The organism is Undibacterium sp. GrIS 1.8 (assembly GCF_040544445.1).
GTDB lineage: Bacteria > Pseudomonadota > Gammaproteobacteria > Burkholderiales > Burkholderiaceae_D > Undibacterium.
The window spans coordinates 115,343-172,090 of record NZ_JBEONQ010000004.1; the positions used below are offsets into that span (position 1 = coordinate 115,343).

Annotated in this window: 50 protein-coding genes (1 of these 50 running past the window's edge); 29 read left to right on the forward strand and 21 right to left on the reverse strand. The window is 47.1% G+C overall.

Annotation, left to right across the window (positions count from 1 at the left end; all coding sequences use genetic code 11):
- Positions 1-567, reverse strand: partial view of an O-antigen ligase family protein gene (locus AAKU64_RS03185; protein WP_354335205.1) — the start only. Its footprint begins 789 nt before the window's first position; only the first 567 of its 1,356 coding nucleotides appear in the window; it begins with the start codon at positions 565-567; its stop codon lies off the left edge, out of view.
- A gap of 189 nt (positions 568-756) precedes the next feature.
- Between AAKU64_RS03185 and AAKU64_RS03190 the strand changes: the two genes are divergently transcribed.
- Together AAKU64_RS03190 and aceA are read left to right on the forward strand one after the other, a co-directional pair.
- Positions 757-3,255 carry a glycoside hydrolase family 5 protein gene (locus AAKU64_RS03190; protein ID WP_354335206.1) on the forward strand — a complete coding sequence of 833 codons (2,499 nt, stop codon included), beginning with the start codon at positions 757-759 and terminating at the stop codon, positions 3,253-3,255.
- 375 nt (positions 3,256-3,630) lie between these two features.
- A complete protein-coding gene (gene aceA / locus AAKU64_RS03195) occupies positions 3,631-4,929 on the forward strand; it encodes an isocitrate lyase (RefSeq protein ID WP_322119244.1) in 1,299 nt (432 codons plus the stop codon).
- Between the two features lie 140 nt (positions 4,930-5,069).
- Here the strand turns inward: aceA and AAKU64_RS03200 are convergent, their stop codons facing one another.
- From AAKU64_RS03200 to AAKU64_RS03230, 7 genes are all read right to left on the reverse strand, one after another.
- Positions 5,070-5,432, reverse strand: coding sequence for a helix-turn-helix domain-containing protein (locus tag AAKU64_RS03200; protein ID WP_354335207.1), 363 nt, complete (start codon positions 5,430-5,432; stop codon positions 5,070-5,072).
- A gap of 11 nt (positions 5,433-5,443) precedes the next feature.
- The gene (locus tag AAKU64_RS03205) at positions 5,444-5,746 is read right to left on the reverse strand and encodes a type II toxin-antitoxin system HigB family toxin (RefSeq protein ID WP_354335209.1); all 303 of its coding nucleotides are present in this window, start codon (positions 5,744-5,746) and stop codon (positions 5,444-5,446) included.
- Between the two features lie 167 nt (positions 5,747-5,913).
- Complete coding sequence (locus AAKU64_RS03210; protein WP_354361386.1) at positions 5,914-6,300, reverse strand: nuclear transport factor 2 family protein; 387 nt, start codon at positions 6,298-6,300, stop codon at positions 5,914-5,916.
- Between the two features lie 313 nt (positions 6,301-6,613).
- Positions 6,614-7,000, reverse strand: a complete 387-nt coding sequence (locus tag AAKU64_RS03215) for a VOC family protein (RefSeq protein WP_354361388.1) — start codon at positions 6,998-7,000, stop codon at positions 6,614-6,616.
- A 349-nt stretch (positions 7,001-7,349) separates the two neighbouring features.
- Positions 7,350-7,796, reverse strand: a complete 447-nt coding sequence (locus AAKU64_RS03220) for a hypothetical protein (RefSeq protein WP_354361390.1) — start codon at positions 7,794-7,796, stop codon at positions 7,350-7,352.
- Between the two features lie 502 nt (positions 7,797-8,298).
- Positions 8,299-9,171 carry a DUF4019 domain-containing protein gene (locus AAKU64_RS03225; protein WP_354361392.1) on the reverse strand — a complete coding sequence of 291 codons (873 nt, stop codon included), beginning with the start codon at positions 9,169-9,171 and terminating at the stop codon, positions 8,299-8,301.
- Positions 9,172-9,309: 138 nt separating this feature from the next.
- Positions 9,310-9,816, reverse strand: a complete 507-nt coding sequence (locus AAKU64_RS03230) for a T6SS immunity protein Tdi1 domain-containing protein (protein WP_354361394.1) — start codon at positions 9,814-9,816, stop codon at positions 9,310-9,312.
- Between the two features lie 270 nt (positions 9,817-10,086).
- On the opposite strand from AAKU64_RS03230, the gene AAKU64_RS03235 reads away from it, so the two are divergent.
- Positions 10,087-10,218 (forward strand): hypothetical protein, encoded by a 132-nt coding sequence (locus tag AAKU64_RS03235; protein ID WP_354361396.1) that lies wholly within the window; start codon positions 10,087-10,089, stop codon positions 10,216-10,218.
- A 722-nt stretch (positions 10,219-10,940) separates the two neighbouring features.
- Here the strand turns inward: AAKU64_RS03235 and AAKU64_RS03240 are convergent.
- The 5 genes from AAKU64_RS03240 to AAKU64_RS03260 all read right to left on the reverse strand — a co-directional run bounded on the left by AAKU64_RS03240 (position 10,941) and on the right by AAKU64_RS03260 (position 15,364).
- Positions 10,941-11,321, reverse strand: coding sequence for a hypothetical protein (locus AAKU64_RS03240; protein WP_354361398.1), 381 nt, complete (start codon positions 11,319-11,321; stop codon positions 10,941-10,943).
- 646 nt (positions 11,322-11,967) lie between these two features.
- Entirely contained in the window at positions 11,968-12,375 is a 408-nt protein-coding gene (locus tag AAKU64_RS03245) for a hypothetical protein (protein WP_354361400.1), read from the reverse strand.
- Between the two features lie 371 nt (positions 12,376-12,746).
- Entirely contained in the window at positions 12,747-13,484 is a 738-nt protein-coding gene (locus AAKU64_RS03250; protein WP_354361402.1) for an HNH endonuclease, read from the reverse strand.
- Positions 13,485-13,562: 78 nt separating this feature from the next.
- Positions 13,563-13,901, reverse strand: a complete 339-nt coding sequence (locus AAKU64_RS03255) for a hypothetical protein (protein WP_354361404.1) — start codon at positions 13,899-13,901, stop codon at positions 13,563-13,565.
- 650 nt (positions 13,902-14,551) lie between these two features.
- A complete protein-coding gene (locus AAKU64_RS03260; protein WP_354334198.1) occupies positions 14,552-15,364 on the reverse strand; it encodes a WecB/TagA/CpsF family glycosyltransferase in 813 nt (270 codons plus the stop codon).
- Positions 15,365-15,448: 84 nt separating this feature from the next.
- Here AAKU64_RS03260 and AAKU64_RS03265 point away from each other — a divergent pair, with 84 nt between their 5' ends.
- From AAKU64_RS03265 to purF, 8 genes are all read left to right on the forward strand, one after another.
- Positions 15,449-16,123, forward strand: a complete 675-nt coding sequence (locus AAKU64_RS03265; RefSeq protein WP_354334196.1) for a phosphoribosylanthranilate isomerase — start codon at positions 15,449-15,451, stop codon at positions 16,121-16,123.
- 106 nt (positions 16,124-16,229) lie between these two features.
- Positions 16,230-17,501, forward strand: coding sequence for a tryptophan synthase subunit beta (trpB, locus tag AAKU64_RS03270; protein WP_354334194.1), 1,272 nt, complete (start codon positions 16,230-16,232; stop codon positions 17,499-17,501).
- A gap of 347 nt (positions 17,502-17,848) precedes the next feature.
- Positions 17,849-18,646: a tryptophan synthase subunit alpha gene (gene trpA, locus AAKU64_RS03275; RefSeq protein ID WP_322119238.1), complete on the forward strand. Its 798-nt coding sequence runs from the start codon at positions 17,849-17,851 to the stop codon at positions 18,644-18,646.
- A gap of 112 nt (positions 18,647-18,758) precedes the next feature.
- On the forward strand, positions 18,759-19,631 hold the full coding sequence (gene accD / locus AAKU64_RS03280) for an acetyl-CoA carboxylase, carboxyltransferase subunit beta (RefSeq protein WP_354361406.1): 873 nt from the start codon (positions 18,759-18,761) through the stop codon (positions 19,629-19,631).
- 107 nt (positions 19,632-19,738) lie between these two features.
- Complete coding sequence (folC, locus tag AAKU64_RS03285) at positions 19,739-21,034, forward strand: bifunctional tetrahydrofolate synthase/dihydrofolate synthase (RefSeq protein ID WP_354334190.1); 1,296 nt, start codon at positions 19,739-19,741, stop codon at positions 21,032-21,034.
- A gap of 163 nt (positions 21,035-21,197) precedes the next feature.
- Positions 21,198-22,202 (forward strand): SPOR domain-containing protein, encoded by a 1,005-nt coding sequence (locus AAKU64_RS03290; protein WP_354334188.1) that lies wholly within the window; start codon positions 21,198-21,200, stop codon positions 22,200-22,202.
- A gap of 33 nt (positions 22,203-22,235) precedes the next feature.
- Positions 22,236-22,724 carry a CvpA family protein gene (locus tag AAKU64_RS03295; protein ID WP_354334186.1) on the forward strand — a complete coding sequence of 163 codons (489 nt, stop codon included), beginning with the start codon at positions 22,236-22,238 and terminating at the stop codon, positions 22,722-22,724.
- A 28-nt stretch (positions 22,725-22,752) separates the two neighbouring features.
- Positions 22,753-24,273: an amidophosphoribosyltransferase gene (gene purF / locus AAKU64_RS03300; protein WP_354334184.1), complete on the forward strand. Its 1,521-nt coding sequence runs from the start codon at positions 22,753-22,755 to the stop codon at positions 24,271-24,273.
- 113 nt (positions 24,274-24,386) lie between these two features.
- Here purF and AAKU64_RS03305 read toward each other — a convergent pair whose 3' ends face one another.
- Entirely contained in the window at positions 24,387-24,797 is a 411-nt protein-coding gene (locus AAKU64_RS03305; protein WP_354361408.1) for a hypothetical protein, read from the reverse strand.
- A 187-nt stretch (positions 24,798-24,984) separates the two neighbouring features.
- Between AAKU64_RS03305 and AAKU64_RS03310 the strand changes: the two genes are divergently transcribed.
- The 10 genes from AAKU64_RS03310 to bamC all read left to right on the forward strand — a co-directional run bounded on the left by AAKU64_RS03310 (position 24,985) and on the right by bamC (position 36,866).
- Entirely contained in the window at positions 24,985-25,932 is a 948-nt protein-coding gene (locus tag AAKU64_RS03310; protein WP_354361410.1) for an ABC transporter ATP-binding protein, read from the forward strand.
- Between the two features lie 114 nt (positions 25,933-26,046).
- On the forward strand, positions 26,047-27,474 hold the full coding sequence (locus AAKU64_RS03315; protein WP_354361412.1) for an ABC transporter permease: 1,428 nt from the start codon (positions 26,047-26,049) through the stop codon (positions 27,472-27,474).
- Between the two features lie 438 nt (positions 27,475-27,912).
- Positions 27,913-30,246, forward strand: coding sequence for a TonB-dependent receptor plug domain-containing protein (locus AAKU64_RS03320; protein ID WP_354361414.1), 2,334 nt, complete (start codon positions 27,913-27,915; stop codon positions 30,244-30,246).
- Between the two features lie 407 nt (positions 30,247-30,653).
- Positions 30,654-31,520 carry a 3',5'-nucleoside bisphosphate phosphatase gene (locus AAKU64_RS03325; RefSeq protein ID WP_354334175.1) on the forward strand — a complete coding sequence of 289 codons (867 nt, stop codon included), beginning with the start codon at positions 30,654-30,656 and terminating at the stop codon, positions 31,518-31,520.
- 71 nt (positions 31,521-31,591) lie between these two features.
- Complete coding sequence (gene htpX / locus AAKU64_RS03330) at positions 31,592-32,476, forward strand: protease HtpX (RefSeq protein WP_354334173.1); 885 nt, start codon at positions 31,592-31,594, stop codon at positions 32,474-32,476.
- Positions 32,477-32,584: 108 nt separating this feature from the next.
- Positions 32,585-33,208 carry an L-threonylcarbamoyladenylate synthase gene (locus AAKU64_RS03335; RefSeq protein ID WP_322119227.1) on the forward strand — a complete coding sequence of 208 codons (624 nt, stop codon included), beginning with the start codon at positions 32,585-32,587 and terminating at the stop codon, positions 33,206-33,208.
- A gap of 67 nt (positions 33,209-33,275) precedes the next feature.
- Complete coding sequence (locus AAKU64_RS03340; RefSeq protein ID WP_354334171.1) at positions 33,276-33,935, forward strand: site-2 protease family protein; 660 nt, start codon at positions 33,276-33,278, stop codon at positions 33,933-33,935.
- A 6-nt stretch (positions 33,936-33,941) separates the two neighbouring features.
- Positions 33,942-34,622, forward strand: a complete 681-nt coding sequence (locus AAKU64_RS03345; RefSeq protein ID WP_354334169.1) for a class I SAM-dependent methyltransferase — start codon at positions 33,942-33,944, stop codon at positions 34,620-34,622.
- Positions 34,623-34,730: 108 nt separating this feature from the next.
- Positions 34,731-35,615 carry a 4-hydroxy-tetrahydrodipicolinate synthase gene (gene dapA / locus AAKU64_RS03350; RefSeq protein ID WP_354361416.1) on the forward strand — a complete coding sequence of 295 codons (885 nt, stop codon included), beginning with the start codon at positions 34,731-34,733 and terminating at the stop codon, positions 35,613-35,615.
- A gap of 90 nt (positions 35,616-35,705) precedes the next feature.
- Positions 35,706-36,866, forward strand: coding sequence for an NlpB/DapX family lipoprotein (bamC, locus tag AAKU64_RS03355; RefSeq protein WP_354334165.1), 1,161 nt, complete (start codon positions 35,706-35,708; stop codon positions 36,864-36,866).
- A gap of 239 nt (positions 36,867-37,105) precedes the next feature.
- Here the strand turns inward: bamC and AAKU64_RS03360 are convergent, their stop codons facing one another.
- Complete coding sequence (locus AAKU64_RS03360) at positions 37,106-37,330, reverse strand: hypothetical protein (protein ID WP_354361418.1); 225 nt, start codon at positions 37,328-37,330, stop codon at positions 37,106-37,108.
- A gap of 335 nt (positions 37,331-37,665) precedes the next feature.
- Positions 37,666-38,799, reverse strand: a complete 1,134-nt coding sequence (locus AAKU64_RS03365) for a JmjC domain-containing protein (RefSeq protein ID WP_354334161.1) — start codon at positions 38,797-38,799, stop codon at positions 37,666-37,668.
- Between the two features lie 76 nt (positions 38,800-38,875).
- Between AAKU64_RS03365 and AAKU64_RS03370 the strand changes: the two genes are divergently transcribed.
- On the forward strand, positions 38,876-39,412 hold the full coding sequence (locus AAKU64_RS03370) for an FKBP-type peptidyl-prolyl cis-trans isomerase (RefSeq protein ID WP_354334160.1): 537 nt from the start codon (positions 38,876-38,878) through the stop codon (positions 39,410-39,412).
- A gap of 401 nt (positions 39,413-39,813) precedes the next feature.
- Here the strand turns inward: AAKU64_RS03370 and mutS are convergent, their stop codons facing one another.
- From mutS to AAKU64_RS03385, 3 genes are all read right to left on the reverse strand, one after another.
- The gene (gene mutS, locus AAKU64_RS03375; RefSeq protein WP_354361420.1) at positions 39,814-42,471 is read right to left on the reverse strand and encodes a DNA mismatch repair protein MutS; all 2,658 of its coding nucleotides are present in this window, start codon (positions 42,469-42,471) and stop codon (positions 39,814-39,816) included.
- Between the two features lie 99 nt (positions 42,472-42,570).
- A complete protein-coding gene (locus AAKU64_RS03380) occupies positions 42,571-44,001 on the reverse strand; it encodes a DEAD/DEAH box helicase (protein ID WP_354361422.1) in 1,431 nt (476 codons plus the stop codon).
- 201 nt (positions 44,002-44,202) lie between these two features.
- Positions 44,203-44,991 (reverse strand): inositol monophosphatase family protein, encoded by a 789-nt coding sequence (locus tag AAKU64_RS03385; protein ID WP_354334200.1) that lies wholly within the window; start codon positions 44,989-44,991, stop codon positions 44,203-44,205.
- A gap of 174 nt (positions 44,992-45,165) precedes the next feature.
- Between AAKU64_RS03385 and AAKU64_RS03390 the strand changes: the two genes are divergently transcribed.
- The 7 genes from AAKU64_RS03390 (at position 45,166) to AAKU64_RS03420 (ending at position 55,842) form a co-directional block, all read left to right on the forward strand.
- Positions 45,166-45,930: an RNA methyltransferase gene (locus AAKU64_RS03390; protein ID WP_354334155.1), complete on the forward strand. Its 765-nt coding sequence runs from the start codon at positions 45,166-45,168 to the stop codon at positions 45,928-45,930.
- 272 nt (positions 45,931-46,202) lie between these two features.
- Entirely contained in the window at positions 46,203-48,062 is a 1,860-nt protein-coding gene (locus tag AAKU64_RS03395; protein ID WP_354334153.1) for a type IV pilus assembly protein FimV, read from the forward strand.
- Positions 48,063-48,122: 60 nt separating this feature from the next.
- Positions 48,123-48,770 carry a glutathione S-transferase family protein gene (locus AAKU64_RS03400; RefSeq protein WP_354334152.1) on the forward strand — a complete coding sequence of 216 codons (648 nt, stop codon included), beginning with the start codon at positions 48,123-48,125 and terminating at the stop codon, positions 48,768-48,770.
- 245 nt (positions 48,771-49,015) lie between these two features.
- The gene (locus AAKU64_RS03405) at positions 49,016-49,408 is read left to right on the forward strand and encodes a hypothetical protein (RefSeq protein WP_354334150.1); all 393 of its coding nucleotides are present in this window, start codon (positions 49,016-49,018) and stop codon (positions 49,406-49,408) included.
- 172 nt (positions 49,409-49,580) lie between these two features.
- Entirely contained in the window at positions 49,581-50,987 is a 1,407-nt protein-coding gene (locus AAKU64_RS03410) for a TolC family protein (RefSeq protein ID WP_354361424.1), read from the forward strand.
- A gap of 9 nt (positions 50,988-50,996) precedes the next feature.
- A complete protein-coding gene (locus tag AAKU64_RS03415) occupies positions 50,997-52,616 on the forward strand; it encodes an efflux RND transporter periplasmic adaptor subunit (RefSeq protein ID WP_354334147.1) in 1,620 nt (539 codons plus the stop codon).
- Between the two features lie 10 nt (positions 52,617-52,626).
- A complete protein-coding gene (locus AAKU64_RS03420) occupies positions 52,627-55,842 on the forward strand; it encodes an efflux RND transporter permease subunit (RefSeq protein WP_354361426.1) in 3,216 nt (1,071 codons plus the stop codon).
- 37 nt (positions 55,843-55,879) lie between these two features.
- Here the strand turns inward: AAKU64_RS03420 and AAKU64_RS03425 are convergent, their stop codons facing one another.
- Positions 55,880-56,542 carry an esterase/lipase family protein gene (locus tag AAKU64_RS03425; RefSeq protein WP_354334143.1) on the reverse strand — a complete coding sequence of 221 codons (663 nt, stop codon included), beginning with the start codon at positions 56,540-56,542 and terminating at the stop codon, positions 55,880-55,882.
- Between the two features lie 14 nt (positions 56,543-56,556).
- The coding region (locus tag AAKU64_RS03430) for a hypothetical protein (protein ID WP_354361428.1) at positions 56,557-56,748 on the reverse strand (192 nt) is incomplete at its 5' end.

Consider the following 56,748-nt stretch of genomic DNA (forward strand, 5'->3'; position numbering starts at 1 on the left):
CAAAATACCGCGCCAGGCATTACCCAATTCATAATCAATCCCGATGCTCGGGATAGCCACTGCCACAAAAAATGACGCGATCAAAATTGCGGTCAGGGTGTATCTCAGATCGCTTACAAATAAATTTAAGGGACGGTCGCTTAGCTGTATCGCCAGTCCTATCATGACCAGGCCGAATAACTGTATTGCCTTTTTAAACGTCACCGCAGGCAGCGGCGACCATAATGTAGACGCCAGACACCATAAAATCAGCAGTAATAAAAAGGGATTAATCGCACGCAGATAGCGCAAAGTTTGGGGCAGATGGCGGATCAGTAGGACCCCGGAGATTAGAAACAAGCTACCCCATTCCAGCTTGGTGTTAAGCGAACCTTCCATCGTCAGTTCTGAGGTGCCAGCATAATCCCAAGAGATCCCGTAAGGCAGCAAAGAGAACAGTACAAACAATACAATCAAGGAGCGCACAGCGATCACCTCTATCCAGTTCAAAGAAGCTTGATCCTGGTTAGCAGCGAGGGCTGGATTTGCTTTACCTGATGGCGTTGCTGGGCTTGTGGAGAGTTGCATGGTCTTGCTGTGTATGAATGCCAGCCAGTATTGTGCCTTGAAAGTAGGTATTAAATGATAGCAACTGTAAATTTAACTCTATGATTGCTGCATTTTATCGATCTGCTCAAAGTTAGCGCTATTCAATCCCATAGGATTCTGCGATATTCTGATTTCCCCATCCTACTAAACTTTATTAAATTCTCAGCCATGTTTTTTGCTGCTCGTCTTCCATCATTCATTCGCCAGCTTTTATTGACATTGGCGGGCTTTTTATTTGTCTGGCAAGTTCTGGCAAGCTCGGTAGCCCATGCGGAGCCTGATTATTATCCGTTTGAGATTGATGAAGATGCCTTAAGCGGTGCGCCTGATTTTAGTAATATGAATCACAGCATCACCGATGCGGATAAAATTTTTGTCAAAGCGGCACACTTTTATCGGGTTGGTGTCGATGGTAGGGCAAATACCAAAGACGACATACGCGTCAGATTGTTTGGTATTAGCCTGAGTAATTCCGCTAATTTTCCGCTAGAGGCGGATGCGCCAAGAATTGCAAAACGTTTGCGCAAGATGGGCTTTAACGCAGTGCGCTTGCATCATCTGGACAGCATCCTGAGCGATGATGAAGACAAACCGCGCGGCATATTGACCACAGGAGCTTTTCCTACTTTTAATGCCACTGCGATAAGCCGTTTGCGGGTGTTTATTGATGCACTAAAAGCCGAAGGTATTTACGTCAATCTGAATTTGCATGTGGGTTACACCTTTCGCCCTGCAGTCGATGGCGTCACCCCTTTGTCGCCGGGTGAGCAAATGCCATTTGCAAGTCATCCCTTGCATTTGTTTGAACCTAAGATGATCAGCCTACAAGTTGAATACGCCCGACGATTAATACGCCGTCTTGCGCTCAACAATGATCCGGCATTAGCGATGATAGAGATTAATAACGAATCGTCTTTACTCGGCGCATGGCAAAGAGGCGATCTGGATCATTTAAAAGGGGAATACGAGCGATTATTGCAATTGCAATGGCAGCATTGGGCTGTAAGACAATACGGCAGCGCAGCGCAAGCCTGCCAGCTATGGCAAAGCTGCGATCTGACCAAGCAGGGCGGCTTGCTGGTCAAGGCGGGCGAATCCTCGGTGCTAGAGGGTGAATATGGCTGGGCAGCAAAGATGCGCACACTAGCAAGACGCGGTTTGAATAAAATCGGCGTAGCCCCGCCAGATTTGCTAGGACATTCGTTTGAGCCGCATCCACAGGGTGCCGGAAAGCGGGTAATCGACTTCACCCGCTTTTTAGTCGATATGGATAAACAATACCTAGAAATCATGCGTCGTACTGTACGCGCTGAGGTGGGTGATCTGGTGCCATTAACTGGTACACAAATGTATTACGGCGGCGTGATGAATGCCGATGCGCAGCAATCGATGGACTATGTTGATGAGCATTTTTATGTGGACCATTATGATTTTCCGCATCAAGCCTGGGATAGAAACGATTGGCGTATCCGCGATCAATCTGCGTTAAAAGAAGCTTGGCCGCAATTGTTGCAAAGAGCGTATTTCAGGGATGTAAACAAACCCTTTGTGCTGAGTGAATTTAATCAGGCATATCCCAACCGACAAGGGGCAGAGATATTGCCAGTGATGGCGGCATTTGCCAGCGCGCAGGATTGGGACGGTTTATTTTTCTTCCAATATATTGATGGCGATACGTGGAAATCCGTACCCGATAGCTTCTCACTCAGCGGTGATTGGGCAAAGTATGCAACGGCAGGCACGTCCGCTGCACTGTTCCGACAATTTCAGATCAGACCATTAGCCGAACGCAAAACTATTTTGCTCTCAGCTGATGTCAGGCAAATGCTAGGTGCCTTGCGAGATGAATCTGCTTATCCGGCCTATTTACTGAGTCACTTTGGCATTACACCGAAGACGGCATTTTTATATAGGATTGGTATTAATAATGTGGCTAAGGCCGATGTGCCCGCTAATGCAGTCTCGCAAAGCCAGGCAGATGACGGTGTTGTTTGGCAAGGACCGCAAGGGCAGCAAGGGCAGATTGGTGCCTTGCGTTACCAATCTACTCTGGGGCAATTGAGTGCAAGTACGCCTTATAGTTTGATCTGGGCGGGTTTTGGCGAAGAGTCGCGTGGTGCCAGCATACAATCTGCTGCAAATTCTTCTTCTTATGACTCATCAAAAACGACTGAAATATCAGTCAAGTTCCCGAGCGGCAGCCGTCGCTTTGCGACCATCCTGGCGACCAGTCGTGATGGCCTCAGTTTAGCCAATTCAAAACGTGTTTTATTAACCGTTGCAAGCGTCGCGCTTGGCAATCAACCCAATGCCATTCCTGCGCGACCAAAAAAATTGATCCCATATCCATCTGGTTTATCCGTTGCCGGGCAATACGGTGGTAGCTGGTGGACTTTGGAACCCGATCCTGACACTGGCAACAAACCATCTGGGCCACGCGATTCACAAGCGCCAGTTTGGCTAGAACGTATTCCCATGGCGATGTTTTATCCCAGTAAATTTAAAGCGATACAAGTTTTTCCACTGGATGGTTCTGGCATGCGCCGTACTGCCTTGCCTGCAACTGCGATCAAAAAAGTCAGCGGCGGATTTGAGCTGCAATTAGGGCTATCTAACTTAGGGCAAAGTGAACAGCTCTCACCTTGGTTTGAATTAATTACTGAATAATTATTTTAAAACTATCGTCATTCAGTAGAATTCAGCGTAATTTTGGTGATAGGAATTGCAAATTTTTTAGCCTGCTGAAACTTAATTTTCTTCTTTATTTCTCTTCTGTTTTTCATATCCTATGATGTGAAATTTCAATTTCATAATGTGAAAAATAATTCGACTCTGCACAATTTATTTTTCTCATTTTAAGAAATATTATTTCACATCGCAAAAAACAACATTTAAGTATATGATTTTAAAAGATTAAATATTTGTTATATGTCTTATATAAGACCTTGTTGCTTCGCAAAAAATGTCATATTATTTCTCTCAACGGAATTCACTTTTCATTAGTTTTAACAGCTTCATTTATTTTGCCCACAGGAGAGAACCATGACTACACGCGAACAACAGATTGCTGAATTGCAAAAAGACTGGGATACCAATCCACGCTGGATCGGTATCAAACGTAATTACACCGCAGCAGATGTGGTTAATCTGCGTGGCTCGATCAAAGTTGAGCACACGATTGCGAAAAACGGTTCGATCAAATTGTGGGATCTGGTCAATAACGAGCCCTTCGTCAATGCCCTCGGCGCGCTGACTGGTAACCAGGCAATGCAACAAGTTAAAGCGGGTTTAAAAGCCATCTACCTGTCTGGCTGGCAAGTTGCTGGCGACGCCAACGTTGCTGGCGAAATGTATCCAGACCAATCTTTGTATCCAGCAAATTCAGTACCTTTGGTTGTTAAGCGCATCAACAATTGTCTGACACGTGCTGATCAAATCCAATGGTCTGAAGGCAAAGGCGACACAGACTTTTTCGCACCGATCGTGGCCGATGCAGAAGCTGGTTTCGGCGGTGTATTGAACGCATTTGAATTGATGAAAGCCATGATCGAAGCCGGCGCATCAGGCGTCCACTTTGAAGATCAATTAGCTTCCGTTAAAAAATGCGGCCACATGGGCGGCAAAGTGTTGGTACCAACACGTGAAGCAGTTGAAAAACTCAACGCAGCGCGTCTGGCAGCAGACGTCATGGGCACACCAACCGTGTTGTTGGCACGCACCGATGCAGAAGCGGCTGACCTGATCACATCTGATGTCGATGACAATGACAAACCTTTCCTGACTGGCGAGCGCACGGTTGAAGGCTTCTACAAAACTAAACCAGGTCTGCAACAAGCGATCTCCCGTGGTTTGGCTTATGCCGAATACGCCGACATGATCTGGTGTGAAACTGGTAAGCCGGATCTGGAATTTGCTCAAGCATTTGCTGACGCAATCCATGCCAAGTTCCCAGGTAAATTGTTGTCCTACAATTGCTCACCATCATTCAACTGGAAGAAAAATCTGGATGACGCAACGATTGCCAAGTTCCAAAAAGAATTGGGCAAAATGGGCTACAAATTCCAATTCATCACCTTGGCTGGTTTCCATGCATTGAACTACGGCATGTTCAACTTGGCACACGGTTATGCACGTAACCAGATGTCCGCTTTTGTCGAATTGCAAGAAGCAGAATTCGCCGCAGCAGAAAAAGGCTTTACCGCAGTCAAGCACCAGCGTGAAGTCGGTACAGGTTACTTTGATGCAGTGACACAAGTCATTCAACAAGGTCAATCCTCCACGACAGCCTTGCATGGTTCGACAGAAGATGAACAATTCTTTGACGCTAAAAAAGTCGCTTAATTTTGTTTGAGTTTTAGCGCATTTGCGCTGAACTGTAAGGCAGTAGCTTTTAAATAAGATGCAAAAAGAAAAACTGCACGATGCAGATCGTGCGGTTTTTTGTTTTTATACTTTCGTACGTAGATAGTGATTTTCTGATTTTATGAATGATATTCTTTAATCAGACTTTCAAGAGGAATCCCAAGCCCAGCATGCAAACGTCGAATCATCGGCAAGGTTAATTGCCGCGTATGATTAAAGATCTCATAGATACGATTACTCTTACCAATCATAGGCTCAAGGTCTTTAACCGACAAACCAGATTGTTCCATCCTGAATTTTATCGCCTCAACCGGATCTGGTAAATCCAATGGAAAATGTTTGTTTTCGTAAGCCTCAACCAAGGTCACTAAAATATCTAGCCGGTCACCCTCTGGCGAGCCAAATTCCGCCATCATCAGCGATTCAATTTCATTAAGAGCAGCTTTATGATCTGCCTTAGTTCGTATTGGTTTGATATCCATTTTGTTTACTTTTAAATAGTTTGCACGTCGATTTTATCGTACTGTTTATGCGTACCAAAAAACCGAACATAAATTACACGGTATGGGTAATTTATCCAGACCACTAGCCTGTATTTGTTGCCTGCGATGTTGAATACGACCCGACCATCTTGCAAAATACTAGCTTGCCCAAAATCAAGCTTCACCATATTGGGGGAATCCCAATCAGCCTTCAGTGCATGGCGATACCATGCAAGTGCGGGCTCTTTAGCATCAATGAACGCAGGATTGTTTTCCCACAATGACTTAATGGTGGAGATTGAAATTATTCGCATGACCGTATGTTAGTCCCAAATTGGGACTTTCGCAAATAATATTCTAATTATTTTGAGTTACACGCCATTACTGAATGGCAGAAATAGGCATCGTTATCGGAGTAACTTTTAAGTAAATACACCATATCTCTCATAAGTATTGGTGCAACGTGTTGCTGGAACGCAGCTTAAGCTTGCTGAAGCATGGCAGCCATTTTTTGATGGATCAGGTTAACTGCCTTCAGAGGGCGAAGCATCACTTTGAACTCAGTGATCTTACCTTCCTCATCCCACTTGATCATATCAACACCGTTGATCGCGATGCCATCTAACTCCAGCTCAAACTCAAGAATCGCTTCACGATCACCCGTGAGCTCCCGGACGTAATGAAACGACTCATTGGCAAACACGTGAAGCGCAGCGCTGAGATATTGCTTAGTGACGCTTTTTCCGACTTGAGGCGTATTCACTACCGGCGAATAGAAAACAGCGTCTTCAGCAAGCAGCGCATCAAGTCCTCGCACGTTGTGCTCCTTAACGAGTTGATGCCAGATCGTGATTGGGCCAGACGACATAAATTTTCTCCAGAGTGTGGATGACGCGTTATACGTTATAGGACGAACAAATAAATAGGACGAATAAGACAGCTGAGTTAGTATTTTGCAAAGATAACTTGTGCTTAGTCAATCTCCAGTAAGCGCAGGGCGTGTTGAGCGCGCCTCATTAAGCACAAAACTTGCAGATATACGCTTGGCGACACCAAATCTATTACATATACTCCCCATTAAATTATTCAAATATGCTTTATTGTCCAAGTAATATATGGACGTGTTAAATATACCCATTAGGAGTATTAATGCAACGCGGCGTGTAGAACGTATCTAAAACTCACTGTCCCGCAGGTGGTTCCCATAGTTCGACCTTGTTGCCCTCAGGATCGATGACCCAGCCGAACTTTCCGTACTCTGAGTCGTCCGCCTTCTCCAGAACATTGCAGCCCTCATCCCGCAGCGCTTGAAGCACAGCGTCCAAGTCGTCGACGCGATAGTTGATCATAAAGGGCGACTTGCTTGGTGCGAAGTGCTTGCCATCAGCAGCACCGATCGACCACACGGTCGTTCCCTTAGTCGGATTGCCCTCAGCATCGGCCCAGGTGAACGCGGCGCCGCCCCAGTCCTGGACATCAATGCCGAGATGCTCCTTATACCAAGGGCGTAGTTCGACCGGGTTTTGTGCGCTAAAAAAGATGCCTCCGATACCTGTGACTTTTTTCATTTGAGTTTCCTAATGGCGGTGAAGTTTGGACGTACTGCGTTGGGATGTATTGTGTTGGAACTTACTACGTTGAAACCTGCTGTAGTTGTAGTGCTCAAAGACGTAATTAGTATTTGCGAAGATAGCCGACAAAACAAAGATGGGCAATTTGTTTTAAATCTCTCGAAAGACCGATGGACGTTGGAGATGCTTGATTTGTAGGGTGTGTTCCACGCACCGAATTGGGTGCAAAACTTACCTATGCACTCTCAAGAGTATCGACGCTTTTGCATATACTTCCCAAGAATTTATGAAAATATGCTTTCTTGTCCAAGTAATTGTTGGCGCGCACTCAATATTGACCAGATGGTCAATATTGAGTGCGCGCCAACACACGGACCACTTGGCGGCCATCGGACGGCGTGGACGCCGAGCGTGACAGTCCCGTCGGCAACATAGGGGGATCACCGTCAACCATCGCTGCCAGCGCCATGTGCGGACCAAGTACCCTGCCGCTTTCGATTTCAATGCGTTGCCCGATAGATTCGGACATCGCGGACATGTTGACGATCTGTAGCACGCCATTGGCTACATATGGCAAAAAAATGTCTTCGGTACGGACCGTGCCGTTAGGCACATCTTCAGTTCCAAGCAGAAGCCTTGCGAGGCGGTCATTTTCGGGATGCGTGTGCATGTCTGTCAGTGATGGCATCAGCCACTTTCCTGCGCCGCTTACACGCCGAACGCCTTTTGGAATATGAATTGTCTTAGCGGACCCAACTGCGTCAATACGCCCATTGCGAAGAATCACAGTCATATCGCGCAGAACGGTATCCGCATCGGTCATCGGAAGAACGGTAACGCCTTCAATTGCGATCGCTGCCCCGTTTGCAGCCTCGTTGGGCATCCTCCCGGCACTTTTTATAAGTAAGTCTGCCGCCGCTACCGGTAAACTCAAACTCGCCACATGTAGAATGGCCGCCGCTGTGATCGCGCGACAAAACAACATTCTGATTGACCGTTGAGGAAAATTGAAAACGCTCATTGTTGTATCACTCAAAATAATGAATTTCGTCTGATGCTGCCAATTCATAAAAAATGGAATCGAAAGTCTTTAGGGGCACAAAAATGATGATAGTCAACTTTGTGGCTCCGTCTCGGGATTCGGCGTTTGGATCTGTTCGACGCGTTATGCGAATTTGCCTAGCTGACGGGATCGCTATAAGCGGATTTAAAAGAAATGAAATGCTCATTGGCGATTCCCGGTCGAGTGTTGAGTTAGGGGTGATAACGAACGTATATGTGTAGTGTGATGATTTTCATTTCGTTTCGTGTCCGTCATAGTTCGGGCAATTTTGTGCAAGTTTTGCCCAAACCTTATCAACTGCTTCGTGTGATTGCTTAAGTTCAGTTTGCTTTGCCTGCTCGTTGGTAAAGTAATTATCTTCCTGGCGCATGACCAGAAACGGTGCTCGTGAGTCACTTTGATAAAGCACCATGTAGCCACAGTGACGATCAATGTTTGTGAATCGGCTTACAAGATCAACGGCAGCGTAGATGCCAGCAGCAGGAGCGTTGACAGGATCTTTTGTCCAAGTGATTTTGACAATTCGTCTTTCTTTAACTGGCCCCGCCTGAGCATTAAATTGTGATAACCGATTAGCAAACTCAGCGAACGGTATCGATTTCTTCTGCCCTTCCGTCATAAAGTCGTAAGCCTTTATTTCATGACCACTGTCCAGCGCGGAAAGGAAATTTTGAACGACCTGAGGTACCTGCGCCCGCTGATCCACGGACGGAAGCCAGCCTCGCGCGGAGTCAGCGGTGATATTTATTTCCTGCAGAGACACCGTATTTGGACGAGAAGCTTCACTAAACAGACCATCAATCTGAGATGCTGAAAGCTCTATGAGATCTTTGTAGGCTGCATCAGTTGCCGCTTTGTTGCCCGTACCCTCGCCATATAGCTTGTAGCCACTCGTGCCGAAAGCGAACATGAAATAAAACGGAGCTGCTATGCTGCCCGACGCCGTGACAACAACAACTGAACGCTTATCGCTACACCCAAATACAAGCCATGAAGATCCTCCAAAGGTCTTGGTTACGGGGCCGATTTTGCAGTTAATGTTGGGCTCTGCAGCGAAGGTAGATGACCCGAACAGTAGTAAAGCAGACAGCAGCATGGCTTTCATGGGGTGATCCCTAACGTTGAGCTACACGGAACTGCGCACAATCATCGCAGACCGAAAAGTAAACGGTTGATAAAGTGTTGATCGTGGAAATGACCATATGCGCAGTTTCCGAGTTGAGCGTTAAGTTAAATTTGGCTCTCATTGCCAAAACTTCCATTTAAATTTAGAGGGATGCTTAAGTACTATCTTACCAATTGGCGCACCCTCGGGGAGATCTTTGATTTGAAACGCTATTTGGCCGGCAAACGAATAATGAACCTCGATATTAGATACTTCAACGTTGGCTGCCGCATACTCACCACCCAAACTAGGTGTTAACTTAAAGCTATAAATTTCGTCCTCGTTAAGCAACATACCACCTTGCTTTAGCTCGCCAATGATCTGTGTATTAAAGTATTCACGGATAAAGTCACTATTCGATAAAAGTTCTCCAAAATCATCGCTCGATTCAGAAACTTTCCAGAATTGATGTGATGCGACATTAAGAAAATAAATTGTTCCATCAATCGTATTTTTGAAGAAGGCATCGCCTAGCGCTGTCAATATAATTGGGCTGAAGTTATTTCCAATAAGCCATTCCCAATCCTTAAACAGTGTTCTCAAATTAACGTGCTTAAAATCAACTTTAAAATCTTCGAGAGTCATAATTCAATATTTAACTTGCGAGCTCAGCGGGCGGCGAAGCCATCCGATGGCGCGACCGGTTATGCGTCGCATTCATCGTGCGCGCTCGCCATACCCAACTGGGAAGGACTGTATGGACAGAGCGCCGCTCGCGGCCACGAAGGCGGCTGAGACGCAGAGCAGGAGCCAAGGGGCGGCGCCAAACTCCGTGGCCTGGAGCACTGGCCAAGCAAACGCTACGGCGCCAATTGCAGCTGATGCGAAAGCAACCAATGGGAGCAGGAAGAGCCGATGGACATACCTGACACCAAGCAGGCGGAGCAAGAGCATGAATGCAGCCTGCGAGCACAGTACGGCAACTACCGGAAAAAAATGAGTTCCATCTACGCCAAAGATGTAGAGCAATGGTTGCAGAAGGCATAGTAGGGAGAGCCAATGCAGGGCACGCTGCTTCGATGTACGGAAAGCCTGCGGTGGCGCGCTCTCGGCTGCTCGCAGCATCGAACGCCGCATTAGCCTGAATGCGATCAGGCCGAGGCAGGCGCCGACAAGGCCGAGAAGAGCGAGTTCGGGTGGCAAGAACATGTGTGTTTGCGCCGCCTAACGCAACGGTGAGCGGATGGCCGCCCACACAATTAATAAATACTGAATCGAATTTCGGCCAGTCCGATCGACCATCCTGTTAAGCGTCATGCGGCCAACCTTCCTCATTCCGTTCAAGAACTGTACCAGTCGCTAGGAATCCTCCATCCCATAGCTCGAACTTTACTCCAGGCTTGACAACATGGCTAAATAGTTCAGGTGCAAGTACGACGCAACGAACACACGCTAAATCACCAGCTTTGAACGTTCCGGGTGACTCAATCCACATCCCTACGGTGTTGAGGCCTTCAACTCCATCCATTGCCATTGGGACTCGTCGATGAAGAGATTCGTCAAACAAAAACCAATGACGCCGTTCCGGTCCATGTTCCCGGAAATGAAATTTCAACTCGGCTGTGAATTGGGGCTTCGGAAGCATATGATTTGACGCTTAACGTTGGAGGCCATTGGCACACAGCAATCGCCGCGCAGCGGAAACTTGCTGCTGTGTGTCCGCGTGGGCCGACCTGTTAGCCATCAATGTGACCATCGCCTCGAACCTTTCAGACCGAAGCAGAATTGGGTTTTGACCAAGGGCGCAATTGGTAGGGCGTGGGAAGTAACTGTGGCGCATCAGCCGCCAAGCTGTAAACCTCTAGGCCGCTTAATGTTCCTCCGCTTTCAAAAATGAAGACCCCAAACATTTCGTCGCCTTCACCAACAATGAAATCTGCAAGGACATGTACCCCAGGTGGAGCTATCGACTTGCCTTCGATCTTGAAGTTAAAGCTGGCGCAGCCACAAGAGCAGCGCCATGTGGTGGCTTCAGCGTGCGCCAGCTGCGCTTCAAATGCAACAGCTTCGGCGCTTCCATGCGCAAGCATCCATTGGGCGAGGTCACGCTCTTGCTCAGTCAGCGGACGGGTTACAATAGGCGTATTCATGATGGCTAACGTTGAATTGAGAGATGCGCTCGCCAATCAATCAAATTAAAGGAAACGCTTTCTCGCGCGTCATTTTCGAATGCCATGTTAAATTTCTTGCACATGGCTATTACGTATTCGATCGAAAACATTTCCAATTTCCTTCCTTAGAAGCCTTTATTCCTGCCTTAGCAGCGCTACGGTTGAAGCCTATCAGATGTTTTTCAAACGCTAGTAAAAGAAGCCTTCTATGAGGCCACTCATCCATAATCTCAATGAATCCCCCGTCAGTCATCACAACCATCCATTTGGACTCAATATACGGGCCTGTTAGATCTGGAAATAGTGCTTTTTCTCGAGCAAAAATTACTTTTGAGATATCTTTGAAAGGAATGATTCTACTTTGACCAGACGACGAGTAATTTATCGTTATCTCAGAAATTACAATTGAATCGTAATTTACCGGCTTTCTTAGTTCCACATACAAAAGTACGGCTATCCCACTTAAAAAAATACCCCAGATTACGTATGAGTACTTTGGCCAATTTGCTGACAGCACAAGTACAACGACTGTAGTCACAGCAATCATGCCTTGACGTATTAGATCTCGAGTTCTCGCAGACAGGCTAAGCATTTTGAAATTTAACGTGGAGATGACGGGCGCGCTTCAGCGCGTCCGGGTTGATTGATTTGTTAGCGCGACAGCATCACAGCCACCTGCTGTTCCATACTGAACTTCCTGCTTTGACCACATTTTTCCAAGCCTCATTGTTTCAGGCCCGCAGCTAGAACTGACCATCGTTGTACAAGAACCAAGCGTTAGTAATATACCCAATACCCATCCAGTCGCAAAGCGCAGACCAAAAAAACGATCGGGTTTTCGTAAAAAATGGATACTCAATACAAGCGCCGTCATGAAACTTAAAAACACAAAGAGCTCGTAGAAGCCATAGTCCAAGTCTTCGACAATCCATCCGCCGAAGTTGAGAACTATTGCGATGAGCCAAAGCGGCAGAAACGCAGAAAGGAGAAAACCAAGCCACCACTTCACACGGGCAATTTTTAAGTTGGGCATGTTCGCTAATGTGCTTTAATTTTCATTTTGCAATGATAACCGACGGAACAAAAAAAAGAAGCTCGCTTTGCGTTTCTTGAAATGCTCATGAATGTGAGTTGTATCTGGTTGAACTGATTAGATAGGTAGTATAGCCAAATGGACAAAAACATCACGTCTACAAGTTCACGTTTGCATGACCAGGCAAGCGTAGCACCGTAGTAGGTGCAAAATTTGCATATGCAAATTTAAGAATATTAGTGTCATTACATATACTCCCCTGTAAATTGGTGTAAATATGTCTTTTCGTCTAGTTAATGCATGGACATGTTAAATATACACATAGGGAGTATTTTTAAAGACGGTGCGCGGAACGCACCCTATACTTGCTGTCAATTCAGACTCAATCCTACGGTGCAATTGTCCGCGAGACATTGAGTAAAAGACATGCGACTACCGCCGGGTGCAACGACCTCCAATATTCCACGATTCGCTTCAAACAAGTAACCACCACAATACATTTTGATTACTTCAACAATTACACCTTCACCAGGATCAAGTAACAGCCGCAGAGCCACTTCTCCTCGCCCTGTGCGAACCGTAATCCTGCCGCCGACTGCTTCTACATCCCAAGCATTAGAGCTAACCTTCCATTCATTACGATGAATCAAGAGACTTGGCAGACCACTTTGATCGAAGAAACTAGCTGAGATTTGAAAAGGAGCATGATCCATTTCGGCATTTTCAATACGGATAAGGGGGATGCCTCTAACCTCTACCGGTGTTGGACAGTTTCTAAGTGTCATCCCCCCAAGGATGATGTACGGTTGGGTTTTATTGTCTTCAAGATCGGAAAATGCAAAGCCGCTTTCTTTCGCTGCGGGTTTCTCCATTGCTTCAAGGACCCTTTTGGTGGACAGGAAATTACGCGTTTTCTTCGCATGACAAGTAGGGCAAAGCAGAGCTATTCCGTGAGGATCATGAACTTTAGCTTTGGCAAACTCGGGACGCACATGTTCGTATTCAACAATTGCGGCACCACAAAGAACACAGCCGTAACCACAACGTTGACGCACCTGTCGCTTAATGTTTTCGGGAATCGATCGTGAAAGACCAAATTGGTTACGCATCTGTGTACCCTAACTTGATTTAATTTTCATTTTGAAATGATAACCGACATAATCGGATCGATCATCCTAATAGCCACCTCACCACAATAATGCTTCAACTTCTTCATATTTATCCGAAACTTTTAGAAACGTTTCAGCCCAGCCGCTGCTCAAACTTACTTCTTGGAGTGGTCCAGTGAGAGCGAAAAGCACTGAGATTTTTACCTTCTCAGGTAAATGACCATTTTCTATTATATTGATTAGGTTTTGAATTTCACTTTCAGCGTCCTCTCTATCTTTCCATGAGGACCAGCAAAAGTCATTATCTGGAATTGCGACAAGTTCAATAGCCGACTTAAGCACATGAATCAGACTTCCTATTGGATTTTCTCTATGAATGCCATGATGAATAAGCGTTTTTGTTCGATCTAAACTCATATTGTGCGATGACTCCAAGTTTGATGGCTAACTTTAAAGGTGAGCAGCCAGCTGTTTCTGACCATCAATTCAACCTGCTGGTTAGCAAGCGTGGGGTGCGTGCCACGCACCGCATCGGGTCCAAAGTTGGCACATGCAAGATTAGGAATATCAATGCCATTACATACATACCCACATCGATTAGTGAGGACAAGTATCAGCATTTTCAATTTTCTGAATAGCGACATTTATCGCAAAAGAACACTCGTAACCCTTAGATTTTGCTAGTTTAGTACACGATATATTCTGTATGCGTTTAGTCCTTGATCCCTCACCGTGACATTCTTCTTGTGACGACTTTACCTTCATAGTGTTGTATAAATCTTGGGCTGAGCTACCTTTTATATACATGTAATAATGAGTGTCATGCCGTTCTTGAGCCGATTGTTCATTATCGTAAGGTGTTGCACCCCAAACGGAAGAAGTGCCAGATAAGTTCGAGTACTGAATACCGGTCGCCGTAACCAATGTCGAAACTGTACCTAGCAAAAATAGGATCAATGAATTACGCAAATTGTTTCCTAACGTATTTTTGTTTCCATTAGATGTCACGTCAATTTCTTCCATTTTTTCATCTGAAAATCGCAGCAATTTAACAACAAACGCCACATTTATTTAGACCGACGCTGCTCCCGCTGCCGCTCGCGCTGAAGCACCCCAATAAATTTCACCCCCTGCGTCGTATAACGTTGCCACAGACGACGCGGTTCGCTGGCTAGGCGCCAGAACCATTCCATGCCGATTTTTTGCATCCATTGCGGGGCGCGTTTTTTTTGCCCTAAAGCGAATTCCATGGCGGCGCCGACGCAGAGTAGCAGCGGTGCATTGTTCTCCGTAAATTCTTTGCGATAGCGCAGGCACCAGCGTTCTTGTTTTGGCATACCTAGACAAACAAAGACGATGTTGGGTTGTGCTTGCTGGACCAGGCGCATGGCTTCTGCGCCTTCTTCACCGTCTGCGGAGAATTGCATCGATGGACAAAAAATACTGACTTTTAAGCCGGGGTAGGTTTGTGCGAACGATGCTAATAGCGCGGCTTCTTGTCCCGGTTGTCCTCCTATGACAAAAATCGATAGTTGTTTTTGTATTGCGCCTTGGCACAGCGAGACAAATAAATCGGCACCGGTAACGCGTTCTGGCAGCGGTGTTACGGCCATTTTGCTGGCCCAGATAATTGGCATGCCGTCGGCAAAAATATAGTCGGCTTCGGCGTATTGCGCTTTAAATGTCGGGTCACTATCTAGCTTGACGACGTGATCGACATTGGGCGTGACGACGATGCGGCTGGCATGATTGCGCTGGCTGGCTACCTCTAGCAAATGTATCGTTGCCTCATCAAATGTACAGGCTCGAATATCTAGTCCGAATAAATTACTGATCTGTAGCGCTGGGTCGCTTGGCAAATGGTCGTTGGCTGAGGGCATGGGGTAATATTCGCAAGAAGGTTAGCGTGTCAGAAAATTGATTATCTCAGCTATCGCCGTGTTTCTGTATTCGAAAGTATCAACATGTTTCATAAAAACTGTAAAACCAGAATAAAAATTTGCGGCTTGACGCAGGCAGACGATGTGCGGCGTGTGGTCGCCGCGGGTGCGGATGCCTTGGGCTTTGTGTTTTATCTACCTAGTCCGCGATATGTCACGCCCGCAGTGGCGGCGAGTTTGGTTAAGGAGATTTCGCCATTTGTGATGTCGGTCGGTTTGTTTGTGAATGCGACGATTGAGGAGTTGCAGGCGACGGTGGCTGTGGTGCCGCTGCAGTTATTGCAGTTCCACGGTGATGAGACGGCTGCGCAATGTCACGCCCTTGCCAGCGCTGTGAACCGCCCATTTATTAAAGCTTTTCGGGTCAAGCCCACCACAAGCGCAGCTGATTTGCTAGAATGCGAATCAGAATATCGTGCGGCAAGCCCTTTGTTTGCCGGATTATTGCTTGATACCTTCGTCGATGCTTACGGAGGTAGTGGAAAGGTTTTTGATTGGTCTCTCATCCCAAAAGAACTCGCGCCTCGGGTCGTTTTAAGTGGTGGCTTGAGCGTGCAAAACGCGACTGACGCAGTGTGTCAGGTTCGTCCGTTTGCGGTCGACATCAGTAGTGGTGTCGAGCTAAGCAAAGGGATTAAAGATGATGTCAAGGTACGTGCTTTTATTGAGGCCGTGCGCTTGGCAGACAATGAAAACTAGCAAAACAGCTTTGTTAATCAGTTTAGGTACTATGAGTTTAGACTCTATGAGCCTAGACCCTAAACTTGGTTAATGTGCTGAGCTAATTGCCACTGAAAGTAAAATCATGAGCACGATCAATCCTTTGTCGCCAACCCAGCCGGGTTTGCAAACTAATCCGCAAGCAATTTTCCACGCGGCTGAATACAATTTTCCTGATGCGCGTGGTCATTTTGGCCAATATGGCGGCACCTTCGTGTCAGAAACTCTGACCCATGCGCTGACTGACTTAAAAGAAAATTACGCACGCTATCAAAACGATCCGGAATTTTTAGCCGAATTCCGCGATGAGCTGCATCACTTTGTCGGTCGTCCGTCACCGGTGTATCACGCCAAGCGCATGTCGGAAATCAATGGCGGTGCGCAAATCTATTTCAAGCGCGAAGACTTAAACCATACCGGCGCGCACAAAATCAACAATGTCATCGGCCAGGCTTTACTCGCCAGACGGATGGGCAAGCCGCGTGTGATTGCCGAAACCGGGGCAGGGCAGCATGGTGTGGCAACCGCCACAATCTGCGCACGTTTTGGCCTGGAATGTGTGGTCTATATGGGGTCGGAAGATGTCAAGCGCCAGGCGCAAAACGTCTACCGCATGAAGCTGCTTGGCGCGACCGTAGTGCCAGTTGAGTCGGGTTCCAAGACCTTAAAAGACGCGCTGAATGAGGCGATGCGCGACTGGGTTGCCAATGTTGACAACACGTTTTACATCATTGGTACCGTCGCTGGTCCGCACCCATATCCTATGATGGTGCGTGACTTCCAGTCTGTGATCGGTGAGGAATGCTTATGGCAGATGCCGGAAATGACTGGTCGTCAGCCGGATGCTGTGCTGGCTTGTGTCGGCGGTGGCTCGAATGCGATTGGGATTTTCTATCCGTACATTGATCAAAAAAATGTGCAATTAATCGGCGTAGAGGCAGCAGGCGAGGGCATGGAAACAGGCAAGCACTCGGCGTCGCTGACGGCGGGTTCACCTGGCGTGCTACACGGCAATCGCACGTATCTGCTGCAAGACGCGAATGGCCAAGTCATCGAGACGCATTCGGTATCGGCTGGTCTGGATTATCCGGGCGTGGGGCCAGAGCACGCATGGTTGAAGGATATGGGGCGTGCTCAATACGTGACGATTACTGACGTCGAGGCGCTGCAGGCGTTCCATGATTGCTGCCGGATTGAAGGCATTATCCCGGCCCTGGAATCGAGCCACGCGCTCGCTTACGCCGCCAAACTCGCTGCGACGTTGCCTAAAGATAAAATCATTTTGGTGAATTTGTCGGGTCGTGGCGATAAGGACATGCATACGGTGGCCGAAAAGGCTGGGCTGAAGTTTTATTAACAGCCTTATTGAAAGTTCAGTAATGTTGCATCCAGAGCGCTTCTAAGTGATCAGGGTTTGCTCTGGATTTTAATATACTCCCCTAAAATATTTGATAAATCGGCTTATTGTCCAGATAATCTCTGGACAGCTAATAAATACCTAGGTGGAGTATATTGATTTGATCAGTGTAAGTGTAGTGTGCTAATGCTTTCGTTACACGCTCAGGCAGTACTTTAGGCTGCACCTTAGTTGCACCTTAGTTGCACCTTAGCTGCACCTTAGTTGCACCTTAGTTGCACCTTAGCTGCACCTTAGCTGTCCCTCATGCTACATATTCATACTATAAATTTAGCAGGAAAAATACCATGCCAAGAATACAAACGACCTTAGCGGCGCTGGCTGCCAATAACAAAAAAGGCTTGATCCCGTTTATCACCGCAGGCGATCCCGATCCTGCACTGACTGTGCCGTTGATGCATGCCCTGGTTGAGGGCGGTGCGGATATTATCGAACTTGGCGTGCCGTTTTCTGATCCGATGGCGGATGGCCCGGTGATACAGCGCGCATCTGAGCGAGCACTGTTGCATGGAGTTGGATTGCGTGATGTATTACAATTCGTCCGCGAATTTCGATTGAGCAATCAAACCACGCCAGTTGTGCTGATGGGATACGCCAATCCGATTGAGCGTATGGGCATAGACGCCTTTATTGCCTCGGCAACAGAAGTTGGGGTGGACGGCGTTTTGGTCGTCGATTATCCGCCAGAGGAATGTGAAGATTTTGCCAATAAGATGCAGCAAAATGGCATGGATACTATTTTCTTGCTGGCACCCACTTCGACCGATGAGCGCATCGCTCAGGTTGGTAAAATTGCCACTGGTTATGTTTATTATGTCTCGCTTAAAGGCGTAACCGGGTCGGGAAGCTTGGATTTAGACGCTGTCGCCGCCATGATTCCACGCATCAAAAAACACGTCAAAGTCCCTGTGGGCGTGGGTTTTGGCATACGTGACGGTGCAACGGCAAGAGCAATTGCGTCCGTTTCCGACGCGGTTGTGATAGGCTCTCGGATTATTCAAGAGCTAGAAACGACGCCGCGTGAAAATGCTGTCGCGGCAGTAAAAAGCTTTATTTCTGGTGTCAGACAGGCGTTGGACGAGTAAAATACGCGCTGACGATTGTTTGTCCCCCGCGTTTGTTCCACCAGAATGAACATGATGCTTGCGATGTCTACATGGTTATCTATGTGATCGCAAGCCGAATTCAGGAGAAATTATGAGTTGGCTAGAAAAATTACTACCACCGCGCATTCAGCGCTCGGAATCTGCGCACCGTAAATCCATGCCCGAAGGGCTGTGGGTTAAGTGCCCTTCCTGCGAAGCCGTACTGTATCGCTCCGATCTGGAAGCAAATATCCATGTTTGCCCAAAATGCAGCCACCACATGCGTATTGGCGCACGCGAACGCCTTGACGCTTTGCTCGACGCTGGCGGACGGTATGAAATCGGTCAGGAAGTTTTACCGATTGATACCCTCAAATTCAAAGATAGCCTAAAATACACCGATCGCCTAAAAGATGCCTTAGAGTCGACTGGCGAGACAGATTCTATGATCGTCATGGGCGGTTCTATCATGACCGTTCCTGTCGTAGTCTCTTGCTTTGTATTTGACTTTATGGCCGGTACCATGGGCTCTGTATTGGGCGAGCGTTTTGTGCGCGGCGCACAAGCGGCACTGGACCAAAAAGTTCCGTTCATTTGTATTACTGCCAGTGGCGGTGCGCGTATGCAAGAAGGTGTTTTGTCCCTGATGCAAATGGCAAAAACCACAATGATGCTGACGAAATTGTCAGAAAAGAAATTACCGTTTATCTCTGTATTGACCGATCCGACCACCGGTGGCGTCTCTGCTTCTTTTGCCTTTATGGGTGACGTTGTAATTGCAGAACCTAAGGCACTGATCGGTTTTGCCGGTCCGCGCGTGATCGAAAATACAGTCCGAGAAAAATTGCCAGAAGGCTTCCAGCGCTCGGAGTTTCTGTTGCAAAAAGGCGCAGTCGACATGATTGTTGACCGTCGCAAAATGCGCGAAGAAATCGCTCGTTTGCTGGCTTTGTTGCAGAACCAGTCTGCAGAAGCGGTATCGTAAATTTTTGTCTATTTTTCATACTAAAATTTCAAAGAAATCTAAATACGAGCCCGATTCTGTCGGGCTTTTTTTATCTTATGACCAATTCGCTTAATTCTTCTACTTCTATGACGACGCCTGACAATCTGCTGGATTGGCTGGCATTGCTAGAAACTCGTCACTCCAAAGAAATCGACATGGGCCTGGATCGTGTCGCCGCGGTGAAGGAACGTTTGGATATTCGCTACGAATGCCCAGTCGTCGTTGTCGGTGGCACCAACGGCAAAGGGTCCACCTGCGCCATGCTGGAATCGATTTTATTGCAAGCTGGATATCGTGTCGGTTTATACAGCAAGCCCCATTTTTTAGATTTTAATGAGCGTGCCCGTATCCACGGCGAATCAGTCAAAGATCAGGTGTTTGTCGATGTGTTTGCCGAGGTAGAAGCAGCAAGGTTGATGGAGCCTGCGATCTCGTTAACTTATTTTGAATTTACCACGCTGGCAATTTGTAAATTGCTGGCAGATGCCAAATTAGATGCCGTGATTCTGGAAGTTGGTCTGGGTGGTCGTCTCGATGCGGTCAATGTGATTGATGCCGATGTCTCAATAGTCACCAGCGTCGATATTGATCATGTGGATTATCTGGGGGATACCCGCGAAAAAATTGGATTTGAAAAGGCTGGAATTTTCCGTACCGGCAGAACTGCCATTTGCGGCGACCCTGTGCCGCCACAATCCTTGATTGAGCATGCGACCGCGATCGGTGCAGATCTGTGGTTGTTTGGTCGTGATTTCAATTATTCCGGCGATAAGCAACAATGGAATTTTGGTGGTCGCGTACAACGTCGCAATTCGCTTGGTTATCCGAGTTTGCGCGGCGCGAATCAGTTGCTGAATGCATCCGCTGTATTAGCCGCGCTGGAGGCGTTAAGAAATCGCTTGCCCGTGGGCGCGCAAGAAGTACGTAATGGGCTGGTGATGGTAGATTTGCCGGGACGTTTCCAGGTCATGCCTGGTCGTCCGGTGGTCGTGCTGGATGTGGCGCACAACCCGCATGCGGCCGCGACACTGTCGCAAAATTTCGACAATATGGGATTTCACGCCTACACCTATGCCGTGTTTGGCTCGATGCTGGATAAGGATATTGATGGCGTTATTGCCCAGATTAAAGGCAAGATTGATCACTGGTGTGTCACCGATTTGCCTTTGCCACGCGCTGCCAGCGCTGACCATTTAAAGGAACGATTATTGGCAGTAGGTGCCTTGCAAGATGCGGAACATAGTATCCAAACTTTCACAAGTCCAGAGGATGCCTATGCCTTTGCACTCGGTAAGGCAGGGGAAAATGATAGAATAGCGGTCTTCGGTTCTTTTCTCACAGTAGCTGGTGTGATGAGGGCGCGGAAGCAGAATAACCACTAGTGATCTTTTGGGAGAATTTCTAAAAACCTTTAATCGAGATGCGGTGCTAGGCGCAAGCCGCAGCAATACGTCGGTATTGCGAGGCTTTGCAACAGCGCAATGCGCTCGATTATGGGATTTTTAGAAGTTCGCTTTTGATCACGACTCACTTAGATACTTGCACATGAGCTTGCTATCACGTTTTAAACAAAAGCAAGAAACAACATCCGATCAGGATAATGGCGAATACCGTTCTCGTGCAGAGGACGACACCAAGCCCGTACGTGGCAGCAAACGCGCTGATCGTTCAGATAATGCGCGTAAAAGCAAAGTTGCCGATCCTGTATTGCCAGAAAAAAAACGTGCCCGCCGTCGCTTGATTGGTGCCATCGCTTTGGTATTAGCCGCTGTGATTGGCTTGCCAATGATTCTGGATTCAGAACCAAAACCGCTGGCTGACGACATCGCGATTCAGATTCCTTCTAAAGATAAATTGCCAGCAACCGAGCAGATAGCAGTGCCTAAAGTAGCTAGCAAGTCAGCTGAGCCTCTGGAAGAAATTATCGATCCGCCCCAGACGCAACAAAAGCCGCAAGTTAAAGCTTCAAGCAAAGATGTAGCTGCCTTGCCTGCCGTTGCGCTTGCAGATAGTAAAGTGTCTACGAAGCCAGAGGTCAAGCCTGAATCAAAGTCCGACCCGAAAGTGTCCACAGACGCCAAGCCAGAATTCAAGCCGGAAACCAAATCAGCTAGAGTTGAAACAAAAATAGATACGAAGTCGGATACTAAAGCCGACACTAAGCCAGAAACTAAAGTTGAGGCAAAAATACCAGTCATAAAACCCCCGGTAAAATCCTCTGAACAAAACGATGATGCTGCGCGTGCTTTAGCAATACTCGAAGGAAAAACTGTTAAACCTGCGGCAAAAGCAGAAGTTCAAACCAAAGAACATAGCGGATACGTGGTTCAGGCAGGTGCCTTTTCTACCCCAGAAAAAATCAGCGAAGTACAAGACAAGTTGAAGGCTGCAGGGATTAAATCGTACACACAAAAAGTGGCGACTTCACCTAATGGCGACAAATCAGTGACGCGCATACGCGTAGGTCCGTTTGAAAGCAAGGAAGAAGCGGATAAGGCTACTGCGAATCTGGTCAAGCTTGGATTAAGCCCTAAGTTGATTCCCAACTGATGAACCCCATATTGATGGTAGTAGGAATGTGCTGTGACCTTATTTGATTACCTGGTGTTGTTTATACTGATTTGCTCCATCGTTATCAGCACCATGCGCGGCCTGGTAAAAGAGATGTTGTCACTGGTCAGTTGGGTAGTGGCATTTGTCGTTGCCAATACGTTTAGTGCAACCGTTGCTGGCTATTTGCCAGATCTGTTCCCTGGGCAGATGTTGCGTTTAATCGTGGCATTTATTGCCTTGTTTATTGGCGTACGTTTGCTAATGTCCTTATTAATGATGGCGGTAGACGCCGTGCTGAAAGCCAGTGGTCTGAGCCTGGCTGATCGTGGTTTAGGCGGTTTGTTTGGCTTGGCGCGTGGCTGTATTCTGGTACTTGCAGCAGTGATGGTTTGTGGCATGACATCGATTCCGCAACAGCCATTCTGGCGCAACGCGCTGCTCAGTCCGATTGTCGTGACGTCGGCGCAAACTGTGATGCCATTTTTGCCTGCGTCGATTACGCGGCATGTCAGCTTTTAGATTTTAATTTGTTCTTTAGGAGTCCACCATGTGTGGCATCGTCGGTGTAGTTTCAAATAGTCCCGTCAATCAATTGCTGTATGACGCCTTGCTGTTGTTACAGCATCGTGGTCAGGACGCAGCTGGTATTGCAACGGGCCATGGCAATAAATTTGCAATGCATAAAGCAAACGGCTTGGTACGAGATGTATTTCGTACCCGCAATATGCGTTCTTTACCAGGCAATATCGGTATCGGTCAGGTGCGCTACCCAACCGCAGGCTCAACCAGCGAAGAAGAGGCACAACCGTTTTATGTGAACGCGCCTTTTGGTATTGTGCTGGCACATAACGGTAATTTGACCAATGCTGATGAACTCAAAATTGAGTTATTCAAAAATGATATGCGTCATTTGAATACCGATTCTGATTCAGAGGTATTACTCAATATTCTGGCGCACCAGATCCAGGAAGTGACCAGTGGTTATTCGCTTGATCCTCAATCCATGTTCCGCGCGGTATCTATGTTGCATCGCCGTGTGCGTGGTTCTTACGCGGTAGTTGCACAAATCGCGGGTTATGGCTTGTTGGCATTTCGCGATCCGTTCGGGATTCGCCCTTTGTGTATCGGGTTGTCGCATACCGAAAATGGTGTCGAATACATGATCGCCAGCGAGTCGGTTGCTTTAGATGGTTTGGGTTTTAAGTTCCTACGTGATGTTGAGCCGGGCGAGGCGATTTTTATTGATCTCGACGGCAAAATGTACAACGAACAATGTGCTGATAATCCCACCCTCAATCCTTGCGCATTTGAATACGTCTATCTGGCCCGCCCGGACTCCATTATCGACGGCGCATCGGTGTATCTGACGCGCTTAAAAATGGGTGAATATCTGGCAGACAAAGTACGCAATCAATTCCGCGATGGTGAGATTGATGTTGTCATGCCAATTCCCGATTCTTCCCGTCCATCAGCGATGGAACTGGCAATGAAATTGAATCTGGATTACCGCGAAGGCTTCATCAAAAATCGTTACATTGGCCGTACTTTTATGATGCCAGGTCAGGCGATTCGCAGAAAGTCGGTGCGCCAGAAATTGAATGCGATCAAGCAGGAATTTGCTGGTAAGAGTGTATTGCTGGTCGATGATTCTATCGTCCGTGGTACCACCAGCCGCGAGATCGTCCAGATGGCACGCGAGTCCGGTGCCAAGCGGGTGATTTTTGCCTCTGCGGCACCACCAGTAAAATTCCCTAACGTGTATGGAATCGACATGCCGACCCGCAGTGAGTTAATCGCCTACGGTCGTAGCGAAGATGAAGTCTGTCGTGAAATTACCGCAGATGCCCTGGTGTACCAAGATGTAGCCGCCATGAAGCGTTCTATCTCTGACGTTAATCCTTATCTGCGCAACATCGAGGCATCTTGCTTTGATGGATATTATGTTACCGGTGACGTCAGTCCAGATTATCTTAATCGCTTAGAAACGGCGCGAAATAATCCGCGTCCAGATACCGAGGATGTAATGCGTTCTCAGTTAAATTTGAATTTAGCTGAACGCGCAGATTAATTTTTTAGCGTTAATATATAAAAAAAGCCCGACATCATGATGGTGTCGGGCTTTTTTATCTTTGGCACGCCTGATCGGAAATCTCAGTTAAAACCAGGTTAAATCTAGTTCACTCACTGTTCAATTTCATCCGCACGTCTTTGACGATACTCCATCAGATTCAGCACGATCATCATCAGGGCACCTAAGGGTGCCAGGGTTGCCAGCAGCCAGAATATTGCATTAAAATAAATGTTGTCTCGTATGGTAACTCTACGTGGTTCGGGTGGGGCGTTTGCTGCAATTGCTGTGGCGACTGTCTGCGCATCATCTTGGATTGATATCAACATCGCGTTTGTTGACGAGGTTGTTGGAGATATTGCTGGCGCTACCGATGTCGTCTTTGGAGTGCTCTGTGTACAAGGAGTGCTTGCTGCCTTATTACCACCGTTGGTTTCGCCCGTACATGGGTTGGACTGCGCCAAAGCATAGGTCGAGAGTAAGCTAGTTAGCAACAGAGCAAGAATGAAGTGGATGCGTTTCATAATTTTTATAAAATTAATCAAGGCGAGAATCTTAACAGGTCTGAACTTGAGCGTGATGATACTGATCGGCTCATCAGTTGCTACAACGGATGAGTTATTGCCAAATTAAGCAAATTCCAGTATTGATCAAGTATAATTTGTTGTCTTATTTGCAGTTAAATTTGCAGTTAATCAAACGGGCAAACATATGCATCCATTATTGTTAGAAGTCAAAAACCTCAGTAAGTCTTTTGGTCAACGTAAGGTTGTCGATACAGTTTCCTTCTCTTTGCAGCATGGTCAGACCTTGGGTTTACTTGGCCCAAATGGTGCTGGCAAATCAACCACGGTTAGCATGATTTGTGGCTTGCTTAAGTCGGATCAGGGCGAGGTCAGAGTGGATGGGCAATTAGTTGGTGCTGGCAATAATGCGGTCAAGCATAAGATTGGTCTGGTGCCACAAGACCTGGCTTTATATGACGATTTGTCGGCGCTAGAAAATCTCAAATTATTTGGTGCCCTGTACGGCTTGTCTGGCAGTGCTCTGAAATCTCGTTGCGATATCGTGCTGGATTTAGTCAACTTGAAAGATAGAGCTAGCGATAAGTCTGCTACCTTCTCTGGTGGTATGAAACGTCGTTTGAATATCGCTGCAGCATTACTGCATGACCCGCAATTATTAATCCTTGATGAGCCGACTGTCGGTGTTGATCCGCAAAGCAGGAACGCGATTTTTGATAGCTTAGAAGTCCTCAAAAAACAGGGCAGAGCCTTGATTTATACCAGCCACTATATGGAGGAGGTTGAGCGTCTTGCGGACCATATTGTGATTATTGATCATGGCAAAGTCATCGCGGACGAAAGCCCGCAAGCCTTGTTCCAGCGTTTGCCAGCACAAGCCGCTTTGCAAGTTGATTTAGATCGTCCTTTGTCGGCAGATACTCTGGCCGCTCTTGGTCAGCAAACAGGCGTCAGCCATGTTCAGCATGCAAAGGATAACGAACATGTAGACATCGCTTTGATCAACCCTAGCTTTGCTTTGCCTGTGTTGGATTGGTTGAATGCGCAAGGTTATGCGCCTTTGCATTTTGCTACGGCTAAAACGAAGTTAGAAGACATTTTTTTAACGCTGACAGGCCGTAGTTTGCGCGACTAATTGCGTTCACTCAGTTAAGCCACAAATTTACATCAATAAGTACATCACTAAGCCAAGCCGCTTGCAATTAAAGCTTGTTGATCTGCACATACTGTAAGCTCTGAAAGAACTAACATGACTGCTCTGATTGCCCTTATCCGCAAAGATCTGATTCTGTTTTTGTCTGATCGCCGTGCGATGTTGTTGACCCTGGTGATGCCAATAGTGCTCGGGGCATTTTTTGGTTTTGTCTCCGGCGGAAATTCCGATAAAGAAACCGCCAAAATCCCGATCGCGCTGGTGATGCAGGATAATCATCCCATTAGCCAGAAGATTGCTCAAGGCTTGATTACCGAACCGAATTTGCAAGTGACTGAGCTTGCTTTAGAGCCAGCTCAGGACCTGGTGCGTAAAGGTAAATTAAATGTGGCGATCGTGATCCCTGCTGGCTTTGGTCAATCCGCAGGCGCTGCTTTATTTGGGGCTGGTAAAAAACCGGAACTGCCGATTTTTTATGATCCTTCACAAGCGGCTGTTCTGGCAATGGTCAAAGGGATGTTGACGCAGCAAGTCATGCAGCATGTCAGTGCCGAAATGTTTGGCGGTGCATCGGGTTTGTCGCTGGTAGATAAAAGTATTACAGAGCTAGATGCTGATCCAGAACGGGCTGCCGGTCAGCCAGAGCTGCGTGAGTTTTTAGGTAGTGTGAAAAAATTTCAGAGCAAAACCCGGTCAGCTGCGACCACCGCAACCACCGCAACAACTGCAACCACAGATGTAAATACTGATAAGAGTAGCGATAAAAACACCAGCACGGTTGCTACTGCAAGTGCGGCATCTGACTCCGCTGCTTTATCGCCAAACACCGTAGATAAACCAGCAACTGAAGCAGGTTTGTCTATGCCATTCACCACCAAAGACCAGGCAATGGTCGCAGGTGATCCTGTCGTCGCACATTACAATGGCTATGCACATTCATTTGCCGGGATGACAGTGCAATTTATCCTCTTTATGGCGATTGACGCGGGCATCAGTGTGCTAGCTGCGCGCCGTCTGGGTTTATGGAATCGCTTGCTGGCCGCTCCAGTGGGATTAAATACCTTGCTAGCCGCCAGAGCCTTTTCTTGTGCACTGATTGCGTTTGCTTTAACGGGGGTTATTTTTGCTGTTGCTGGCGTGGTTTTTAAAGTGCAAATTGCCGGTAGCTATATCGGGTTTGTCGGAGTCGCATTGAGTTTTTCTTTGATGACGGCTAGTTTTGGCTTGTTGATTGCCGCCTTTGGTAAGACGCCTGAGGCAGCGCGCGGTATTGCCGTGTTTGCTACGCTGATTATGGTGATGCTGGGCGGTGCGTGGATTCCTTCATTTTTGTTTCCGCAATGGTTGCAAAATTTGACGCTGATTGTGCCGACGCGTTGGGCGCTAGATGGTTTTGATGCGATGACCTGGCGCGGCCTTGGCTTGCAAGCTGCGGTTTTGCCAATTGTTGTGCAATTGGGATTTATGGTGTTGTTCAGCTCCTTGGCTTTGTGGCAATTTCGCCGTCAGCAAAATAGCATTTAATTTTATATTGGCATCTGATTAGTTGGTGTTGATTCAATATACTCCCCTTTATTTTTATTGAAAATGGCTTATCGTCCAGACTTTATATGGACGATTAAAATATACTCATTAGTAGTATATTTTATCTGATCGCTAAATCCTGATGTTGGTCAGGACGATTTTATCCAGATGATCTGGTGAGTTTTTCAATAAGGCTTCATCTCGTTGTGACTTAACGACGCTTGTTTCAATACTATACAAATCAAAGAGGTGATTTGCTGGCTTGTTGCTCGTATTTGAAAATACAATGCGAGCAACCCAGTATTAATCGTAGGTGGCTGCAAGTTTATAAGTTGATCAACATGTTTAGACGTGGGTTTACTCCGCGTTATTCCGTCAGGAATGAATAAAGTTGATCAATGATTTGGCAGCAATTTATTCCTAAAAACTCTCCGCACCATGTCCAAAAAATTTCCTTTACGCGCCGTATCGTTGGCGTTAGCTAGCGCCTTTGCGGCGTATGTCGTTGTCCCTGGTATTGCCTTCGCTCAGGCTGATCCTCTGACTGCGCCTGATGAAAATAATAAAGAGCCTGTTCCAGTCAAAAAACCTTTGCCTGATCAAAATCGATTACTGAAAAAAGTCGACCCTAAAGTCGACCCTAAGTCTGATAAAAAAACAGATAACGCTACTAAAGACCCCAATCTGAAAGATGCCCAAACCGTCACGATTGACGGCACTCGCCAGTCGGATATGGAAGAGCGTCGCATGTCGACTGCGGCAAAAATGATTTTTGGTCGTGAGGAGCTGGATCGTAACGGCGACTCAACGATCGGTGAAATTTTAAAGCGCTTGCCCGGTGTGACCGTTGGTGGTCGTCCTGGTCGTGGTGGTGATATCCGCATGCGCGGTATGGGCAACGGCTATACACAAATTTTATTGAATGGCGATCGGCCGCCGCGTGGATTTTCGATGGATACCTTGTCGCCAGATCAGGTTGAGCGGATTGAGATTATTCGAGGTCCTGTTGCCGAATACAGTACCCAGGCAATTGCTGGCACCATTAATATTGTTTTGCGTGAAGACTATAAGCAAAAAGATACTGAGATCAAATTATCTGAAAGTTTTGAACAAGGTCGTTCTGCGCCGAATCTTTCTATCACCTACCCGGGGCAGATCGGCAATATGTCTTATGCGCTGAGTGGAACCATTTTCCAGAATCAGCAGCATGATCAGACTACCACCCTGACACAAGAATTTGATCCCGCCGGACAGCCTAGCTTGATTCAGAATCAAGCGGATGAAACCAGTCGTCGCACTACCGGTATTCAATTAACGCCAAGAGTAAACTACCGTTTTGATAATGGTGACACGCTGATGTTGCAACCGTTTTTGACCAAATCGCGGAGCAATTCTTTTAGCACCAGCCAGGTTGATCAAAGCTTAGGATTGCCAGCGCAGTATGCAACTGCCAGCGCGAATTCGACTGCGGACACATCCTTCGCACGAGGCTTCGGAAACTGGCAGCATAAATTTGCAGACAATGCCAAACTGAATATCAAATTTGGCGGCGGCCTTGGCACGATGGACAGCTCAACTCTGCGCACTCAGTTCGATGCCAGCGGTAAGCTGGTCGATAATATTATTGACATCAATAACACTCGCGACAGCAGTCTTAAAGTCGGCGGTAAATACACCCAACCATTGGGTGGCAGCCACACCCTGGCAGTCGGAGTTGATGCCGAATCCGGTAAGCGTGAGCAGACCCGTGTCTATCTGGATAACGGTTTGCCCCAATTTACGGACTCTGGCGACAACCTGAACGCGACCACGCGCAATCTGGCGGCATTTATACAAGATGAGTTTGATATTTATCCGCAATGGTCTGCCTACGCCGGTTTGCGTTGGGAGGGCATACGCACGACCAGCACCACTTCTACCAACACGCAAGTACAAAATACCAGCAGTGTATGGAGCCCGGTGCTGCACGCCGTGTGGCGTATTCCAGATAGTAAAGATCAGATACGGATGAGCTTTACCAATAGTTATCGCGCACCAGCCTTAAACGACTTGATCGCTTTGCCCTCAATCTCTACGCTGAATAGCCCAACCAAACCGGATCGCACGGGTAATCCGTCATTGCGGCCAGAATTATCCAAAGGGATCGATCTGGCGTTTGAGCGTTATCTCAATCGCGCCGGGATTGTCAGTGCTAACCTGTTCGCACGTGACATCAACGATCTAATACGCCGCCGCACCGTGCTGGTTAGTACGCCAACAGGGGCGCGTTGGGTATCGTCACCGGTGAATATCGGGCATGCGACAACTGAGGGGATAGAGCTGGAAGCAAAGTTCCAGATGCAAGAGATTTTCCCTGAAGGCCCGGCGATTGATTTCCGCAGTAATTACAGTCGCTTCTGGTCCAAGGTGGATGATATCCAGGGGCCGAATAATCGCCTTGATCAACAGCCAAAACAAACGGCGAATATGGGGCTGGATTACAGGCTTGCTAAATTGCCCGTCACAGTCGGTGGCAATATTAACTGGACTCCAGCGTATGTCATCCAGTCTAGTGACACACAAATTAACGGTACCGGTGTCAAACGTCAAATTGATATGTACGGTTTATGGAAAGTATCGCCAACGACCCAGCTACGTTTGTCCGCTAATAACTTGCTGGCTGATGATTACTTTACTTCGAGTACGGTGACGACGGGTGGCATTAATCATTCTGATAATGTAAATGCCAAAACGTATACAACCTTGACTCTGAGGTTGGAGTTGAAAATTTAAATCTGCTATTTCGTTACAGAGTTCGAACTGTTTATTTGGCCTGCTAATAAGTGAGACATAGCAGGTTAATTTCTTGTAAGTCCTAATTAATACTCGTGGTGAGTATATTTGAGTTGTCCAAGTATTAATTGGACAATAGAGATATTTTCATAAAAATAATGGGGAGTATATTCATTTCAGGTTTATTTGGTAGCCTAAGAATGGAAGGAATTCTTTTGTGATTTTCAATTTTTGACTAAAGAGCTTGGCATTTGATTTTATGCTTGGTCTGCTCGCCCAGTCGGCCCAGACAGGACGTTTTAGTCGTACCGCAATGTTTGCCGCTGTGCAGTGCAGCACAGTCTGATTTGGCAGAGTACAATCGGATATCCGCACATTCGCACGTCCTCACACTTGTTAGCCCAATCATGCTCTCCCATCCCGATCTGAATACGCTTAACGTTGATCTTCACTGCCACTCCACGATTTCTGACGGTGTACTTGCGCCAGCCGAGGTTGCTTTGCGTGCTAAAACCAATGGGGTGGATGTTTGGGCATTGACGGACCATGATGAGATCAGTGGTATTGCACAAGCTCGTTCTGCTGCCTTGGATATCGGTTTGTCGTATGTTACTGGGGTAGAAATTTCTATTACATGGGCAAATAAGACCATCCATATCGTTGGATTAAATATCGATGAGACGAACGAAAATCTGGTGCGTGGACTAGCAATGACGCGTTCTGGCCGCGAGCGCAGGGCAGAGGATATGGCAGCAGGTCTGGCTAAGGTCGGCATCCCGAATACATTTGAAGGTGCGCTTAAATATGTCGGCAATCCTGATTTGATTTCACGCTCGCATTTTGCCCGCTATCTGGTGGAAATCGGCGCGGCTGAAACGGTCAACGATGTGTTTAAGCGCTACTTGATCGAAGGTAAGCCAGGTTACGTGCCACATCGCTGGGCGACGTTGGCAGAGGCGGTTAACTGGATACAAGGCGCTGGCGGCGTGGCAGTGGTTGCGCATCCGGGTCGCTATGATCTAAGTCCGATTGCGTTTGATGCTTTTTTCGGTGAATTTAAATCTTATGGCGGTAACGCGATTGAAGTTGTTACCGGTAGTCATACCGTTGATCAATATGATGAATACACCAAAATCGCTCAGCGCCATGGCTTTATGGCCTCACGCGGGTCAGATTTTCATGCCCCAGATCCTGCAGGCATTGACCTAGGGCAACTGCCATCTCTTTCAGCCAGTCTCAAACCAGTCTGGTCGAGTTGGATGTTGCCATCTTGAATTTCTTCGGTTAAGCCACATTTACAGTGCTGTTGTGGACTTGCGGCGCTTAAACTAAAGGAGAAATTCGCATGAAACGTATTTTGCTTTTTTTTGCGACTAATCTGGCTGTCATGCTGGTGATGTCGGCAGTATTGTCGATGTTGGGCGTGAATCGCTATCTGACAGCAAATGGTTTGCAGATGGGGACATTGATGGTGTTCTCATTAGTTGTTGGATTTACCGGTGCTTTCTTCTCCTTGTTGATTAGCAAGCCCATGGCGAAATGGTCCACAGGCGCGCGCGTGATTGATGCGCCATCTAATTCCACTGAATTATGGTTAGTGAACACCGTCAGAGCGCTGTCAGAACGTGCTGGCATCAAAATGCCAGAAGTCGCAGTCTACGAAGGTGAGGCGAATGCATTCGCCACAGGTGCCTTCAAAAACTCTGCCTTGGTCGCTGTGTCGACGGGTTTGCTGGAAAGCATGACCAAAGAAGAAGTGGAGGCAGTGTTAGGACATGAGGTTGCCCATATTGCCAATGGCGATATGGTGACAATGACTTTAATCCAAGGTGTGGTAAATACCTTTGTCGTATTTTTGGCGCGTGTCGTCGGTTACGCAATCGACAAGGCCGTGTTCCGCAATGGTGACAATGACCGGCCTGGGATTGGTTATATGGTGACTGTGTTTGTTTGCGAGATTGTGTTTGGTATTGCCGCATCGGTGATCGTGGCATGGTTCTCACGCCAGCGTGAATTCCGTGCTGATGCAGGTTCTGCTAAATTGTTGGGCAATCAATTGCCGATGATTCACGCTTTAGCACGCTTGGGTGGTTTGCAACCGGGTGAGTTGCCGAAGTCGATGGCAGCAGCGGGTATCAGCGATAAGGCCGGTTGGAGTGCTTTGTTTTCAACCCATCCACCGATGGAGCAACGGATCGCTGCATTACAAAATTTGCAGAATTTGAAGTAAATTTGATCTGGCAGGGTATCTGTTTAAATACCCTGAAACAGATCAACATGTCGGCGGTAGTCGGGGATTTTCCCGCTACCGCTTTTCTACTTTTATCTATAAGTTCGAATGAGCCAATTTTTCCAATTACATCCAGATAATCCGCAGTTACGCTTGATCAAACAGGCGGCGCAGATTATTCATCAGGGCGGTATCGTGGCGCTGCCTACGGACTCCTGCTACGCGTTGGTCTGCCACCTGGATGATAAAGATGCCGTTACCCGCTTGCGTCGTATCCGTGCCGTGGATGAAAAACATCATCTGACTTTGTTATGCCGTGATCTGTCCGAGATTGCGGTTTATGCCAAGGTTGATAATCGCCAATATCGTATGCTGAAAGCTGCGACGCCGGGTGCATACACAGTGATTTTGGAAGCGACGAAAGAAGTCCCGCGCCGTTTAAGCCATCCTTCACGTAAAACGATAGGCTTACGTGTGCCAGAGAACCGTATTACCCATGCCTTGTTGGAAGAATTAGGTCAGGCTTTGCTGGGAACTACGCTGATTTTGCCTGGTGACGAAGAGCCGTTGACAGACCCTGAAGTGATTCGTGAACGCTTAGAAAAACAAGTGGATTTAATCATCGATGGTGGCGCTTGCAGCTTAATCCCGACCACGGTGATCGATATGACCAATGATGCGCCAGAACTGATCCGGCAGGGTAGGGGTGATCCTGCTATTTTTGGTTTGTAAATTCTAATCTTCATGCTTTTACCGGTTTTCTTGTTTTGACTTTCACCCTTTTTAATAGAAATTTCGCATGAATGATCTGATACAAACTATTGCGGTATATGCGTTGCCAGCGATTTTCGCTATTACCCTCCATGAGGCAGCGCATGCTTTTGCTGCTAAGTACTTCGGTGATACAACCGCCTATAGCCAGGGGCGAATGACACTTAATCCTATGAATCATATCGATCCTCTCGGCACGATTGTGATTCCTATTGCGGTGTACTTTATTTCTCAGGGTACGTTTTTATTTGGTTACGCTAAACCAGTTCCAGTGAACTTTGCTAATTTACGAAATCCAAAAAGAGATATGGCATGGGTTGCTTTAGCCGGGCCAGCGGCTAATTTTGTAATGGCTTTTTTTTGGATGTTATTTGCAATTGCTTTACAAGTATTTGGCGTAAGCGAGCCATTTCTAAAGTTGATCGCGGATGCAGGGATTTTTACTAATCTGTTGATTTTTGCATTTAATTTAATCCCTATTCCGCCGTTAGATGGCGGTCGTATTTTAATGAGTTTGCTGCCCTACAAGCTAGCGGTTAAATTTGCTCAGTTAGAGCAATACGGATTCTTTATTGTGATGGTATTGGTGATGTTGCGCGTATTACAGTTTTGGATGGCGCCGGTGATGATGGTCGCAGAGATGTTGCTGCATGTATTAATCTCACCAATTACTATGCTGCTCGGCTGATCATCCATGATTGTCTCCGCAAATACGCCGTCATCGAATGAATTTTCGTCCTCGCCCTGCTCAGCCTGGGTACAGCGTTTCGCTTCTTTGATTCCTCATAATCAAGGGCCGGTACTCGACCTTGCATGCGGCAGCGGTCGTCACACTCGCTTATTGCTTGATGCAGGATATGAGGTGTGGGCATTAGACAAAGATGCTAGTTTGCTAGAGCCACTTGCTCAATCAGGTGCGCGTGTTTTTCATGCTGATCTTGAAGCAGCGCCGGAGCCGCTGACGTCATTGCCACCATCAGTGTCGCCATCGGAGCCTCATTCATCCCCGCTCAATGTTTATTGGCCTTTTACGCTAGGCTCATTTGCAGGTATTGTGGTGTGCGATTATTTGCATCGCCCACTTTTCCCTTTTCTTAAATCTGCTTTGTCCAACAATGGTATTTTGATTTACGAAACCTTTTGCGAGGGAAATGCTGCTTTTGGAAGACCTCGCAATCCAGATTTTTTATTGCGCTCAGGGGAACTTTTGCAGCAATTAGAGTCTGATCCACAGAGCGGTCAACAAAATCATGTGATTGCTTATGAACATGGTTATGTAGAGAATCCACGTCCCGCCATGATGCAGCGGATATGCGTACGATCAATGTCGAAGCTTGGTAATCCTCCCTCAATACAGTCGCTTGACAAGATTTGATGGCATTTCAAGCGATTTTCAAACGATTCGCGCCCATAGCGATGATCGATCCGCTACAATCAAGGTTTTACTTTTTATCGCACCAACATGACAATGACGACGAGTACGATGACTAAGATTCAAGGAAGTCTGGTTGCTATTGTGACCCCCATGCATGCTGACGGCAGTCTGGATTTGCCATGCCTGCGCAAATTGATTGATTGGCATATTGCCGAAGGTACCGATGGCATTGTGATCGTTGGTACTACTGGTGAATCACCGACGGTGACTGTAGAAGAGCATTGCGAGCTGATCCGCGTTGCTGTTGAACATACGAATAAACGTATTCCTATCATCGCTGGTTCTGGCGGCAACTCAACGGCAGAAGCGATTGTCTTGACCAAATTTGCTAAAGAAATCGGTGCTGACGCATCTCTGCAAGTCGTGCCTTACTACAATCGTCCTACGCAAGAAGGTATGTATCAGCATTTTAAAAAGATCGCTGAATCTGTTGAGATACCTGTCATTCTGTATAACGTGCCGGGACGTACCGTTGCCGATATGTCGAATGAGACTATTTTGCGTCTGGCAGACGTGCCTGGTATCGTCGGTGTGAAAGAAGCTTCAGGTAATATTGCGCGCGATACGGATTTGATTCGCCTCGCCCCATCTTCTTTTGCCGTATATTCCGGTGACGATGCAACGGCAATGGCGTTGATGTTTTGCGGTGGTAAAGGAAATATCTCAGTTACTGCCAATATCGCACCACGTGCTATGCATGAGTTATGCGTTGCGGCAATGAATGGTGATACTAAAGCGGCAATTGCGATCAATAATCGCTTAATTCCTTTACACAATAAATTATTTATCGAGCCTAACCCTTTGCCTGTTAAATGGGCAATGCAAGAGATGGGGCTGATACCAAGTGGACTGCGTTTGCCGCTAGTGCCGATGTCGGTGCAATATCATGATGTTGTTCGTGCAGCTTTGCGCGAGTCAGGTGTATTACAATAGCGTCGCCTAGATACGATGCACATTAAAGTGCGTGTGTCTTATTCATGTTTTATATACATTCAATTGATTAAAAATCGTAGGGATTTTCACATGGCAAAAAGCTTTGTTGCTAAAAATGGGATCAACAGTGCATTAGCGCTGGCTGGTGTTATCAGCTTAAGTGCTTGTACTTTTGTTGGTAATGTCCTTGAGCCAAATAAAATTGATTACAAAAGCGCCAGCAAGGCTGCCACTATTTCTCTGGAAGTTCCTCCTGACTTGACACAGATTCGTCGCGATAATCGATTCTCTGTTCCAAATAGTACACAAGGCAGTGCAACAGCCTCTAGCTACAACTTACAAAAGGGCAATGCTGCTCAATCTACAGCCGCAGTGATCGCGCCTTTGCAAGTTAAATCCATGCGTATCGAACGAGATGGTTCTCAGCGATGGTTGGTCGTTAATCAAACTCCTGAAGTCTTGTGGCCACAGATCAAAGATTTTTGGCAAGATTCCGGCTTCCTCATTAATGTTGAGTCCCAGGACGCAGGTGTGATGGAGACTGATTGGGCAGAAAATCGTGCCAAGATTCCACAAGATATTATCCGTAACACCTTGGGTAAAGTGCTTGACTCGCTGTATTCCACTGGCGAGCGAGACAAGTTCCGTACCCGTCTTGAGCGAACAGCGGATGGCAATGTAGAAATTTATATCAGCCATCGCGGTGCCCAGGAGGTTTTGGTTGGTTCGCAAAAAGATAGTACTGTCTGGACGCCACGTCCAAATGATAGTGGTTTGGAGGCAGAGTTTTTGTCTCGCTTAATGGTACGTTTGGGTGCTGACGGCGAGCGCGCTAAAGTTGCAGTGTCGTCTCCGGTAGAGTCGAAAACTCGTGCAAAATTGATTAAAACGGCTGATGCAACTTACATCGAGACGGATGAAGGTTTTGATCGTTCATGGCGTCGCGTAGGTTTAGCTTTAGACCGTATCGGTTTTACGGTAGAAGATCGTGATCGCTCGCAAGGTCTGTACTATGTTCGTTACATTGACCAAGACATTGATGCAAAAACAAAAGGCGCTAGTGAAGGCTTCTTCTCTAAGTTATTCTCATTCGGCTCTAGTGACGCTGCCAAGAATACAAAAAAATACCGCATTCTTGTGAATGGCAAAGGCGAAATCAGTCAGATCAGTATTTACGGTAACGACGGTAAATTAGAAGCATCTTCCACCGCTGATAAAATATTGAATTTACTGAGTGAACAACTGAAGTAAATCAGATCTAATTAAGAAACGGCATCATATTTTTATGATGCCGTTTTTTTATGTCCGCAATTAGATTAGGACTTACGCAAAACCGTCCCATCTCCGTTGTAGTGCTTAGCCGTACTAAAAGACTGCCCTCGTCGCTACGCTTTGCTGAGACAATTTCGTGTAAGTTCTATAAATAAATGGATGAAATTGCAGGCAAAAAAAACCGACCCGCAGGTCGGTTTTTTCAAGCAATAAAAAAATTACTTGGATGCTGCTGCTGGAGCGGAAGCTGCTGGAGCTGCACCAGATGCTGGAGCTGCATCAGCTGCTGGAGCTGGCATTGGTGCTTCGGCAGGAGCGGAAGCTGCTGCTGGAGCGGAAGCTGCTTGTACTGATGCTGCTGGTGCAACTGGAGCTTCTTCTTTTTTACCGCAAGCTGCCAAAGCAACTGCTAACAGAGAAACGAGCAAGAGTGATTTTTTCATGTTTGTACTTTCAATAAATAGATCAAAAATAAGATCAGAACTTTGCGATGAATAATTACCGGTAATTATCGCTCTATAGGTTAATTCGAGAGCTTAATTCCCCAAAAGGAATGGCGGCCCCTACGAAAGTTTCCTAACCCAGAATTATAATGATTTTTCATGCAATGGAATAGGTTTAGATTCGCTTTTATGCTCAATTTGCTCATTATTTAGGAATAAAAACAATTTTTTATTGGCAATATTCAATTTCTAGCTAAATAGTCGAAAAATTTTCATCAAATTAGCCTTTTTGATTACTTTTGTTACAAAGGCTTTTAGTCATTTTTAGTCGATTATCAACTTAAATTTAGCCAGCCATCTTCGTACCACATGCATAGTGCTTCCATCACATCATCAGAAACTTCGGCCATATCCTTACCATCAAGTTGTCTTTGATTTGCTAGTTTCACCAAGCTCGCTTTATCTTCTTTACCGATGGCAAACGATTCTCCGTTGATGAATACGTGCTTGCCCTTATAAAGCATCTGTGTTTTCAAAGAGAGTGAGACGCCATTTTTTTGTGCACTCTGTGTAAATCGTTTTGGTGTCAATGGTTTGGCTGGTGAAGTAAAAAATACGTTTGATTTTGGCGTTGTTAGATATTCGCCAATAAAAATCGTAATATCGTCTTCAGTAAACTTGATTTTTGCGATTTGCTCTGCAATGTTATCCACCATCGCTGAGCTAAGTTCTGCGGAGCGCAGGCTGGCTTTTAAATCTGGATCGGCATAGCGTCCGGGCAAATCAATTGAGTCGGACATAAACTGTAAAAATGACTCGCCTAGCTCTTGGTAGGAAGGCGCACGGAAACCGATCGAATATGTCATGCATTCACCAATCGCAACGCCATCATGGGCGTATTGTGGTGGCAGGTAGAGCATATCGCCTGGCTCCAGTACAAACTCTTGATCCGGTTTAAAGTTGCGCAATACTTTGAGCGGCATCCCCTCGATTAAACTTAAATCTTTTTGCGCGCCGATCTTCCAGCGACGTTGTCCGTGTGCCTGGAGCAAAAATACATCGTAAGAATCAAAATGGGGACCAACGCCTCCACCGTCTTCTGCATAGCTGATCATCAAGTCGTCTAGCCGCGCATCTGGAATAAAACTGAATTCACGTAGTAAAGCATCTGCATCTTTATGATGTAAATTTACACCTTGAACCAACAAGGTCCAGTCTTTTTTTTCTTTGACGGGCAATTGCTTGAACGGGCCGTTTTGCATTTCCCAGTGTTTACCGAAAAAACTGATCAGGCGTGATTCAACGTCGTCTTGCGCCGCCAGTTCAAATAAAGCGTCTTTGGGAAGCAGCGGGCTGAAGCCAGGAATTGCCTGTCGTATCAGTAAAGGTTTTTTATGCCAGTATTCGGCAAGAAATTGATCGGGCATGATGTTGCCAAGCAAGGGCAATTTGGAAGATAAATTTTTCATGTCCGAATTATAGTCGTGGCTTGTTCAACTAGCCAGACGGGTATAATTCGGCTGCACATTATTTTTAAGGAATATCATGAAGATTGTCAAAGATACAGTTGTTACTGTTAACTATAAACTGTCAGATGCACAAGACAACTTGATCGAAGATGGTCAACAGCCTATGGTGTATTTGCATGGTGGTTACGAAAACACACTGCCAAAAATTGAAGAAGCCCTGGATGGCAAAGACGTTGGTTACAAAACAGTGCTCCAGGTTGAGCCAGATGATGCATTCGGTGAGTATGATGCGACGCTGGTTAAAGTCGAACCACGTGATCGTCTACCGACACCGTTAGAGGTCGGTATGCAGTTTGAAGGCATGCAAGACGGCGATGAAGAAGATGACGCAGTGATTTTTACTGTGACAGATGTCGCTGACGATAAAGTAGTTTTAGACGGTAACCATCCGCTAGCTGGCATGGCTTTACGGTTTACGTTAGAAGTGGCTGATGTACGCGCTGCGACGGAAGAAGAATTGGCGCATGGTCATGTACACGGTGCAAATGGACACCATCACGACGAAGATGAAGATGATTCTGGCGATGAATATCGCAGTCATCCTATTCATTAATCGTTTTTTTGATTTTAAAAAAGCCGCAGAGTGTGAATTCTGTGGCTTTTTAATTTGTATGCTCAAAAATGATTGTCCATTGTGTATAAGCCTTACAAGCCAATTATGCTCTGGGAGCCGGATAAACATTGGACGTTCATTTTTCAAGTTGATAGTTAGTTCAACCCAGATTTTCCATTAAACCGCTACCACCTCGTAGAAACGCAGACGGAATACGGCGTTTATAGGGATAGCACTACCGCGATTTGAGTGGGAGTGCTACAGCGACAATTGCACCTTTGGCGAACCGCCTGGCGTTGTTGCTCCTCCTAGCAAGATGCAGCTTGCGTCGTCGTCGCGTCTAGCCAGTCAGTCAGTCCACCAAAGGTACACTTGTCGCTGTTTCAATGGAAAATCTGGGTTCAAAGGTGCTCTTTTGCTAATTGCTTTAACGCATACAAGGCCTCTAAAGCTTCTCTCGGCGTCATCGCATCGGGGTCTAGCTCGCTGATAGCATCCAGTATTGGTGTGTCAGCTGCTATTTCATTATGTTCATAGGCTGTATCGGCGCTTTTGATGGCTGTATTAACGCTAAACAGATCAAACTGCGGCGTCGCTTGTAGAGAGTGTGCCTCCAGCTCCGCCAGATGCTTTCTGGCGGCGCGTATTACGCCTTGCGGAATGCCTGCTAGCTGCGCTACCTGCAAGCCATAACTTTGTGACGCTGGACCTGCCTGTACCGCGTGCAGGAAGACGATATTCTCTTTATGCTCAATGGCGGACAGGTGGACGTTCTCAGCACTGGGGTGTAGCTCGGGTAACTGCGTCAGTTCAAAATAATGGGTGGCAAATAATGTATAGCTTTTGGATACCAAAATTAAATGGCGTGCAATGGCCCAAGCCAGTGCCAAACCATCAAAGGTCGACGTGCCACGCCCGACCTCATCCATCAAGACAAGTGACTGCTCGGTTGCTCCGTGCAAAATTGCCGCAGATTCAGTCATCTCCACCATGAACGTGGAGCGACCGCCAGCCAGATCATCTGCCGCACCAATACGCGTGAAGATGCGATCAATCGGGCCAATCACGACTGTATTTGCGGGGACATAGCTGCCAACATAGGCCAGCAAAGTAATCAGCGCTACCTGACGCATAAAGGTTGACTTACCACCCATATTAGGACCCGTAATTAACAGCAATTTACGCTCGTCGGATAGCTGGCAATCGTTGGCGATAAAGCGCTCAATCTGATTTTCAACCACCGGATGGCGACCTTGCTCGATTTGCAGCATGGGTTCTGCGACCAGTTGTGGCGCGCACCAGTTATTTTTGCTCGCGTGTTTCGCCAGACTCACCAGCGTATCAAGCTGCGCAACTGCATGTGCGATTGCTTGTAAGGTCGTAATGTATGGTAATAAATCTTGCAGCATTTTTTCGTACAAGACTTTCTCCCGAACCAGAGCACGTTCTTGTGCTGACAGTGCTTTGTCCTCAAAGGCTTTTAGCTCTTGTGTGATATAGCGCTCGGCATTTTTTAAGGTCTGGCGACGGCGATAGTTATCCGGCACTTTGTCTGTCTGGCCATTCGTGACCTCGATATAAAAGCCATGTACCTTGTTGTATTCAACACGTAAGTTGGCAATCCCGGTTCTGGCGCGCTCTGAGGTTTCCAGGTCAATCAAAAACGGACCCGCGTTCTCAGATAAGGCACGCAGTTCATCTAATTCGGCATCAAAGCCAGTCGCAATCACACCGCCATCACGTACCATGGTCGCAGGTTGCAACATCAGGCTACGTTCCAGTAAATCAAGGCACTCCGTTGGCGTTGCCAGATCAACTAAAATCTTAGTGAGTAAGCTGGTTTGATTGTCGGCGATGCACATTGCGACGTAGGATCTTACCGTCGGCAAATGCTGCAAGCCGTCACGCAAACCTGCTAAGTCACGTGGCCGCGCTGATTGCAAAGCGATGCGGGTAGTGACGCGTTCTATGTCTGGTACTGAGGTTAAAGTGGTGGACAGACCTGCCGTAGAATCTGCCTGAATCAGCGCTTTGATCGCATCATGTCTCGATCGTGCAATGGTTTGATCGCGCCGCGCATGATGCAACCAATGACGCAATAATCGCGAGCCCATCGCAGTCCGGCAATGGTCGAGTAAAGAAAACAGAGTAGGGGATTCTTGTCCGCGTAAGGTTTCAGTCAATTCCAAATTGCGGCGGGTTGCTGTATCTAGGCCAATAAATTCGTTCTCGGTTTCTACGGTCAGACTGTTAATGTGCTTAAGGCCACGACCTTGAGTCGCTTCTGCATAGCGCAATAAAGCACCGGATGCGCCCAGTGCCGCACTTAAATTTTCTGCACCAAATCCGGTTAACGAAGTCGTCGATAATTGATCTTGCAGCGATTTTTGACCCTGCTTCAGATCGAAATGCCAGTCAGGTACTTCAGAGAATTTGCCCGGTAAGGTCGCTTGCGATTGGTCTAGCAACAAACTGCCAGCTGACAACAATACCTCGGCTGGGGAGATACGTTCTAACTCTTGCTGCAAGCGGTTGAGAAGTGCTTTTTCATCTGTGCTGAATTCCATTAATTTCAGCACGCCGCTGGCGAGTGATAACCATGCCAGACCGACAGTGACGGTTTTACGTTGTTGCAGCAAACATAGTGCTAACAAAGGGCGCTCAGATTTCTCAGGCAATAGATCCGTATCCGTCAACGTACCCGGTGTGATGACGCGCATGACCTTGCGTTCTACCGGACCTTTACTCGTCGCTGGGTCGCCAATCTGTTCACAGATTGCAGCGGATTCACCCAGTTTCACTAATTTTGCGAGATACGGTTCTAGTGAGTGAAAAGGCACACCCGCCATCTTGATCGGCGCGCCATTGGAGGTGCCACGCTGGGTTAAGGTGATACCCAATAAGCGGGTTACTTTTTCTGCGTCTTCAAAAAATAATTCATAAAAATCACCCATGCGATAAAACACCAACGTGTCTGGATGATCTGCTTTGATGCGCAAATATTGCTGCATCATTGGAGTATGTTTTTCTGAATTTGTGATCGCAGAAGTAGTGGTCATTGATGGTGTTCGCTAGTTGAAAGGAAGGGCAATAAAAAATGCGCTTGGTAGCAAGCGCATTGTAGTCCTTTAGAAAAGGAATTTGATCACTTCATACAATTATCCGTTGCCGCCGCCGTTACTATTCCCGCGTCCGCCAGAGCGACGTGGTGTCGATTGATTGACGACAGGTCGTGATGGATGACGTGCATCGCCGCTGCGTTGCGCTGGTTTGCCTTGGGCTGCGCCAGTGCTGCTTTTACTGGCGCTACTGCGTGGTGCGGAAGATGTGGATGGTGCGCGCTGGCGATTTCCGCCGCCGCCATTACCACCATTGCCGCCGCGTGATTGACCTTGACCTCCGCCACCACTGCGCAATTGTATTGGTTGCGCTTTGGCATGAGGATCGGGAATAAAACCGTCGATGATTTCTTGTGGTAATTGGCGTTTGATCAGTTTTTCAATATCTGCCAAGAGTTTGAATTCATCCACGCATACCAGTGATACGGCTTCGCCAGTTGCGCCGGCACGGCCGGTGCGGCCGATACGATGAACATAATCTTCTGGCACATTTGGTAAATCGTAATTCACAACGTGCGGCAGCTGGTCGATATCAATACCGCGCGCGGCGATATCGGTGGCGACTAAAACGGTCAAGCTACCGTCCTTAAATTCTGCCAACGCTTTGGTGCGGGCTGATTGGCTCTTGTTGCCATGAATGGCCATCGCGTTGATGCCATCTTTGCCGAGCTGCTCTACCAGTTTGTTTGCGCCGTGCTTAGTACGGGTGAACACCAAGACCTGATTCCAGCTATGTGTTTTGATCAGGTGTGCAAGCATAGGGTGCTTTTTATCGCGGTCAACCGGATGAACCTTTTGCGCGATGACTTCCACCGTGGAATTGCGACGTGCGACTTCGATCATGGCCGGGTTATTCAGCAAGCGATCTGCTAGAGTTTTGATCTCGTCTGAGAAGGTCGCAGAGAACAACAAGTTCTGACGCTTTGCAGGCAAAATCGCCAGCACCTTTTTGATATCGTGAATAAAGCCCATGTCGAGCATACGGTCGGCTTCATCCAATACCAAAATTTCTACCTGGCGCAAATCGATCGTACCTTGCTGGTGGTGATCGAGTAGGCGACCTGGTGTCGCTACCAGAATATCGACACCATTTTTCAGCAATTTAATTTGTGGATTGATGCCCACGCCGCCAAAAATAACGCCGGAGTTCAGGTTGGTATATTTACCGTAGATGCGGACACTTTCTTCAACTTGCGCTGCCAGTTCACGGGTCGGGGTCAGCACCAGAGTGCGGATCGGGCGACGATCTAATTTATTTTTTGGTGTGACGGCCGAAGTGGACAGACGCTGCAAAATAGGTAGCGTAAAACCAGCGGTCTTACCCGTGCCAGTTTGCGCACCGGCCAATAAATCACCACCGCTGATCACGGCGGGTATGGCTTGCTTTTGGATTGGGGTAGGGGTGGTGTAGCCTTGTTCGCTGACGGCACGAACGATGTTCTCGGACAAACCGAGTTCTGAGAATGACATAATTTATTTCTATCTAACTTCGACTTAATTTTACTGAATGGACATAGGCAAATGATTGCTGCAATATTCTTGCTTGTGATTTACCTATGCTTACATACTCGGCTAGAGTATTTTTTATTGTCCATACGTTCTCTGGACAATAAGGGGTATTTATGACAATACTCCCCTTTTTTTTCTGTCTTTATTGAAAGAGCTATTTACTTATTTTACTGAAAACGGTTGGAAAGCGCCGACCATCTGGCCGAATACTTTTGGTGTGCCTGCAAGTACGTCGCCTTTGTGCAAATAATCGCTGTCGCCAGAGAAGGTGCCGACGATTCCGCCAGCTTCTGTGACTAACAAGGAGCCGGCAGCGATATCCCACGGTGCCAGACCTTTTTCAAAAAAGCCGTCCAAACGACCGGATGCAACATAGGCTAAATCCAAGGCCGCAGCACCAGCTCTTCTCAAGCCCTGGCATTTGGTCGTTATGATTTTGAACATTTCGACATACTCGTCCAGATTGGAAAAGTCGCGGGAAGGGAAGCCCGTGCCGATCAGCGCATCCGCGATTTTGTCGCAGCGGGTAACGCGGATACGTTTGTCGTTCAGAAAGGCACCCGCGCCTTTGCTGGCAGTGAACATTTCGTTGCGGACAGGGTCATACACAACCGCTTGCGTAATTACGCCGCGTTGTTGCAGAGCGATTGAGACGCAATATTGAGGAAAACCGTGGATGAAGTTGGTGGTGCCGTCGAGCGGATCGATGATCCAGACGTTGTCATTCTCGTCGTGTAAATTGGCGGAAGCCCCGGACTCTTCTGCCAGAATCGCATGATCTGGATAGGCAGTGGTCAGCACCTCAATGATGGCAGCTTCAGCAGCACGATCTACTTCGGTCACAAAATCGTTATATTGTTTTTCCGAGACCTGTACGCGATCTAGGTCGAAGGAAGCGCGGCTGATAATAGTCGCGCCACGGCGAGCGGCTTTAATTGCCGTATTGAGCATTGGGTGCATAAGGGTTTCCGTTAAAATGGCGGCATTGTCGATGCATACATCAGTAATGAAGTTTGCAAGTAAGATGTCACACAAAAATGAATTAAAGAGCGTCGCGTGTAACCATAAAACATATCACTGCGGCAAATAAACCGCATAGATTAACGCGTAATAACGCTATTTTAAATGAACTTGCCCCAAACTAACACATCTCTTTTCAAACGCCTGCGCTTTGTCCTGGTAGAAACTAGCCATCCTGGCAATATAGGCGCAGTGGCTCGTGCAATAAAAACCATGGGCTTTGCTGAGCTTGTCCTGGTCAATCCACGCTTTCCTGATGCATTAAGCAATCCTGACGCCATCGCGTTTGCCAGCGGGGCACAAGATGTTCTGGATTCTGCTCAAATCGTGGATTCGATCGATGCTGCTTTGTCGGGCTGCCAATTTGTCGCTGCTGTCAGCGCCAGACTACGAGAATTTTCTCCTCCGATCTGCACGCCGCGCGAGGTCGCACAGCGTTTAACGCAGAGCGCTGAATTATCAGGACCTGTGGCCTTGGTGTTTGGTAATGAGCGTTTCGGCTTGCCTAACGAGATCGTGGTTAAGTGCAATGCCTTGATCAATATCCCTGCTAATCCTGATTATTCCTCACTGAACCTGGCGCAAGCCGTGCAATTGCTTGCCTATGAGTGCCGGATTGCCGAAATAGGCGACAAGATGCCAGTAACGGATATTGGTTTTCAAGGTGCGATGGCGTCCGCTGATGATATTGAGGGTATGTACGTGCATTTAGAGAAAGCTTTGATTGCAATTAATTTCCTTGATCCCGCCCACCCTAAAAAATTGATGCCAAGACTTAAACGCTTATTTTCTCGTGCTCAACTAGAGGCGGAAGAAGTGAATATACTTAGAGGTATTGCGAAAAAAATATTGGAATCAAAAGTAGGCTGAAATCAAATTACGTGAATTGCTAGCGCACTAAATTTTTAAGATTGAATTGAAGTTTCTGATTAGTAATTAATTAAATTACTTTTGTTGCTTAAATTGATAAATAAGTTGAAATTGAAACGCTTTATCTTATTTTCTTCGGCTATTTGCTTCTGTGTTTGTTATAAAGCAAGTAAGATTGTGACTATATAAATCCATAGCTTGATTAGCTTTCGCTGTATTTTTAGTTCGATGACGACCGAGGTATTATTATTTTTCTTCAAGCCAACCGATTTTTGTTATTTCTATTTTTGCTTGCCGCATTACTCATTGGTGCGGCGGCTCCTGTTCACGCTCTTGGTTTGGGTGAATTACGTGTCCAGTCTGGCTTAGGGCAGCCACTCAAAGCCAATGTTGGTTTGCTTGGCTTAGACAGCAATAATGTCAGCCAATCTTGTATCACTGCCAAAGTAGAATCCTCTGATGGTGGGTTTTTAGCGATGGGGAACATTTCACTGAACCAGGTCGGTAATCCTAAATCAGTGCAAATTTTTACTCGCCAAAGTCTGGCAGAGCCCGCTGTAAAAATTACGATTGATATTGCTTGCGAAGCGCAACTCCATCGTGAATATATGGTGCTGCTTGATCCCCCGCAATTCAATGCGACAGAACGCAACAGTCCTATAACACTGCCCTCAGTTCAAGCTTTTCCTGACACCAAAGATTCAGCTCCAGATCAATCCATAGTAAGAAAAAAACCAAAAGTGAAGGCAGACTCTTCGGTTAAGAGTGAAGCTGCTTTCAGCAAAGGATCGCTGCACTCAACAAGTACATTGTCGACAAAGGCTGTCAAAACACCACCTAAAGAACATAAAGACGTTTTAAAGCTGTCCGATGACTCTATCGTTTTGCCGCAGCAGGGTTTGCATTTAAGCGATAGCTTGTCCTCAGCACCGTTAGAGCAACAAAGTGCTAGCAATATGGCTGAGCTAAAGGCTGCTCAGGCTCATTTTGCGGCTTTAATGCGCGGAGATAATACGGATGTTGAGTCTGAGGCGCAGTTAAAAAGCAGACAGCAAAAAATACAAGCCTTGCAGATGGAAGCGACCCAGCTAAAAAAGCAAAGCCAGATAGACAAAGCAGCGCTGGATGATATGAAAGACAGCAGCTTTTCTCGTAATTGGATGATCGGTCTCTCAGCATTTATTCTTGCTGGCGTACTAATCATCGCGATGTTGATCATTTATATTAATCGTTTGCATAAACGTGCTGAATTTTCCTGGTGGGAGCAGAACGCACAAAAAAATGCTGAGCCGAAAAAGAACATAGAAGAAATTGTGAATAGTGTGCAGGCGTCTTATGACTCAAACGATGCGGGCACTTTCCAAACCTATGAAATGAATCCGCAAAATTCACATCTTAATAAATTTGAGAAAGCCTCAAGTGATAGTGATGCGGTTTGGGCCGGAACAGATCAGAGTGTTAAAAGCAATACCGCCAGAACACCGACACTGGAAGAAAGCAACAGCAGCACATTTAATTTTTTCTCCACCCGAGGTAGTTCTGTCAAAGTAGAAGAGATTTCAGATGTGACTCAGGAGGCTGAATTCTGGATTTCTGTCAACGATCCGCAGCGAGCGATTGAAATACTAGAACCACAAGCTGACATATTGCAGCCAGACTCTCCGGTACCTTGGTTATATCTGCTAGATCTATATCGCTCAACCAATAACAGAGAAAAATACGATGTTATGCGCAGTCGTTTTATTCTTCATTTTAATGCCAATATTCCAGATTTTGAAACTGACCCTGTGGCGAGCGAGAATCGGCAGCTTGAAGACTTCGTTCATTTGACTGAGCGCATTTGTTCTATGTGGGGCAATAATGATATCTTGCCGTTCCTGCAAAGTTTGTTAGTCGATGACAGAGACGGTAAACGCATGGGATTTGAACTGCCTGTGTATCGCGATATTTTATTGTTAATTGCCATAGCCAATGAACTTGAACGTACTAAGACAATAGGCAGCGTAATGGGTAGCGGTTGGACTGGTGCACATGATGTAAGTACCTTGGATAAGCCTGTTGCGGATTCATTTGGCAGGCCAGATTCAAATTCCATTGACTTTGAATCCATCGATTTTAAAAAGAAAACTTAATTTAGATTACTAAAAATTACATTCAAAATTAATAAAAATTTAACTATAGACAGGTGACAAATGATTAAATTATGTGGATTTGCAGTTAGTAACTATTACAACAAAGTCAAATTAGCCCTCCTCGAAAAACAGATTCCTTTTGAAGAAGTCTTAGTCTGGACTGATCGTTCTCCAGAACTCTTAGCCCATTCTCCATTGGGCAAAGTACCTTTTATTCAGACTGAGCAGGGCTCATTGTGCGAATCTCAAAATATTTTGGATTATCTGGAAGTCACTTATCCTGAGCATCCATTAATTCCAAAAGATGTTTTTGCTGCGGCAAAAGTAAAAGAGTTAATTACTTTTTTAGAGTTGCATCTGGAGCTAGTTGCTCGCGAGTTATATGGAGAGGCGTTTTTTGGCGGTAAGGTGTCCGATGAGGTTAAGCTCAGAGTTGAGAAGCAATTGACGCGTAATATCAATGCTTTAACGCCTATGCTTAAGTTTGCTCCGTTTGTCGCCGGAGATGAATTTACGATAGCTGATTGTGCTGCAGCAGTACATTTTCCTTTAGTATCAATGGCGACTAAAGCGATTTACGGACGTGATTTTTTAGCTGATTTGCCAGTGCGCGATTACGTCAAAATGATTTCTGAACGTCCTCATATGCAAACAATCAATGCAGACAGAAAAGCTAATCAAGTGCTGATGGCTGGGATTAAGAAATAAAAGCTTAAAATAATTTTTATAACCATTCCCACGACAACATGCCAGAAGGGCCACACAGCGATCCGCACAGACATAATATTTTGCAGCACCGTCACGCTCATGTCCCGGATTTGCATCATGGTCATATTCACTAACAAGACTTAACAAGATAGGTGAAGTTAAAGTAAGACAACAGATATAGCAGCCCATTTTGGAGTATTGGCTGTAATCTTAAACGATCCATAAAATTGGTTTATAATCCGCAAATGTTAAAAAAGTTCATCATCCTGCTCATCGTTGCTTTCACACTCCAGCTCAGCTGGTCGGTGGCAAGTGACTATTGCATGCATGAGACTGGCAAATCATCACAGCATTTTGGACATCATCCGCATCAACATCATGCCGATGAACAAGCAGGTAATCCGGCTGAAAAACAAGCAGATCAGCCAAGCAATTCTGCTGAAAAGAAATCTGACTCAAAAATAGCATTCCACCCGGATTGCGCATCGTGTGCACATAGCCCGGTTGCTGCGTATTCATTGCAAAACGAACTGGTCAAGCCGTCACCGATTGCTTTTCAAGTTAATACTTCAAAGACGGAGCCAACGGCTCCTTATCTGGGCAAGCCTCTGCGCCCCAAATGGATGATCGCTGCCTAGTTCCAGCGCATCGTTAGTCCCCCATTTTGTTTTACTGATTTACACGCTAAATATAGTTTGACTATGGCGTCGTAGACGCGACTTCGCTGGATTTTCCCTGCTCGATTGTCGGAATTTTTTCCGAGACGTTGTCGAGCTGTTTTCGGTTTTATCGAATACGCAGGATCATCCTATGTCACCATTTTTTAAAATATTTTCACCCCTGGCCTTGTCTGCCGGGATTTTGTGTCCGGCTACATCTTCCATCGCTTCAACCCAGGCATTCTCAGCAGAGCCGTCTGCGCCATTACACACTTTATCGGTCACTTCCGCAGTTACCTCGCCAGCTACCTCATCAACCTCATCACTCACCTTACCAGTGGCACTTGATCGCGCTCTTAAAGCCAATCCGGAGATCGCCGCTGCAATGCGTGCGGTGCAAGCGCAACAGGGCGTCAGGCGTCAGGCGGGTATGTTGCCCAACCCTGAGCTGGCCGCGACTGTAGAAGATACGCAAAAAGCGACCAGAACCACCACCGTCCAACTGAATCAATTAATAGAACTGGGCGGCAAACGCTCTGCGCGGATGACTGCAGCAGAGCGTCAATATGATATTGCTGTGATTGAACTGGCGATGAAACGTGCGGAGATTCACGCCGCAGTAGTCTCGTATTTTTATGAGGTATTGATCGCACAAGAGCGACAACGTCTGGCGCGTAGCTCTACCGAACTGGCACAAACGGTAACGCAAGCAGCCTCTAAGCGGGTGTTAACCGGAAAAATCTCACCGCTGGAAGAGACTAAAGCGCGCGTTGCTGAGTCGGCTATTCGTATTGAACTTGCGCAAGCCAATAGCGACCTTATCACCGCACGCCAGCAACTTGCTGCCGTGATGGGGAGTCATTTGTCCATAGTTGAGACGGTAGCCGCTCAGTCGTCCGGCGCAACAAGTCACCTAACTCGGCCTAACTTAATGAGTCAGCTGAATTTGCCAAACGTTCCAAGCCTGCCGGAGATCATGGCAAGTATGCAGCGCTCCCCCATTTTGCTGCGAGCAAGGACAGAAGTGGATCGACGTCTTGCCTTGTCGCAGGTAGAACGCAGCCGTCGGGTACCGGATATTACCCTTAGCGCCGGTGCTAAACGTGATGAGCAATTAGGGCGTAACCAGGCGATCTTTGGTGTCTCAATACCGCTTCCCTTATTCGATCGTAACCAGGGCAATCTGCAAGAAGCCTTAAGCAGAACCGATAAAGCGCGTGATGAGTTAAGCGCGACAGAACTGCGTCTGGGCAGCGAACTGATGCAAGCTCATCAGCGCCTGAGTGTGGCGCGCGAGGAGACCACATTGATGCAAAAAGACCTGTTGCCGGGAGCGCAAACAGCGTACGACGCATCGCTTAAAGGCTTTGAATTTGGCAAGTTCAGCTTTCTGGATGTACTCGATGCACAACGTACTTTGCTGCAAGCACAATCCCAGTATTTGCGTACTTTATCCGACACCCACCGCGCCGCTGCTGAGATGGTACGTCTTACCGGTGACGCTACTTTGATTGCTGTGCTGATCTCGGATCAGGCAGCATCCATATCCCCATTTTAGGAGCTGAAGATGGACTTAAATACCGACAACAAGATGAATAAAAATAATCAAAAAAATAGACATCAGCGCCTCGCCATTGCCGTGGTGCTGGTAATCGCCGCTGTGTTGGCTGGTCTGATTTTGATGGGTAAGGGAAGTCGTACCGGAGCGGACGAGCATAGCGAAGAACATGGTAACGAAGCACATGCTGACGTCGCTGAAAATGCTAAGGGAAATCAGGCAAATCTGGTAACAAGTACGACCGCTTCTTCTGCACAAAAAACATCGCCAAGTGAGTTTTTAAAAGGGCCACACGGCGGTAAATTATTTGCCAAAGACGGCTTTGGTCTGGAGCTCACTATTTTCGAGACTGGGGTGGAGCCGGAATTCAGACTGTACACCTATAAAGATGGCAAAGCTCTGGTACCTGATGCACAAGCAGCAAGCAAACTCAACATCGTTTTAGAGCGCTTAGGGCGCGCGCCGCAAACCTTTACATTTGTGCCGGAGAAGGACTATTTCAAAGGGAGTGCCACCGTAGATGAACCGCATTCTTTCAAGGTCACCATCGCAGCTCAATACAATAATCAGTCCTATCAATTTGCTTATGAACAGGTGGAGGCACGTATCAGTATGAGCGAATCCCAATTACAGCAAAATGGAGTAGTGCTGGCCACTGCCGGACCTGCGAAGATACAAAGTGCGCTGACCTTGGCTGGTGAAATTCGTTTCAATCAGGATCGCATGATCCAAGTCGTGCCACGTCTGACCGGTATTGTCGAAACGGTGTCGGCTAATGCCGGTGACAAAGTACAAAAAGGGCAGGTATTAGCCGTCATATCTAGTCAGGCGCTGGTAGATCAGCGCAGCGATATGCTGGCCGCGCAAAAACGCCTGGGATTAGCCCGCACTAATTTTGAACGTGAAAAAAAATTATGGGAAGAAAAAATCTCCGCAGAACAGGATTACTTGCAAGCCCGTAATGCCATGCAAGAGGCAGAAATTATTCTGCAAAGTGCACAGCAAAAGTTGGTATCGCTCGGTGCCACTGCGAGTGCTGGCGGCAACCTGACAAGGTATGAAATACGTTCTCCGATTGCCGGTACCGTGACCGAAAAAAATATCGTTCCGGGACAATCACTCAAAGATGACACGCCGATTTTTATCGTTGCGGATTTAAGCACTGTCTGGGTAGAAATGACCGTGCCTGCCAAAGATATTAATCTCATCAAATCAGGACAAAAAGCCAAAGTCACTGCCACTGCATTTGTCGCGGAAGCTAACGGTAACTTGTCCTATATTGGATCGTTAGTCAGTGAACAATCGCGTACGGCAATTGCGCGCGTCGTACTGCCTAACACCAAGGGATTATGGCGCCCTGGCTTACAAGTCAGTATCAACCTGGTGTCCGATGAGGTAGAAGTGCCCGTCGCAGTTGCCGTTGACGGGATACAGAGCCTAAAGGAAACAAGCACCGTATTCGGCCGATATGGCAATGATTTTGAAGCGCGCCCGGTTACCTTGGGACGTAGCGATGGCAAATTTGTAGAAGTACTTAAAGGCTTCAACGCGGGTGAACGCTATGCAGCAAAAAATAGCTTTCTGATTAAAGCCGATATTGGCAAATCCGGCGCAAGCCACGATCATTAAGGAGAACAATATGTTTGAAAAAATCATACAGTTTTCCATCGCCCAACGGTGGGTGATTCTGATGCTGACATTAACGATGGCGCTATTGGGATTCTATAATTACCAAAAACTGCCCATCGATGCGGTACCCGACATTACTAATGTACAGGTGCAAATCAATACTTCTGCACCCGGATATTCACCATTAGAGGCAGAGCAGCGTATTACGTTTCCGATAGAAACTGCAATGGCGGGTTTGCCACGTCTGGAGCAGACAAGATCTTTATCACGTTACGGCTTGTCGCAAGTGACAGTGATCTTCAAAGATGGTACTGATATTTACTTTGCGCGCCAGCTCGTCAATGAGCGGATACAGGAGGCCAAGGCCAGGTTACCGGTCGATGCAGAACCTGGCATGGGGCCAATTTCAAGCGGCTTGGGAGAGATTTACATGTGGACGGTTGAGGCCAAAGAAGGTGCTTTAAAAGCCGATGGCACGCCCTATACCTCCACTGATCTGCGCGAAATTCAAGACTGGATTGTCAAACCGCAATTGCGTAATGTCCCCGGGGTGACGGAGATTAACTCGATTGGTGGTTTTACCAAAGAATTTCAGGTGGCGCCGAGTCCTGATAAGTTGCGGTCTTACGGTCTCACTTTACAAGATGTGGTTACCGCACTAGAGCGCAACAATACCAACGTCGGCGCAGGTTATATTGAAAAGCGGGGTGAGCAATATCTGATCCGCGCACCTGGTCAGGTGGATTCCATCAGCGATATCAATAATATGATCGTCGGCAGCCAACAGTCGGGTGTAGTACGCATTAAAGATATTGCCGAAGTCGGTATCGGGCAAGAGCTGCGTACTGGTGCCGCGACCGAAAACGGGCAAGAGGTTGTGCTCGGAACGGTATTCATGCTGCTTGGTGAAAACAGCCGTACTGTGGCTCGCGCTGTAGATCAAAAATTGGATCAAATTAATCTCAGTTTGCCCAAAGGCGTGATCGCTAAAACGGTATATGACCGCACTACACTGGTGGATAAAGCGATCAGCACCGTGAAGAAAAATTTACTGGAAGGTGCATTATTGGTCATCACAATTTTATTTCTGTTTTTAGGAAATATTCGCGCCGCGCTAATCACCGCATTGGTGATCCCTTTGGCGATGTTGTTCACTTTTACCGGTATGGTGGGCAATAAGGTCAGCGCCAATCTGATGAGTTTGGGCGCGCTGGATTTTGGCATCATCATTGACGGCGCAGTCGTGATCGTAGAAAACTGTGTGCGGCGTCTGGCGCATGCGCAAACCAGCTTAGGACGCTTATTAACCCGCAAAGAGCGTTATCAGGAAGTCTTTGCTGCTGCGCAAGAAGCACGCAGACCATTGCTGTTTGGTCAGCTCATCATCATGGTCGTGTATTTGCCGATTTTTGCGCTCACAGGTGTTGAGGGCAAGATGTTCCATCCGATGGCGTTTACTGTGGTGATTGCTTTGCTGGGTGCGATGATTTTATCGATTACTTTTATCCCAGCAGCGGTCGCTTTACTGATCGGTGACAAAGTCAGCGAAAAGGAAAATAAGCTGATGGTCTGGGCAAAGCAGGCATATCAACCGATGCTGGCTTTTACGATGATGAATAAAGCATTAGTCCTGACTATTGCTGGCGTGATTGTCGTTTTAAGCGGGCTATTGGTGAGTCGCATGGGGAGCGAGTTTGTACCGAGTCTGAACGAAGGCGATATTGCATTGCATGCCTTAAGAATACCCGGCACCAGCTTATCTCAGGCGATTCTGATGCAAGCCGAGCTGGAGAAGACGATTAAGAAATTCCCTGAAGTCGATAAGGTATTTGCCAAAATCGGCACGGCAGAAATCGCAACCGATCCCATGCCACCGAGCGTGGCGGATACCTTTATTATTTTAAAGCCGACATCCGCTTGGCCAGATCCCAAACGCAGCAAAGCAGACCTGATCAAAGCGATGCAAGCGGCAGTGTCGCAAGTGCCGGGTAATAATTACGAGTTCACGCAGCCTATCCAGATGCGGTTTAATGAGTTGCTATCTGGTGTGCGCAGTGACGTGGCTGTCAAAGTCTTTGGCGACGATATGGAGGTTATGAACAGTACAGCCGATAAGATATCTGCGGTGCTGGAAAAAATTCCTGGCGCCGCCGACGTTAAGGTGGAGCAAACCACCGGTTTGCCAATGCTAACGATACAGATTGATCGCGAAAAAGCGGCCAGAATGGGATTGAACGTGGCAGATGTGCAAGAGGTAATTGCCACTGCCGTCGGCGGCAAAGAGGCGGGCACGATGTTTCAGGGAGACCGGCGTTTTGATATCGTGGTTCGTTTGCCAGAGGCACTCCGTAGTGATATCGAGGCACTAAAGCGTTTGCCTGTTCGACTGCCAGCGGCATCCTCTGCTTCGTCATCAATTTTGTCATCAACTTCGTCATTTCGTTCAGATGCTGCAATGCATGCGTCCTTTGTCCAGTTAGCCGATGTGGCAAGTTTTAATTTTGCTCCAGGACCGAATCAGATCAGCCGGGAAAATGGAAAGCGCAGTGTCGTCGTCACGGCGAATGTCAGAGACAGAGATATCGGCTCTTTCATCAATGAGGCACAACAGCAGTTAGCCGAAAAAGTCGCCATTCCAACTGGCTACTGGACTACTTGGGGTGGCACTTTTGAGCAGCTGGAATCAGCGGCTAAGCGATTAAAAATTGTGGTGCCTGTCGCTTTATTCTTAGTATTACTATTGCTGTTTGCGATGTTCAATAATCTGAAAGATGGTTTGCTGGTATTTACTGGTGTGCCGTTTGCGTTGACTGGCGGTATCGTTGCACTTTGGTTGCGCGATATTCCTTTATCAATTTCGGCGGGAGTTGGTTTTATCGCACTGTCTGGTGTGGCGGTACTCAACGGCTTGGTGATGATTGCTTTTATCCGAAGTTTGCGCGAGGAGGGGATGCGGCTGGATGCAGCGATTCAGCTCGGAGCTTTGACCCGCTTGCGACCAGTATTGATGACGGCGTTGGTTGCCTCGCTGGGCTTTATTCCGATGGCGATTGCGACCGGTACGGGAGCAGAAGTGCAACGACCATTGGCAACGGTCGTGATCGGCGGAATCTTGTCGTCTACTTTGCTGACTTTGCTGGTATTGCCCTTGCTGTACCGGATGGTGCATCGCCGTGAGGCGGAGGAAGATTCGGTTACTGTTGCTATCAATTCAGTTGGCAACTAGGTTGTAAACTAAGTTAGCAACTTAGTTAGCGACTTAGTCAGGCTGGAAGGTGGGCCAGAATCGCCTCACTCACGAGGCGATTTGATGGCATCAGCGTGTGCATGATGGGTAGTAAGATTTCTTTTTCTGCCCATGGTGCATACGCCTCTGATATAGACACCACGCCGTCATTGTCTTCATCGCCGAAAGGGCTGTATTTGCCCTTAATTCCTTTGGTGCCGATGATCGTAATCGTCGGTGTTTTGACAGGTGCAATCGCTGCCATGCGCTCAGCACTTGATAACAATTGTCCGCAATCTCCTGTCGCCACTCTGAATGGCAACAGATGTTGCACCCGTCCCGCCACTCTGGAGGTCGTAATGGGCGAGCCGAGTAAAAACAATTGCCGGGGCTGACGGCAATCTTCCGGCAATACATTGATCGCACCGCGCAACAACACACCGCCGAGCGAATGCCCAATCAAAACATAATCGCCCTTGGCCGCAACTGCCGTGATCGTTTTAACGAGCCTGTCCCGGATTCCCGCAAAGCTTTCCAGCGCCACAAAATAATTAAAACTGCTGGTCGTCAGACCATGCGCCCGCAAACGTTGCAGCATCGGTGTAGCCGACAGCGATGAGCGCCCCATCCCATGTACAAACAAGGCTTGCAGTGGCTGAGTACCGATTTGAGAATGTTCTTGAGTAGATTTGTCAGCCATTGATTGCTGTAAATTTAAAAATAAGGGGAGTATATGAAAAAATATACGGCGGATTCAAGTACGAAGAGCAACATTGAATAAAAAGTCAAAGGGTCAGATGCGATAGCATTCTGCCTTTTGACCAGCCAGTCGAAAGTTGCCGAATATGCGCTATACACACCTAACCCAAGACGAACGATACCAAATTTACGCACTACGGTTAGAAA

Excerpts from the sequence above, each read along its gene's own strand:
- AAKU64_RS03190 (WP_354335206.1), top strand. The coding sequence starts at position 757 with ATGTTTTTTGCTGCTCGTCTTCCATCATTCATTCGCCAGCTTTTATTG.
- AAKU64_RS03335 (WP_322119227.1), top strand. The coding sequence starts at position 32,585 with ATGAGCCAATTTTTCCAATTACATCCAGATAATCCGCAGTTACGCTTG.
- AAKU64_RS03225 (WP_354361392.1), bottom strand. The coding sequence starts at position 9,171 with ATGAAAGCCATGCTGCTGTCTGCTTTACTACTGTTCGGGTCATCTACC.
- AAKU64_RS03255 (WP_354361404.1), bottom strand. The coding sequence starts at position 13,901 with ATGAGTTTAGATCGAACAAAAACGCTTATTCATCATGGCATTCATAGA.
- AAKU64_RS03235 (WP_354361396.1), top strand. The coding sequence starts at position 10,087 with ATGGACATACCTGACACCAAGCAGGCGGAGCAAGAGCATGAATGCAGC.
- AAKU64_RS03365 (WP_354334161.1), bottom strand. The coding sequence starts at position 38,799 with ATGAAAAATTTATCTTCCAAATTGCCCTTGCTTGGCAACATCATGCCC.
- aceA (WP_322119244.1), top strand. The coding sequence starts at position 3,631 with ATGACTACACGCGAACAACAGATTGCTGAATTGCAAAAAGACTGGGAT.
- AAKU64_RS03320 (WP_354361414.1), top strand. The coding sequence starts at position 27,913 with ATGTCCAAAAAATTTCCTTTACGCGCCGTATCGTTGGCGTTAGCTAGC.
- AAKU64_RS03345 (WP_354334169.1), top strand. The coding sequence starts at position 33,942 with ATGATTGTCTCCGCAAATACGCCGTCATCGAATGAATTTTCGTCCTCG.
- AAKU64_RS03310 (WP_354361410.1), top strand. The coding sequence starts at position 24,985 with ATGCATCCATTATTGTTAGAAGTCAAAAACCTCAGTAAGTCTTTTGGT.
- AAKU64_RS03325 (WP_354334175.1), top strand. The coding sequence starts at position 30,654 with ATGCTCTCCCATCCCGATCTGAATACGCTTAACGTTGATCTTCACTGC.
- AAKU64_RS03360 (WP_354361418.1), bottom strand. The coding sequence starts at position 37,330 with ATGAAAAAATCACTCTTGCTCGTTTCTCTGTTAGCAGTTGCTTTGGCA.
- AAKU64_RS03220 (WP_354361390.1), bottom strand. The coding sequence starts at position 7,796 with ATGACTGTGATTCTTCGCAATGGGCGTATTGACGCAGTTGGGTCCGCT.
- AAKU64_RS03200 (WP_354335207.1), bottom strand. The coding sequence starts at position 5,432 with ATGGATATCAAACCAATACGAACTAAGGCAGATCATAAAGCTGCTCTT.
- AAKU64_RS03410 (WP_354361424.1), top strand. The coding sequence starts at position 49,581 with ATGTCACCATTTTTTAAAATATTTTCACCCCTGGCCTTGTCTGCCGGG.
- AAKU64_RS03370 (WP_354334160.1), top strand. The coding sequence starts at position 38,876 with ATGAAGATTGTCAAAGATACAGTTGTTACTGTTAACTATAAACTGTCA.
- AAKU64_RS03305 (WP_354361408.1), bottom strand. The coding sequence starts at position 24,797 with ATGAAACGCATCCACTTCATTCTTGCTCTGTTGCTAACTAGCTTACTC.
- AAKU64_RS03405 (WP_354334150.1), top strand. The coding sequence starts at position 49,016 with ATGTTAAAAAAGTTCATCATCCTGCTCATCGTTGCTTTCACACTCCAG.
- htpX (WP_354334173.1), top strand. The coding sequence starts at position 31,592 with ATGAAACGTATTTTGCTTTTTTTTGCGACTAATCTGGCTGTCATGCTG.
- AAKU64_RS03315 (WP_354361412.1), top strand. The coding sequence starts at position 26,047 with ATGACTGCTCTGATTGCCCTTATCCGCAAAGATCTGATTCTGTTTTTG.
- AAKU64_RS03340 (WP_354334171.1), top strand. The coding sequence starts at position 33,276 with ATGAATGATCTGATACAAACTATTGCGGTATATGCGTTGCCAGCGATT.
- folC (WP_354334190.1), top strand. The coding sequence starts at position 19,739 with ATGACGACGCCTGACAATCTGCTGGATTGGCTGGCATTGCTAGAAACT.
- AAKU64_RS03210 (WP_354361386.1), bottom strand. The coding sequence starts at position 6,300 with ATGTCGTCTGGCCCAATCACGATCTGGCATCAACTCGTTAAGGAGCAC.
- AAKU64_RS03240 (WP_354361398.1), bottom strand. The coding sequence starts at position 11,321 with ATGAATACGCCTATTGTAACCCGTCCGCTGACTGAGCAAGAGCGTGAC.
- AAKU64_RS03380 (WP_354361422.1), bottom strand. The coding sequence starts at position 44,001 with ATGTCATTCTCAGAACTCGGTTTGTCCGAGAACATCGTTCGTGCCGTC.
- accD (WP_354361406.1), top strand. The coding sequence starts at position 18,759 with ATGAGTTGGCTAGAAAAATTACTACCACCGCGCATTCAGCGCTCGGAA.
- AAKU64_RS03245 (WP_354361400.1), bottom strand. The coding sequence starts at position 12,375 with ATGCCCAACTTAAAAATTGCCCGTGTGAAGTGGTGGCTTGGTTTTCTC.
- AAKU64_RS03230 (WP_354361394.1), bottom strand. The coding sequence starts at position 9,816 with ATGACTCTCGAAGATTTTAAAGTTGATTTTAAGCACGTTAATTTGAGA.
- bamC (WP_354334165.1), top strand. The coding sequence starts at position 35,706 with ATGGCAAAAAGCTTTGTTGCTAAAAATGGGATCAACAGTGCATTAGCG.
- trpA (WP_322119238.1), top strand. The coding sequence starts at position 17,849 with ATGCCAAGAATACAAACGACCTTAGCGGCGCTGGCTGCCAATAACAAA.
- AAKU64_RS03420 (WP_354361426.1), top strand. The coding sequence starts at position 52,627 with ATGTTTGAAAAAATCATACAGTTTTCCATCGCCCAACGGTGGGTGATT.
- AAKU64_RS03390 (WP_354334155.1), top strand. The coding sequence starts at position 45,166 with ATGAACTTGCCCCAAACTAACACATCTCTTTTCAAACGCCTGCGCTTT.
- AAKU64_RS03250 (WP_354361402.1), bottom strand. The coding sequence starts at position 13,484 with ATGCGTAACCAATTTGGTCTTTCACGATCGATTCCCGAAAACATTAAG.
- purF (WP_354334184.1), top strand. The coding sequence starts at position 22,753 with ATGTGTGGCATCGTCGGTGTAGTTTCAAATAGTCCCGTCAATCAATTG.
- AAKU64_RS03265 (WP_354334196.1), top strand. The coding sequence starts at position 15,449 with ATGTTTCATAAAAACTGTAAAACCAGAATAAAAATTTGCGGCTTGACG.
- AAKU64_RS03205 (WP_354335209.1), bottom strand. The coding sequence starts at position 5,746 with ATGCGAATAATTTCAATCTCCACCATTAAGTCATTGTGGGAAAACAAT.
- trpB (WP_354334194.1), top strand. The coding sequence starts at position 16,230 with ATGAGCACGATCAATCCTTTGTCGCCAACCCAGCCGGGTTTGCAAACT.
- AAKU64_RS03415 (WP_354334147.1), top strand. The coding sequence starts at position 50,997 with ATGGACTTAAATACCGACAACAAGATGAATAAAAATAATCAAAAAAAT.
- dapA (WP_354361416.1), top strand. The coding sequence starts at position 34,731 with ATGACTAAGATTCAAGGAAGTCTGGTTGCTATTGTGACCCCCATGCAT.
- AAKU64_RS03290 (WP_354334188.1), top strand. The coding sequence starts at position 21,198 with ATGAGCTTGCTATCACGTTTTAAACAAAAGCAAGAAACAACATCCGAT.
- AAKU64_RS03400 (WP_354334152.1), top strand. The coding sequence starts at position 48,123 with ATGATTAAATTATGTGGATTTGCAGTTAGTAACTATTACAACAAAGTC.
- AAKU64_RS03260 (WP_354334198.1), bottom strand. The coding sequence starts at position 15,364 with ATGCCCTCAGCCAACGACCATTTGCCAAGCGACCCAGCGCTACAGATC.
- mutS (WP_354361420.1), bottom strand. The coding sequence starts at position 42,471 with ATGACCACTACTTCTGCGATCACAAATTCAGAAAAACATACTCCAATG.
- AAKU64_RS03425 (WP_354334143.1), bottom strand. The coding sequence starts at position 56,542 with ATGGCTGACAAATCTACTCAAGAACATTCTCAAATCGGTACTCAGCCA.
- AAKU64_RS03215 (WP_354361388.1), bottom strand. The coding sequence starts at position 7,000 with ATGAAAAAAGTCACAGGTATCGGAGGCATCTTTTTTAGCGCACAAAAC.
- AAKU64_RS03385 (WP_354334200.1), bottom strand. The coding sequence starts at position 44,991 with ATGCTCAATACGGCAATTAAAGCCGCTCGCCGTGGCGCGACTATTATC.